Here is a 47,015-nt window from a genome sequence, read left to right as displayed (position 1 = left end):
CCCCCCCGAGGCCCCGGCCCCCGGGGCGGCCCCCCCCCACCCGCGTCGCCGCCACCCCGCGGTGGTGGGGCTCTACACCCCCCACCCCCCGGCCCCGCGGGCGCGCGCCACTACATTTGGCCTTGCCTACAGCCCTGAGGCGCGTTTCCAGAACATCGACATCAGTGGCGGCATTTTTCCCGCCAGACCCAATAGCGCTCCACGCGCCAGGGTCAGGTGCATCTCGTCGTTGGAGAACACCTTGTTGATCGCATCGAAACTGTAGGCGGCCACCGTATTTTCACTGCGACGGGTACGCGCCCAGCGCTGCAGGCGGTGCGGCGAACTCCAGTCCTGTCGACGCTGCTTGGCTTCGCGCACAAGATCACGCAGGCCGGCCACGTCGCGCAGGCCCAGGTTCACACCTTGCCCGGCCAGCGGATGCACAACGTGCGCGGCATCGCCCAAGGTCAGCACGCGCCCGGCGACATATGCGCTAGCCAATTGCCGGCGCAGCGGGAACGCCGCGCGCGCTGAGACCAAACGCATTTCACCCAGACGCCCCGCAAACGCATTGGTCAACTCGCGGTTGAAGCTTTCCTCATCCAATGCCAGTACGCGTTCGGCTTCGGCATCAGGCAAAGTCCAGACGATGGAGCTGCGGTTGCGCTCGAACGGCAATACCGCCAACGGGCCGGTATCGAGGAAGCGCTGCCAGGCGGTGTCTTCATTCGGTAGCGCGCTGTCCACATAGGCGACCACGCCGCGCTGGCCGTAGTCATGCCGGCTGACTTCCAGCCCTGCCAAGCTGCGCAGGGTGGATTCGGCACCATCGGCAGCAATCGCGATTGATGCCTCCACGCGGCGGCCATCATCCAGCCGCAGGCGCACGCCCTGCGCGTCCTGTTCCATCGCTTCCACCCGCGCCGGGCAGTACATCTGCACGCCCGCAGCTGGCAGTGCCGCCCACAGGCGATCAACCAGCAAACCGTTTTCGACAATCCAGCCCAGCTCGCGCCGGCCCAGCGTGTCGGCATCAAACGTTAGATCGCCACCACCACCGGCATCCCACACCCGCATGCGTCGATACGCACGGGCGCGGGCCTGATCCACCTGTTTCCATACGCCCAGCGATTCCAGCAGGGCGGCGTTATCTGCAGCAAACGCGAATACACGCAGGTCCGGCTTCTGTGGCGACCACGGCGGCGGCTCGCGGCCTTCCACCATTGCCACCTGCAGTCCTTCCTCCGCCAGCGCCAGCGCACACGCCGCGCCAACCACGCCGCCGCCGACGATCACCGCGTCCCACTGTCCGCGCCGGCTCATCGCGCCTCACTCCTGCACAACTCGGGCACTTGCCCGCGGAAGCCCATCGCTCCGCCAACCAGGAAGGACTGCAGCGCCGGGGCCTGCGCCGCGGCGACAAAGCCCAGACTGCGCAGTGGCCGAATCAGCGGTGTCGCATTACTGGTCAAACGGGCAAGCCCATCGGAGAACGCCAGCGTCTGCTCGCGGTCCGGGCCACGCCGCGCCACATAGGCTTGCAGCAGATCCTCACTGCCCGGGTCCCGGGTTGCGTCGCCAATCAACTCGGCCAGGGTCAGCGCATCGCGCAGGCCCAGGTTGAAACCCTGTGCACCCAGCGGGTGGATGGTCTGCGCGGCATTGCCCAGCAACAGCGCGCGCTCGCCAACCAGCTTCTGCGCCAGTACCTGGATCAACGGGTAGGCGCTGCGCGGGCCGCTTTCCAGCAGCCGCCCGGCGCGCCAACCCACGGCATCCTGCAGCCGCGCCAGCCACGCCGCGTCATCCAGCGCCATCACCGCATCAGCCTCGTCGCGGGCGACACCATGGACCACGCCGTAATGGCGGTCGCCACGCGGCAGCAATGCGGTCGGGCCGGTATCGGTGAAGCGCTCATAGGCGCAGCCGTCCGGTGCCTTGGCCGCACGCAGCCGTGCCACGAACAGGGTCTGCTGGTAATCGTGTTCGCTGACCTCGATACCCAGCGCCTGCCGAACCGCGCTGCGGGTACCGTCGGCGCCAACCACCAGCCGGGCCTGCAGGCGCTGCTCGCCAGCGTCATCGGCAATGAGCACTTCGCGGCGACCGTCGCGGCTCACACCGAGGCCGACGAACTTGGCCGGGCGGTAGCGGGTCAGCTGCTGCAGTTCGCCCAGACGGGCTTCCAGCGCCTCACCAAAGTCCCGCGCCACCACCACCTGACCGAACGCCTCGCGGCCATAGTCGGCAGCCTGCATCAGCACCCGGCCGAAATCGCCGGCGCGGCTGACATGGATACGGCGGATCGGGCCACCTGGGTTGGCCAGCTTCTGCATCACCCCCAACGCGGTCAGCGCATTGATCGTGGCTGCCGCAAAGCTGAGGTTGCGCTGGTCGAACACCGCCGGCAGCGCGCCGCCCGGGGTCGCCTCGACCAGGCCTACATCCAGCCCCAACCGGTCCAATGCGATGGCCAGACTGGCACCAACCAGCCCACCACCGACGATCACTACGTCATGGTTCTTGCTCATGGGCCAATGATAACGGGGCTGCACCCGCCCGGTCGCCGCCCCTTGCCGCAGTGCAACCGCCGGTTCACCCCCACTGCGGCTAGAATGGCCGTCTGATTAACGGAAATCGCCACCATGACCGCCAACGCTCAACGCGCCATCATCCTGTCCCTGCTCGTGCTGCTGATGGCCGGCACCCGCCTCAACCACTTCGCGCCGATCCCGGATGCTTCGTGGGCGGTGTTCTTCATTGGCGGTTTCTACCTGCGCAACTGGACCCGCTGGGCGTTCCCGCTGCTGATGGGCCTGGCGGTAGTGATTGACTGGGTGGTGATCTCCAACCAGGGCATGAGCTTCTGGCAGCACTACTGCGTCTCGGCCGCCTACTGGATGCTGATCCCGGCCTACTTCGCGATGTGGACCGGCGGCATGCTGCTGCGTCGCTACTACCGCAGCGCCAACCTCAAGTCGCTGGGCATGCTGGCCGCCACCGTGATCGGTTCGGTCGCGCTGTGCCACCTGATTGCCCAGGGCAGCTTCTACTGGATCAGCGCCTCGGTCGCCGAGCCGACCTTCGCTGGCTGGGCCAAGAACTACAGCGACTGGCTGCTGCCGTACATGCAGAGCGCTGCCATGTATATCGGTGCTGCCGCGCTGGTGCAGGTTGTGGCTGAAGCCGTCAGCAAGCAGCCGGCCGCTGGCCGCGTTGCCCACTAAGGGCGCGCTGAGCAATGGGTAACCGCCTCTCCAAGATCTACACCCGCACCGGCGACGATGGCAGCACCGGACTGGGTGATGGCAGCCGTACCGGCAAGGATTCGCTGCGGGTCAACGCCTACGGCACCGTCGACGAGGCCAATTCGGCCATCGGCGTGCTGTTGGCCGTGGACCTGCCCGAGGACGTGCGCACGCTGCTGACCACCATCCAGCACCAGTTGTTCGACCTTGGCGGCGAACTGTGCATCCCCGGCCACGCCGCCATCCATGGCGCCGACATCGATGCGCTGGAGCAGCACCTGGACCGCTATAACGATGACCTGCCGCCGCTGAAGGATTTCATCCTGCCCGCTGGCGGCGAAGGCGCAGCGCGTTGCCATCTGGCCCGCACCATCGTCCGCCGTGCCGAGCGTGAAACCGTGGCACTGGCCCGTGTCGAAGACATCCGTGCCGAAGCGGTGCGCTACCTGAACCGCCTGTCCGACCTGCTGTTCGTGTTGTCCCGCGTACTTGCCCGGGCCGGTGGCCATGGCGAAGTACTGTGGAACCACGAGCGCCGTCACGGCTGATCCTCCCCTCCCATACGACGCCGCGCACTGCGCGGCGTCGACGGTTACAGTGCGGCCATGCTGGTATTTACCCACCCCGCCTGCCTTGAACATGACCCCGGCATCGATCACCCCGAGTCGCCGGAGCGTCTACATGCCGTCATTTCAGCCCTGCGCGCCGAGTTCCCGGACCAGTTGGAGTGGCGCAACGCGCCGCCAGCCAAGCTCGGCGAACTGGCCCGGGTGCATACCCGTGAGCTGATCGATTCGGTGCTGCAGGCGCAGACCGCGCCGCTGCGGCGTATCGATCTGGACACCTTCAGCTCGCCCGGTTCGGCCAGCGCCGCCCTGCATGCGGCCGGTGCAGGCGTCGCCGCAGTCGACGCGGTGATGCTGGAAGAAGGCAACAAGCACGTGTTCTGCGCGGTGCGCCCGCCCGGCCACCACGCCACCGCCGATACCGCGATGGGCTTCTGCCTGTTCAACAACATCGCCGTGGCCGCAGCCTATGCCCGCGACAAATACGGCCTGGAACGCATCGCCATCGTCGATTTCGACGTACACCACGGCAATGGCACCCAGGCCATCTTCGAAACCGAGCCCAAGATCGCCTACTACAGCACCCACCAGTCGGGCCTGTTCCCGTACTCGGGCAATATGCGCGAGCGCGGGGTCGGCAATATCTGCAATATCCTGCTGCCGCCGGGTAGCGGCGGCTTCCGCTTCCGCAACACCTGGGCCGACGAGATGCTGCCGCAGATCGAGGCATTCCGGCCACAGTTGCTGTTCATTTCGGCCGGTTTCGATGCGCACATGCGCGATCCACAGGCCGATCTGATGGTCGAAACCGAGGACTTCGGCTGGCTGACCGCCGAGCTGGTCAAGCTCGCCCAACGCCATGGCAGCGGCCGCGTGGTATCCATGCTGGAGGGCGGCTACGACCTGCAGGCCCTGCGCGAATGCAGCGTCGCGCATGTCCAGGAACTGCTCGCAAGCCGTTGATGGATGAACCTTGCCCGGCCCATCCGGCAGGCTTTCATTGCCCCCATGCAGACGATGCGGCAAGCTAGCGGCCGTTTTCCCCCGAATGCGAACCGCGTGCGCAAAGCTCTCCGCCTGCTTCCCCTGCCCTTGGGCATTGCCATCTGCCTGCCCGCCTGGGCCGACGATAAGCCGGTGAACTGGGGCCTGTGCCCGGCTACCGACACGCTTCCCGCCTTTGACGAGGCGCCACCGGCGGATCCCGCCGCCGCAGCCAACCGCGAGAAGTTGCCCACCGACATCGAAGGCAACGAGCTCACTGGCACCAGCGCCGTACCGCAATACCAGGGCAATGTGCTGCTCAAGCGTGGCGACCAGTTCATGGGCGCCGACAGCCTGCGTCTGGATACCGAAAGCGGTAATTACATTGCCGAGGGCAATGTCCGATATTCAGATTCGTCGATCCGAATGGTCGCCGAGCGCGCCGAAGGCAATCAGGAAACGGACTCGCACAAGATCAGCGATATCCGCTACCAACTGGTTTCCCGTCGCGGTAACGGCTCGGCCGATTCGGTCGACCTGCAGGGTTCGACCGGGCAGATGCACCACTCCAGCTATACCACCTGCGATCCCTCGCAGCCGGTCTGGAAGCTGGTGGCACCGCAGATCGATGTCGACAATGAAGAAGGCTTTGGCACCGCCCGCAATGCGGTGCTACGCGTGGGCAAGGTGCCCGTGCTGTACATGCCCTACTTCAAGTTCCCGATCGACGACCGTCGCATGACCGGCCTGCTCTATCCCAAGCTCAGCCTGTCCGGGCGCAACGGCTTTGACTACGCGCAGCCGATCTACTTCAATCTGGCGCCAAACTACGACGACACCTTGACCCCGCGCTACATGAGCAAGCGCGGGCTCATGCTCGACAACGAGTTCCGCTATCTGTATTCCGGCGGCCGTGGTCAGCTGGATACCACCTATATGGCGAACGACACATTGCGCGACCGCGATCGCGGCAGCCTGTCGTTCACCGGTTACCACAACATCGACAAGAACTGGCAGGCCCGCGCCAACCTGGCCTGGGTCAGCGACGAGCGTTACGTCGAAGACTTTTCCAACCGTCTGAACGGTATCACCTCCTCCAACATGCAGAGCACGGCTGGCCTGTACGGCACCGGCCGCAGCTGGACCGCCGGCATCATGGCCGACGAATGGCAGCTGACCGATTACACGCTGACCGAACAATCCTTGCCTTACAGCCGGCAGCCGCGTCTGTTCGCAACCTGGGATGAGGACTTCGGCCATTGGTTCGAGGCCGGCGTGTATGCCGAAGCGGTGCGCTTCACCCACGATGACATCCGCCTCAAGACGGTGGATGCAGACGGTGAATATGTCCGCACCGGCGACGTCACCCGGATGTTTGGCGGCTCGCGCCTGGATATCAAACCCTACGTCTCGATGCCCTTGGGCGGCGCTGCCTGGTACATCACCCCGACCCTGGCCTGGCGCTACACCGCCTATGACCTGGAGCGCGGCCTGGCCGACGACATCCGCGTCCAGCAATTGCGCGCGGCCGGCATCGACCCTGCCACCGCCTCCCCGGAGCAACTGCGCGGCAACACTTCGCCCAGCCGCAGCATGCCCATTGCCAGCATCGACATGGGCCTGTTCTTCGATCGTGAGACCACGCTCAAAGGCAAGTCCTACCTGCATACGCTGGAACCGCGGTTGTTCTACCTGAACGCCCCGTACCGCGACCAGTCGGACTTGCCGCTGCTCGATACCCGCGCCTTTACCTTCAGCTGGGGCCAGCTGTTCCGCGACTCGCGCTTCACCGGCGCCGACCGTCAGAACGATGCCAACCAGCTGACCACCGCGCTGACCACCCGCCTGATCCGTCAGGCTGATGGGCGCGAAAAGCTTTCGGCCAGCATTGGTCAAATCAGCTATTTCGAAGACTCGCGGGTCACCATCAACCCCGGCGACCCGGTGGTGAGCGAGAGCAAGTCCGCCTGGGTGGCCGACGTCAACTGGGCCATGACCGATCGCTGGACCTTGGGCACCACCTACCAGTGGAACCCCAAGTTCCGCAAGGAAGACCTGGCCAGCGTACGTGCACGCTACCTGCTGCCCGACGACGGCGTGATCAACCTGAGCTACCGCTACCGCGGCAACCCGAGCACCGGCAAGGAGCAGCTCAAGCAGGCTGACTTCTCCTTCCTGTACCCGATCAACCCGCGTTGGAGCGTCGTCGGCCGCTATTACTACTCCATGGTCGACAGCAAGCCGCTGGAAATCATCGGCGGCGTACAGTGGGACAGCTGCTGCCTGGCGGTACGTGCCCTGGCCCGCCGCTACGTCAAAAACCGCGAAGGTGACCTCAACAATTCGTTCCAGATCGAGTTCGTGCTCAAGGGCCTGAGCTCGGTCGGGCAGAACACGGACCGCACCTTGCGCCGTGCTATTCTCGGCTACAACCGAGACGACCTCTACCTCGTTCCGCCGAGCAACATTGAAGCGAACGACGACGACTACGATCCCAACCAGATTCCATGACCAAGACCCTTCCTGCAGTCCTCGCCACCTTGCTGGCGTTCTCCGGCGTTGCCGCCCCGGCTGTTGCACAGCAGACGCAACCGCTGGATCGCATTGCCGCCATCGTCGACGAGGGCGTCATCCTGCAGAGCGAACTGCAGCGTGCGGTCGCCAACATCAAGGGCCAGTACGCCGGCCGTGAAGCCCAGCTGCCGCCGGAATCGGTACTGGAGCGTCAGGTGCTGGAGCGCCTGGTGCTGGTCAAGCTGCAGGTCGCTCGCGCCGAAAGCAGCGGCATCCGCGTCAGCGATGAAGAGCTCAACCATGCCATCGGAAGCATTGCCCAGCAGAACGGCACCACGGTTGATGGCCTGCGCCAGCGCCTGAGCCAGGACGGTATCGGTTTCTCCGACTTCCGTAACTCGGTGCGCGAGGAAATCATCACCCAGCGCCTGCGCCAGAGCTTTGCACAGAGCCGCATCAACGTCAGCGAAGGCGAAGTGGATGCTGCGCTGGCCCAGCAGAATGCAGGCGGCGCCCAGTTCCACCTGGCGCACATCCTGATTGCCGTGCCGGAAGGCGCGACGGCCGAACAGATCGCCACCGGCCAGAGCAAGGTTGACGGCGTCAAGGGCTTGCTCGACAAGGGTGAGCTGGACTTCTCCGCTGCAGCCGTCCGTTACTCGGACAGCCCCAACGCGCTGGAAGGCGGTGACCTGGGCTGGCGCAGTGCCGACGAAATCCCCAGTGCCTTTGCCAACCAGATCAAGACCATGAAGGCCGGCGACGTGCTGGGCCCGATCCGTGGCCCGAGCGGCTTCCAGCTGCTCAAACTGGTGGAAACCCGTGATGCCGGCGGCACTGGCGACAGCGGCCAGAAGGTCACCGAATACCATGCCCGCCACATTCTGATCCGCGTCACCGATCAGGTAGACGACGCAGCGGCCAAGGCCAAGATCGAGACCCTGCGTGCGCGTATTGCTGGTGGCGCCGACTTCCAGGAGGTGGCAAAAGAGTCCTCCGACGACACCAACAGCCGTGGTCAGGGCGGTGATCTGGGCTGGTTCCCGGCCGATGCCTTCGGCCCGGACTTCGGCAAGCAGGTTGAAAGCCTGACTGACAATGGCGTGGGCACTCCGTTCCGTACCGATGCCGGTTGGCATATCGTGCAGCGCGTGGCCACCCGTCAGACCGACGTCGGCGACAACAACAAGCGTGCCCAGGTCCGTGAACAGATCGGCCGCCGCAAGCTGGACGACGAGTACAACCGTTACCTGCAGGAACTGCGTGGCGAAGCCTACGTCAGCTTCCGTAGCGGTGACCGTGCCGAGGGCAATGCCGACACGGCAACCACCCCGGCAGAACCGGCCAAGCCCTGATCCATGATTGCCCAGCTCGCTCTGGTACCGGGCGAGCCCTCCGGGATCGGCCCGGAACTATGCATTCGTCTTGCCCAACAGCCGCGCAGTGACTGCCGGCTGTTGGCGTTTGCGGACCCCGATACGCTGCGGGCCGCCGCCAGCGCGCTGAACCTGCCGCTGCAACTGCTGCCCGAACACGCCACCGCCAGCCGCCCCGGCGACCTGCGCCTGCGTGAAGTCCGCAATGCCGTGCCCTCGCAGTTTGGCCAGGCCGACCCACGCAATGCACGCGCGGTAATCGATTGCCTACTTGGCGCCGGCCAGGCCTGCCTGGACGGTAGCCTTGATGGCGTAGTCACCGGCCCGGTGCACAAGGCCGTGATCAACCAAGGCGGCATCGCCTATAGCGGCACCACCGAACTACTGGCCAACCAGGCCGGCGTCGAAGTGGTGATGATGCTGGCCAACCACATCGTGCGTGTGGCCCTGGCCACCACCCATCTGCCGCTACGTGACGTCGCCGACGCCATCAGCGCAGACAGCCTGCGCAAGGTCATCAACACCACCGATGCGGCCCTGCGCCGCGACTTTGGCCTGGCCCAGCCGCGTATCGCCGTGCTGGGGCTCAACCCCCATGCCGGCGAAGACGGCCATCTCGGTCGTGAAGAGCTGGACCTGATCATCCCGCTGCTCGAGCAGATGCGTGGCGAAGGCCTGAACCTGATCGGCCCACTGCCCGCCGACACCGCCTTCCTGCCAGCCAAACTGGCCGGTTTCGACTCCGTGCTGGCGATGTACCACGACCAGGGCCTGCCGGTGCTCAAGTACAGCGGCTTCGAGCAGGCCACCAATATCACCCTGGGCCTGCCCTACCCGCGCGTTGCGGTGGACCACGGCACCGCCCTGGACCTCGCCGGCAAGGGCGTGGCCGACCCCTCCAGCCTGTTTGCGGCAACAGCGTTATGCGCACAGCTGGCTGCACAACGTAAAATCAGCACATGAATTCAGATCATTCCCCGCGCACGGGCTTCACCGCCCCGGCCAAGAAGCAGCTGGGCCAGCACTTCCTGGCGGACAAGTATTACGTCGAGAAGATCGTCATGGCAGTCGACCCGAAGGGCGACGACCGTCTGGTCGAGATCGGCCCAGGCCAAGGCGCCATCACCTTCCCGCTGCTTCGCCGCCATCCCAAGCTCACCGTCATCGAGTTCGACCGCGACCTGATCGTGCCGCTGACCGAAGCCGCTGCGCCGTTGGGCGAGCTGACCATCGTCCACAGCGACGTGCTGCGGGTGAACTTCACCGAGCTGGCCGCCGGCTCCACGATCCGTCTGGTCGGCAACCTGCCCTACAACATCTCCTCGCCCATCCTGTTCCACGCGCTGGACCACGCCGCCGCGATCTCGGACATGACCTTCATGCTGCAGAAGGAAGTGGTCGACCGCATGGCCGCCGGCCCCGGCAGCAAGGTTTACGGCCGCCTCAGCGTGATGTTGCAGGCGTTCTGCGAAGTACGGGCCTTGTTCGTGGTGCCGCCGGGCGCGTTCCGGCCGCCGCCGAAGGTGGATTCGGCGGTGGTGCGGCTGATTCCGCGCGATCCGGCCACCGTCGGCATCAACGACCGCAAACGCTTTGCCGACGTGGTCCGCGCCGCCTTCGGCCAGCGCCGCAAAACCCTGCGCAACGCCCTCAACGGCGTCATTGATCAGGCCCAGTTCGAAGCCGCCGGTGTGCGCAGTGATGCCCGCGCCGAACAGCTGGAAGTTGCCGATTTCATCAGGCTTGCCAACCTGCCGCACGAATAAGCGCTGCAAACACGCAATCCGATCACCTGCTTTTGCTTACACTCCTCCCATGGAAGAACCCCGCCACTACGCGATCGAGATCGAGGTCTCGCCTCGTTTCATCGACGACCAGTCGGCCCCTGAAGACGGCCGCTTTGCGTTCGCCTACACGATCCGCATCCACAACCGCGGCACCATGCCGGCGCGGCTGATCAGCCGCCATTGGCGTATCACCGACGGCGAAGGCCGGGTCGAGACGGTCGATGGCGATGGCGTGGTCGGCGAACAGCCTCGGCTGCGCCCCGGCGAGGAGTTCCGCTACACCTCCGGCGTGATGCTCGGCACCGAGCACGGCACCATGCAAGGCCACTACGACATGATCGCCGACGACGGCACCGAGTTCGCCGCACCGATCGCGCCGTTCGTACTCGCCATCCCAAGGACGCTGCACTGATGGCGACCTGGGCAATTGGCGATCTACAAGGCTGCTACGACGTCACCCAGCGCTTGCTGGAAAAGATCAACTTCGATCCGGCCAGCGACAAGCTGTGGTTCGCTGGCGATCTGGTCAACCGTGGCGGCCAGTCACTGGAAACACTGCGGCTTGTGCACTCGCTGCGCGAGCACAGCGTCACCGTGCTCGGCAACCACGACCTGTCCCTGCTGGCCATTGGCGCCCGCAGCGAAGAGGAGCAGCGCAAGGTCAACCCGGACCTGCAACGCATCGTACTGGCCGAGGATCGCGACGTGCTGTTGGACTGGCTGCGCATGCAGAAGCTGGCCCACGTCGATCGCGAGCTGGGCTGGATGATGTTCCATGCTGGCCTGGCGCCGAAGTGGACCGTGGCCCTGGCCGAGAAGCACGCCCGCGAAGTCGAGCTGCAGCTACACGGCAACGGCTACCGCAAGCTGTTCCGCAACATGTACGGCGACAAGCCGGCATGGTCGCCGGGCCTGAGCGGCTACGATCGCTCGCGTGCCATCATCAATATCTTCACCCGTATGCGTTACTGCACCCCAAGCGGGCGCATCGGCATGGAAGACAAGGGCACCCCGGGCACCCAGCCGCAAGGCATGTACCCATGGTTCGAAGTACCGGGCCGGGTCGAGCGCGAGCTGAAGATGGTCTGCGGCCATTGGTCGGCCCTGGGCCTGACCATTACCCAGGGCGTGCACGCCATCGACACCGGCGCAGTCTGGGGTGGCAAGCTCACCGCACTGCAGCTGGACAGTGAAGACCTGCGCGTTGTGCAGGTACCGGGCCGCGATGTACCGGTACCGATACCGGGCCAGCACCCACCACGTAAGCCGCGTGCGGAAGCAAAGGCAGAGACAAAGCCCGAAGCCAAACCCGAGCCACGCACTGAAGCGCCCCGCCCCGAACGCAGCGGCGAGCAGCGCCGTCGCCCGCGCCGCCATCGTCCGCGTGGAAGAAACGGCAACGGCAACAACGGCACACCGACGCCGGACAACAACGGACCGGCTGCATGAGGCCTTGGCCATCAGCACTGTTGCTGGTGGCCATCGCAATGTTTGCTGGCTGTCGCCCGCAGACGGATGGCGAGCAGACCAGTCCGCCGCCGGCAACAATCGAATCCGCACCTGCAGCCGTTTCGCCACCACTGGTTGCGGCAGCACGGGCGCAGATCGGGGTCACCACCCGCTACGATCCGGCCTATTTTTCCCTCGGCTATCCAGGTGGCGATCCACCCGCTGATCGCGGCGTCTGCACCGATGTGGTGATCCGCGCCCTGCGCACGCAGGGCGTCGATCTGCAGCAGCGCATCAACGAGGACATGCGCGGAAACTTCGCCGCCTATCCACAGCTATGGGGATTACCGCGACCGGATCGAAACATCGACCACCGCCGCGTGCCCAACCAGATGCGCTGGTTCCAGCGTGAGGGCTGGGACCTGCCGATCAGCACACGCGCCGATGACTATGCCGCCGGCGACATCGTGGCGTGGAAGCTCAATGGCAATGGCCTGCTGCACGTAGGCATCGTCTCGGACAGGCGATTGGACGATGGCACGCCACTGGTGCTGCACAACATAGCCCAGGGCACGCAGGAGCAGGATCTGTTGTTCCGGCACACGATCATTGGGCATTACCGTATGCCTGGGTGATCTGATGGGTTTTTTGGTGCGAAGAGCGAAAAGCTCAGAAACTAGGAGCAAAAGCCCACGAAGCCGTTAGCCCCACCTATATGACAGCCGACTTCCCCGCAGCAAAACGAGCACATTCCCCACTACTCAACGACAGCGCCACAAAGCGAACATAAGGCTCGTTTTACTCCGCGCAAGAAGCAATGCAAGCATTCTCCTCTGGGCTGGCGCTGGGCTTTGGCCTGATAGCAGCCATAGGCGCACAGAACGCCTTTGTCCTGCGGCAAGGTCTGCAACGCAATCACGTCTTCGCGATATGCATGACCTGCGCGAGTTCTGACGCCATCCTGGTATACGCGGGCACGGCAGGGTTTGGTGCACTGGTTACATCAATGCCTTGGCTTGAAGCCTTGATGACCGTGGGCGGTGCAGCGTTCTTGCTGACCTACGCAATCAAGAGCTTTCGCACCGCCATCAATACAGTGCAGATACTCGCGCCGAGCAACAGCGGAAGCACCAGCCTGAAGTCCAGTATCGCTACCTGTCTGGCATTCACCTGGCTCAATCCGCATGTCTATCTCGACACCGTGGTTCTGCTGGGTTCCATTTCAGCCAACTACGGCGCCGAGCGCTTCCATTTCGGCGCGGGTGCGATCACGGCCTCGTTCGTGTTCTTTTTCGCCCTGGGCTACGGCGCGCGCCTGCTGGCACCGGTATTTGCCAATCCGCGCGCGTGGCGCGTACTGGATTTCCTGATTGGTTTGGTAATGAGTGCGTTGGCGGTAAAGCTGCTGCTCAGCGTTTTCCCTTAGGCAGGGTCCGCCCACCGAAGCAGGAGGCCATCAAGCAATTCTTCAAACCCGCACGTAGTGCACAAACCGGAACGCAAACGCATGCCGCTCGTCCACTGCGTGCTCCTGGCTATCCACTTCACGCCACAAGGCCGGATCCACTTCCGGAAAATGCGTATCGGCGTTCACCTCGGCATCCACCCAGGTCAGGTGCAGATCGGTGGCCTGATCCAGCAACAGCCGATAGATCTCACCACCACCAATCACGCACAACTCATCGGCACCCTCGCCCGCAGCGATAGCCCGCGCCTCATCCAACGAAGCCACCGCACGCATGCCGGCAAACGGCACCTGCCCGCTTCGGGTCAACACCAGATTGGTTCGCCCCGGCAGCGCGCGACCCAGCGACTCAGCGGTCTTGCGCCCCATCAGGATCGGCTTGCCGAGGGTCAGCGCCTTGAAGTGTTTGAAGTCATCCGGCAGATGCCACGGCATCGCGTTGTCATGGCCAATGCCACGATTGCGGTCCAGCGCGGCGATCATCGACAGCTTCATCACACCGCCACCGGCGCCTTGATTGCCGGATGCGGGTCGTAGCCATCGATGCGGATGTCATCGAACTGGAAGCCGAACAGGTCGGTCACTTCCGGGTTCAACCACAACGTGGGCAGCGCGCGCGGTTCGCGCGACAGCTGCTCGCGTGCCTGCTCGTAGTGGTTGGAATAGATATGCGCATCGCCCAGCGTGTGCACGAAATCACCCACGCCCAAGCCAGTCGCCTGCGCAACCATATGGGTCAGCAGCGCGTAGCTTGCGATGTTGAACGGGACGCCGAGGAAGATGTCGCCGCTGCGCTGGTACAGCTGGCAGCTGAGCTTGCCGTCGACCACATAGAACTGGAACAGGTTGTGGCAGGGCATCAGCGCCATCTGCGACAGCTCACCCACGTTCCAGGCACTAACCACCAAGCGGCGCGAGTCTGGATTGCGCTTGATCTCATCCACCAGCCACTGCATCTGGTCGATCTCGCGACCATCAGCGGTGGCCCAGCTGCGCCACTGCTTGCCGTAGACCGGGCCGAGATCGCCATTGGCGTCGGCCCACTCGTCCCAGATGTTGACCTTGTTGTCCTTGAGGTAGGCGATATTGGTATCGCCCTTCAGGAACCACAGCAGCTCATGGATGATCGAGCGCAGGTGCAGCTTCTTGGTGGTGACCAGCGGGAAGCCCTGGTTGAGGTCGAAGCGCATCTGCCAGCCGAACACGCTGCGCGTGCCGGTGCCGGTGCGGTCGGACTTCTCAGTGCCGTGCTCCATCACATGCTGCAGCAGATCCAGATATTGCTTCATGCCTTCTTCTCTTCCAGTGGGAGCACCGGTTGCAACACCGGCGCGCGGCGCGACATTGCCAGCAACACCAAGCCCAACACGATCAACGGCAGGCTCAGGATCTGGCCACGGGTCAACCAATCAAACGCTACGTACACGCCGTTGTCGGGCATGCGCACGAACTCAACCAGGAAGCGGAAGCTGCCGTACAGCAGCGCGAACAGGCCGGACACGGCGTAACGCGGGCGCGGCTTCATCGAGTAGAACCACAGCACCAGGAACATCACCAGGCCTTCCAGCAGCGCTTCATACAACTGAGAAGGATGGCGCGCGTACTGGGTGAGCAGGCCGGCAGCGTAATCCTGCGGGATCTGCGCAGCCGAAATCAGCTGCTCCATCGCCGGCAAGCCAGCCGGAATGTCCTTCAGTGGCGAATGCGGGAAGATCACGCCCCAGCCGGCATTGGTGAACTTGCCGTACAGCTCGCCACCAATGAAATTGCCAAGTCGACCAAAGCCCAGACCCAGCGGCACCAGCGGTGCAACGAAGTCGATGGTGTCGAAGAAATGCAGCTTGTGCTTGCGCGTCCACCACCAGCCGGCGATCAGCACACCAAGCAGGCCGCCGTGGAAACTCATGCCGCCTTCCCAGACACGCAGCAGGATCAGCGGATTGGCGAGGAAGTCGGCGGTTGCGTAGAACAGCATGTAGCCGATGCGTCCGCCCAACACCACGCCCAACATCGCGTAGAACAGCAGGTCTGAGAAGCCGTTCATATCCACGCCCGGCAAACGCCCGGCAAGGATGCGTGAGCGGCCCAGCCACCAGGCAGCGGCAAAGCCAAGCAGGTACATGATGCCGTACCAGTGCACATCGATCGGACCCAGCGAGAAAGCGATGGGGTCTATGTCATGAAGAAAGAGCATGCGGGCACTGTCAGGCGAACCAGCCCCTATTCTCGGGGTAGCGGCCCTTGCCACTCAACCCATGGTTCAGCCGAACACCTGCGGGCGGTCAGGTAGCTCGTTGCGGGTGCGCCCTGCCGGGTCGGGTGGAAAGTGCGCCGACAGCAGCTGCGAGACCTCGGCCACCGCCGCCAGCACAGCTTCCTCGCGCGTATTCCCGTTCAGCTGCTCGCGCAGGTGGTCACAGATCAGCTGCCACTGCGCCGCATCCACCTGCGTCTGCAGGCCACGGTCGGCAACAATCTCGATGGCATGGTCGGCCAGCAGCAGATAGATCAGCACGCCGTTGTTGGCCTCAGTGTCCCAGGTCCTCAGCAACGCGAAGGCGTGCTCGGCACGGGCACGGGCGCTGGTGTTCTTCCACAGCAGCGCCAACGGCAGATCAGACTCCACCGCGAACATCACCTGACCGCTGTGCAGACGCTCACCGTCGGCAATTGCGTGAGCGATCCGGTCCAGACTGGGTTCCGGAAACGCGGCATGCGCGGAAGGAGCAAAGAAATGTCGTAACCAGCGCATCACCAGCTCCCCGAGGCGCCACCGCCTCCCGAACGTCCACCACCACCGCCCCAACCGCCGCCTCCGCCGAAGGCTCCACCGCCTCCGCCAAAGCCACCGCCACCACCGAAGCCGCCTCCGCCAGCATACCCACCGGAACTAGCATTCCCCAGCGAAATCAACACCGCAGCTACGGCAGCGACGCCACCACCAAGAAGAGACACCAGCATCCACGCAATGCCACCTGCAATCAGGCCTGACACAAAAACCCGCGCCGACCGCGATGACTTGAACATCAACACACGCATGACGAGCGACACCACCATGGCGATCGCAATTGCCACAAAGAAAATAAAGTCACCACTGGCGCCTTCATTCCGATCATCGCGGTTGCTGCTGACCGGCGTCGGCAGTTCCTCGCCATCGATGATCTTGACCAGCACCGCGCTGGCGGCAGTGATGCCGCCGGCGTAATCGTTCTGGCGGAAATGCGGCACCAGGTACTCCTGGATCACCCGGTTGGCGATCGCATCGGGGATGGCACCTTCCAAGCCATAGCCCGGCTCGATCCGTACCCGCCGGTCATCCTTGGCCACCAACAGCAGTACGCCGTCATCCACACCCTTGCGGCCTATCGCCCACTGGTCGAACACGCGGGTGCTGTATTGGGCAATGTCCTCAGGCTGGGTGGTTGGCACGATCAGCACCTGCAGCTGCGCGCCCTTGCGCTGCTGCAGGGCAATGGCCTGCTGCTCCAGCGCCTGCTTCTGCGCCGCATCGAGGGTACCGGTGATATCGACCACCGGCGAGTCCAGCGGGGGGATCGGCGCCAGTTGCTGGGCCAGCAGCGGGCCTGCCCAGCCGAAGCCGAGCAGGCAGAACAACAGGCCGAACCGTTGCAGCAACGCGCTCATCGCGCGCGGCTCACTGTGCCGGCGCGGGCTGCGGCGGCGTCTGCTGCGGCGCTGCCGGCTGGGTACCGAAGCTTACGGTCGGCGGCTGCGCGATCTGCGCCTCGTTGTCGACGGTGAAATTGGGCTTGGCCGCATAGCCGAACATCTTGGCGGTGATCACCTGCGGGAAGGAACGGATGTAGGTGTTGTAGTCCTGCACCAGCTGGATATAGCGGCCGCGAGCCACGGTGATGCGGTTCTCGGTGCCTTCCAGCTGCGCCTGCAGGTCACGGAAGTTCTGGTCGGACTTGAGAGTCGGGTAGTTCTCGCTGACCACCAGCAGGCGTGACAGCGCGCTGCCCAGCTCGCCCTGGGCCTGCTGGAACTGCTTGAGCGAATCGGCATCGTCGGCATTGACCTGGATCTGCCCGACCTTGGAACGGGCATTGGTGACCTCGGTCAGTACCTGGCGCTCCTGCTGGGCATAGCCCTGCACGGTATTGACCAGGTTGGGGATCAGGTCGGCACGGCGCTTGTACTGGTTGACCACCTCGGACCAGCCGGCCTTGACCGCCTCATCCTTCTGCTGGATGGCGTTGTAGCCACAGCCGGAAATGGAAATCACCGCGATGACAAGCAACATCAGGCGAAGGTACTGGCGCATGGGTCGGACCCTGGGTGGCTGGAGTGCCGAGCATGCCACGTTGTCTGTTCAAGGATTGCAAAGGCCCGGGGCGGCAGCGCCCCCGGACAGCCTGCTGTAGGAGCGGCGTCAGCCGCGAAGCCGACCATGCTTGGCCCCCACAATTGTGGAGCTGTAGGTGTGCTTGCTTCGCGGCTGACGCCGCTCCCACAAAAAACAAAAGGGCCGGCAATGCCGGCCCTCCAGGTCAGGTTCTCGGCCGGCAGCGCCGGCCTTCAAACACTTACCAGTTGTCCGAACCCGGCACGTGGTGAGCCTTGGCGTTACGGCGCATCAGCAGGTTCAGCCATTCCACCAGGATCGAGAAACCCATCGCCGCATAGATGTAGGGCTTGGGCACGTGTACGTCCAGACCATCCAGCACCAGCACCGCGCCCACCATCAGGATGAAGGCCAGCGCCAGCAGCTTCACGGTCGGATTGGCATCGATGAAACGGCCCAGCGGGTTGGCCGCCAGCAACATCACCGCTACCGACAAAAGCACCGCACAGACCATCACCGGCACATGCGAGGCGATGCCGACGGCGGTGATCACCGAGTCCAACGAGAACACGATGTCGATCACTGCGATCTGCGCGATCACCATGCCGAACGACGATGCCACCTTGGTCGTGGTCGGGTCTTCATCTTCGCCGCCGGTAACCAGCTCACGGATTTCCTTGGCACCCTTGTAGAGCAGGAACAGGCCACCGACGATCAGCACCAGGTCACGGATGGAGATGCCCATGCCGGCCACGGTGAACAGGTTCACCTCCATATGCGCCAGGTAGGCCAGCGAGATCAGCAGCATGATGCGGGTGATGCAGGCCACCGCGATGCCGACACGACGTGCCAACGGGCGCTGTTCTGGGGGCAGGCGACCGACCGCGATGGAGATGAAGACCAGGTTGTCGATGCCGAGCACGATTTCCAGTGCGCTGAGCATGAACAGGGTGACCCATACGTTCGGGTCGGCTAGAAACTCAAGAGACATGCGAACAATCCTTCAATAAAACCAATGCGTCAGCGCCACCCGGCAGCTGACTTGTCAAAAAACGCGCGGCAGCAGAATCAGGCCCCAGCACAGCAGCACGTTCATCATCAGCACGAAGACCGCCGCCGAGCCCATGTCCTTGGCGCGGCCAGCCAGCACGTGGTACTCCGGGCCGTAGCGCTCGATGACCGCTTCGATGGCCGAGTTGGCCAGCTCCATGGCGATCACCAGCAGCATCGAGCCGATCATCAAGATCTGCTCCACCGGACTCTGGCCCAACCAGATCGCCAGCGGTGCCAGCACCACGAATAGGCAGACTTCCAGCCGGAACGAGGACTCGTGCATCCAGGCGGCGCAAAGCCCCTGCCAGGACCACTTCGCGGCCTTGAGAATGCGCCCCGGGCCACGCGGCATATGCCCCATCTGATCAGCCATGCGACACCTTGTCAGTTGCCGCACCGCGGCCGAGCAAAACCTTGGAAGCTGAACAACCGCTCATGGGAATGACACCGGTAGCGTGAGATTAGCCGCCAATTTTGCCACATCTGGCCATTGCTTACCGGCGCCACCGCAAAACCCCAGCTCAGCGATACAGCAGGGTCGCGGTAGTGCCCTGCCCTTCACGGCTGTCCAGCTCGATGCGCCAGCCGCAGCGCTCACATAGGCGGCGCACGATCGGCAGGCCCAGGCCCACGCCCAGCTGACGACCTCCATCGGCGCGGTAGAAGGGCTCGAAGATCCGCGCCAGCGCATCGCTGCTCATACCAATACCGGTATCGCGAACGACCACCTGGCCCGGCATCACCCGCACCTCCACCTCGCCAACGTCGGTGTACAGGCAGGCATTGCGCAGCAGATTGGCCACTACCACGTGCATAACGCGCGGCGGAGCCATCAACATCTGGCTGCCTTCCACCAGCACCCGCAGCTGCACCGGCTTGCCCTGCAACAGCTCTTCAACATTGGCGGCCTCGTAGCGCACCACCTCACCGACATCGAACAGCTCCGACTGCGGCTCCACATCCACCTCGCGGGCCAGCAGCAGGAAGGCATCGATCACCGCCTCCATATCGCGACCGGCGCGCTGGATACGCTGCAGGCTGCGCTGCAACCGCGGGGTCAGCCCGGAATCGGCCAAGGCCATGTCACTGGCCATGCGGATCACGGTCAGCGGAGTACGCAGCTCATGGCTGGCATCGCGGGTGAAATTGCGCTCGCGTGCCACGTGGTCGGCAACCTTGCCCGCCATGTCATGCAGGGCCAGCGCCAATTGCCTGGTCTCGCCCTGCACCGCCGGCGGTAAGCGCTCCGGCGCCAGCTCATTGGCGTCGGGGTGGCGCGGATCCCACAGCGATACCCGTCGCGCCAGCCAACTGACCGGCGCAACCAGCCTCGATGAGGCCCGATAGGTCAGCCACGACGACGCGTGGATGGCCAGCAGGATCAACAGCACCCCCGCCCATACGGCCGCACGGTACGCGGGCGAACGCTGGAACACCAGATACAGCCGTCCCTCCGGGTGCTGGTCCACCAGCACCAGCTGATCGGAAGACTCCAGCTCATGGAAGCCCGGTGCCAATGCGCGCAACTGCACAGGCACTGCTGCGTCAGGCTGCCCGGCAGGTTGCAGATAGCCGCGGACACGGAGGGTGTTGGGCGGCGCCAGATCCGGCGCCAGTGCGCTCTGCTGCCAGTAGTACTGCGCCTCGCTCTGCAGGACTGCATTGATCAGGCCGTACTTGATCACCAGCGCCATCAGATAGCCACCAAGCAACACTGCCAGGCTCGCCAGCAGCGCCTGCAGGATGAATGCCATTCTGATCTTCCGCGGTAAACCGTACGACATGCGCCCCCCCTCGAAGCCGGCGTGATTATAGGGACTGGACTGGCGCCGTCGCAGAATTACCTGACATGAAAAAACCGCCGCGACTCATGTTCTGCGGCGGTTCTTCAAAACACAGGTGCCAGTACACGCCCCCTGCAGATCAGCCCATGGACTGACCGATGTCGGCAATTCGATAACCAGCACTCTGCACGGTATGCAGCAGGGGGCGGTCAAACGGCTTGTCGATGATCTTGCGCAGGTTGTACAGATGGCTGCGCAAGGTATCCGAATCAGGCAGGCCGTTGCCCCAGATCTCGCGCTCGATCTCCTGGCGGGTCACCACACGCGGTGATTCGCGCATCAGGATGGTGAGCAGGCGCAGGCCGATCGGCGACAGTTGCAGTTCGCTGCCGGCACGGGTAGCACGCATGCTGACCGGGTCCAGCACCAGATCGGCGACCTTCAGCACTTCAGCACCCACCTGGCGGCGCTCGCGGCGAATCAGCGCACGCAGGCGTGCTTCCAGCTCCTGGATCGCGAACGGTTTGGTCAGGTAGTCATCAGCGCCATAACCAAGCCCGGTGAGCTTGTCGTCCAGCGTGTCGCGTGCGGTCAGCATCAGCACCGGCGTGGACTTGCGTGCTTCGTTACGCAGGCGGCGGCACACCTCGATGCCGTCCAAGCGCGGCAGCATCAGATCGAGCACCACTACGTCGTAACTGTTCTCAGCGGCCAACCGGTAGCCGTCCAGGCCATCGGCTGCGTAGTCCACTTCAAAACCCTTGCCTTCCAGATATTCGCCAATCATCTCGGAGATGTTGCGGTTGTCTTCGACAACCAATACAAGCCCGGACGATTCCTTGGTCTGTCGCATGGAGCCTCCTTAGTCTTCAGCTTTGTGAAAGATGCCGCACTCCTGGTGGATTTCGTGTGAAGACGCCTTTACGCATCTTTGGTATCAACTGAAACTTATACAACGCAGACAAGGGTTTGCCCATCCGCGCCCTATGCTATCGACCCACCTTGATGAAACTGGATATGGCCGCCCCGTCCTTTACTGCCTATCTCTACCCGGTACTGTTGCTGGTTGCCAGCAACGTATTCATGACCATCGCATGGTATGGCCATCTGAAGTTCAAGACCGCCCCGTTGATGACGGTGATCCTGGTCAGCTGGGGCATCGCCTTTTTCGAGTACTGCCTGCAGGTGCCGGGCAACCGAATGGGCAGCGCGGTGTACTCGGCGCCACAGCTCAAGGGCATGCAGGAAGTGATTACCTTGGTGATCTTCGCGGTGTTTTCCGCCACCTACCTGGGGCAACCACTGAAGTGGAATCACTGGGCGGCGTTTGCGCTGATCGTGGTGGCTGCGTTGTTGATGTTCAAGGAATGAGCCCAGAAGTGTGATGTGGGAGCGGCGTCAGCCGCGAAGCTGGCATCAATGAAATCACGGCGATGCCTGTGTCCTGATAGACCATCAGCTTCGCGGCTGACGCCGCTCCTACAACAGCGTACCCGCCCGGCCGCTCCCCAACCCTCCCTTTGGCGAAGCCAAGGGGAGGGTTGGGGAGGGGTTAGCTCCTGACCCCTGATGTTGCGGTAGCTTCGCGGCTGACGCCGCTCCCACAAGATCAAAAAAAGCCGGGCACGGCCAACTTACTTGGCGGCTTCCACATACTTGGCAAACACCGCATCGATCTTGCCGGTGTCCAGCGCCGCGCCGCCTTGGATCTCCTCGGCTTGTTGGAACAGCGGCATGATCATCGCCATGCCATCGAGCTTGGTCTTCAGGTGCACGCCCGGCGGCTGGCCAAGGAAGCCATCCCAACGCTGGCGTACCTGCGCCCAGAACGGCGCGGTGGCGGCCAAGTAATCGCGTGCTGGCTTGAAGTCCACTTCGGTGGTCTTGATGTAGTCGTTGAAACCGAATTCGCGCGCGATCTCCACCTGGCTGCCGTCGGCATTGCGCTGCACCTTGGTGTTGAATTGCTCATGGGTCCAGCCATTCGGGGTAAGCGTGTGCTGGTTCACTACCGCCAACGCGTTGTAGTCGCTGCGCTTGGTGTATTCGCGGCGCGGCAATGGGCGCCAGCTCAGGTCACTGGTCCAGGTCGGCACATTGTTGTTGTAGCTCCAGCGACCGGTGCCGCAGTAGCGCGGTGCGTCGCTGACTTCGTAGACGCACTGCGTCCAGGCACCTTGATTGAGCGCAGCAGGAATGGGACGCACGGTCCAGGTCTGCTCGGCGGTGAACTCGAAACGCTGCGGCGCTTCATAGACCCAGTCCTGGCGCCAGTGCTTGGTGACATGGCCGCTCTTGGTGTCCACCAGCAGGTGCTGCAGCACGATACGCCGCGGCGTGTCCTCAACCACGATCACCACTTCATCACCACCGCTGCGCATCGCCGACGCGCGTTCGTAGCCGGGCTTGAGCAGCACGGTTTCATCGAAGGCGAAGTCCACCGTGTACTCACCCTGCATCTTCAGGATGCTGTCGTGGTCACGGGCGATATCAGCAGTAGCGGCGCTGGCAGCGGTGCTGGCAACAAGCAGCAGCGGCAGGCTGGCGGAAAGCAGCTTCATGGGTGTTCCTTATGCGAATGGAAGGGATGGCCATCCATGGCCACGATGCGCTCCTTCGCCGGCTCCTGGAGGAACCGCTAACGTTGTTGCTTACCAGGACACCGAGACGCTGGCCGAAACGGTGCGACCCGGGTTGCTGAAACGGTCGATCACGCTGCTGTTGGAGGCCAGCGTGGAAGTGATGCTGGACCAGTCGATGTAGTTGCGATCGGTCAGGTTGAACACACCGACATTGAACTTGGCACCCGGTGCGAAATCCCAATGCGCCATCAGGTCGAGCACGCCATAGCCGGCCGGGCGGTAAGCCGTGGCTGCAGCGACGCGGTCCTTGCGGCGGGCAAAGGTACCGGCAAGTTCCACGCCCCAGTCGTCGCGGTCGTACAGCAGGCCGACGGTGCCGCGCAGCGGATCCACCGAGTCCAACGGCGTATCCGCGGTACGGTTCTGCCCATGCGCCCATGCCACCGCGCCACGCAGGCCCCAGCCCTTCAGCGCGTCGCTGACCTGGGCGAAATCGACACCAGCCTTCAGCTCGGCACCATAGATGCGCGCATCGGCGATGTTCTGCGACTGGAACACCATCAAGCCCTGTGCATTGTTGCCCACATAGCGCTGCGATTCGATGAAATCGCGGTAGTCATTCCAGTAGCCGCTGACGCTCATATAAGCGACCGGGCTGACGTAACGAACGCCCAACTCCACACCATTGCTGGTTTCCGGCTTCAGGTCCGGATTGGGAATGGCGGTGTAATTAAAGGTCAGATTGGTGAAACCAAGATTGACGTCGTTGTAAGGCGGCGAGCGGAAGCCATGCGCATAGCCGGCAAACACCGACCATTGATCGTCGAAACGCCACACCACGCCCAGCTTCGGCGACACGCTGGTCTTGGTCAGCGAGGCCACCGCCATGTTCGGATTGTCTTCCCTGAAGATCGCATCCAGCTCGGGCTTGAGCCGGTAATGGTCAACGCGCAGGCCCGGCACCAGCGATAGACGACCATCGGCCAGGCGCATTTCGTCCTGTACGTAAAGGCCGAGTTCGGTGGTCTTGCTGATCGGGAAATCGCGCACCGGGAAGTTGTCCGGCGAGATGTTGGGGCTGGTGGTGCCGTTGGCCAGCACCTGGTAGCCATCGCGCTTCTGGCGGATATCGGTCTGCGCGCCATCGAAGCCCCAGGTCAGCGCGTGCTCGACCGAACCGGTCTGCAAGGCCTTGTTGAACTGCAGCTGCGCGCCGTACACCAGCTGATCGAAATGGAAGGCGCGATGACGGCGGCTGCCATTGGTACGGCCTTCGTTGGTGACCTGCTTGGTTTCGCTGTTCTGGCGATAGATCTGCCAGTTCATGCTGTCGGCGAAGGCTGCGTCCAGCGCATCCATTTCGTGGGCGAACGACAGGCGCGTGCGGTTCTGAGTGTCGTGCGCGGTCATGTCGGTGGTGGTGCGCGACGCTGCCACCGGATGATTGTTGTTGACCGAAGAAAACACGTCGGTATCGGTGCTGTCCTCGTTGCCTTCAACGGTCAGGCGGAAGCGCTGGCTTTCATCCGGCGCATAGACCAGCTTGGCCAGCACGCTGCGGCCGTCGCGTTCCTGCGGATTCGGCGCGGTCCGGGTGTAGTCCATGCTGCGCACATCACCCTTGTTGCCGGTCTCCTGACCCTGATGATGGTTGACGTTGACCATGCCGCTCCAATGTTCACCGCCCCAAGCAGCGGTTGCACCGGCCAGCAGGCCCTTCCACTCACCGTCATAGCCAAACTTCAGGCCGACATAGCTGTCCTTGCCGTCCTTGAGGTAGTCCGCCGGGTCCTTGGTGACGAAGGCCACCACGCCACCCAAAGCGTCCGAGCCATATAGCGAGCTGGCCGGGCCGCGCACGATTTCCACGCGTTTGAGCGTCTCCAGATCGGTGAAGTTGCGGTTGCTGTTGGCGAAGCTGCCGATATTGAAACTCTTCGGCATGGCGATGCCGTCGGTCTGGATCAGCACGCGGTTGGCATCAAGGCCACGGATGCGGAAGCCGCCCAGGCCGAAACGGGTCGCGCTGCGGGTAACCGACACGCCCGGCTCGTAGCGCACCAGGTCGGCGATGTCGTTGGCCAACTGCTTGTCCAGCTGCTCGCGGTCGATCACGTCTACCGTGGCAGCGACATCACTGAGTGCACGCTCGGTACGGGTGGCGGTGACCTGGACGCGGTCGAATTCATGGGCGACGGGCAAGGCCACGTTTTCTGCATGCGCGGGCGACAGCACCGCCCACAGGGCAGCAGTCAAGACAGTTGGACGGATCATGGAGGCCTGGAATCGTGGAGTGAACAAAACCCCTGACAGACAGCCCGGTTGCCGGAGCAACCAGACTGCAGTCAAGGGGGGAGAGAGCTGTGCATTCAGGGGCCAAGCGCGAGCACGCTGACTGCGGCGAATGCGGCCGTGCTGCGGCTTACTTGGTAAGGATCAGCTTGTCGTTGCTGGTATGTCGCAGGCGATAGAACTTATCGCCATGCTGGATCACGATCTCGCGTTGGCCCTTGAGCAGGGCACCGCTATCGACAACGCCATCGACCGGCAACAACTGGACCGGGCGCTGCGGCAGGTGGAGGGTACGGGGGCGGAGCATAACGGGCTGGGCCGACATCATCGTGATTCCGTGCTGGGGACGGAGTTGATGATAATGATTCTCAATAACGATGCAAGAACTATTTACAACAACTCCGCAATCCGCTGCCAAACCCTGCCGGACAGAGCCATTCGCTCCACCTGTAGTGCCGAGCCATGCTCGGCAGGGGCTTTACCGGCGCACCATCCCGGCTGAAAGGCCGTAGTGCCGAGCCATGCTCCGCAGGGGCTATACCGGCATCCTGCTCCGCTTGTGAGAGCGGCATAAGCCGCGAAGCTGGCGCAGCCGAGATCACCTACCTGCCCGCAAGCTGACAGACCTGTGGCTTCGCGGCTTACGCCGCTCCTACAAAAGCCAAGCCTGCTGTAGTGCCGAGCCATGCTCGGCAGAGGCCTTACCGGCACCCTGATCATCCACCTGCCCGCAAGCTGACAGACCTGTGGTTTCGCGGCTTACGCCGCTCCCACAAATCCCACAAATCCCACAAACACGAGCCTGAAACCCTGCGGGCAAGGCACTGCCGAGCATAGCTCGGCACTACAACCGCGCTATCAGGCGAAGATCGCCTCGATCTGCTGCCAGGCGCCCTCTTCCACCCGCGCCAGCACGTCCAGCGCGCGCAGGTTCTCTTCCAGCTGCGACACCCGGCTTGCACCCAGGATCACGCTGGACACCTGCGGATTACGCAGACACCAGGCAATGGCCAGCTGTGCCGGCGATTCGCCCAGCTCGGCAGCCAAAGCGGTGAAACGGCGCACCTTGCCCAGACGATCATCGGCCGGCTCGCCCAGCACCGAGGCCTGCAGCCAGCCCAGCGAGGACTGCCCCAGGCGCGAATCGTCGGCAATGCCGTCGTTGTACTTGCCGGTCAGCAGGCCAGAGGCCAGCGGCGACCAGATCGTGGTGCCCAAACCGGCATCGGCATACAACGGCGCGTACTCCTGCTCCACACGGGCGCGGTGCAGCAGGTTGTACTGCGGCTGCTCCATGGTCGGCGCATACAGATGGTTGGCGCGGGCAAAGGCAACGGCCTCGGCAATCTGCACGCCCGACCACTCCGAGGTGCCCCAGTACAGGACCTTGCCCTGGCGGATCAGGTTGTCCATCGCCAGCACGGTTTCGCTGATCGGCGTCTCCGCATCCGGACGGTGGCAGTAGTACAGATCCAGATAGTCCACCCGCAGGCGCTTGAGCGCGGCGTGGCAGGCATCGGTGACGTGCTTGCGCGACAGCCCGCGCTGGGTCGGCGCCGGCTCCTCGGCCGAGCCGAAGAACACCTTGGACGACACGCAATAGCCATCGCGCGGCAGCCGCAGGTCGGCGATGACATCGCCCATCACCTCCTCCGCGCGGCCCTTGGCGTAGCCCTCGGCGTTGTCGAAGAAGTTGACCCCGTTGTCCCAGGCCGCGGCGATCAGGTTGCGCGACTCGTCGCGCCCGATCTGGCTGCCAAAGGTTACCCAGGCACCAAACGACAAGGCGGACAGCTGCAGGCCGGACGACCCGAGACGACGGTATTGCATGGCTGGCTCCAACGTAGGACGGTGCGCAGAATTCGCGCAGACAGGCCGCCAGTGTAACCCTGACTGCGCATCTGGCAGGTCCGCAGACCTTGCCGATACCGGCGCAATCCCAGCAAATGCCTGCTTATGCCGGAGATATTCTTGCCCGGCATCAGCCGCTGCTCTAGGCTTGCGTCTTTTGCGGGCTCGCCCGGGGATTACTCATGTTCGAAGGTTTGGGCAGAATCGGCTTCGGCCTGTTCGGCCTGGCGGTGCTTTTGGGCATCACCTGGCTGTTTTCCAATAACAAGAAAGCCGTTGACTGGAAGCTGGTTGCTACCGGCATCACTCTGCAGATCGCTTTTGCGGCGCTGGTGCTGCTGGTTCCGGGTGGTCGCGACGTGTTCGACTGGCTGGGCAAGGGCTTCGTCAAGATTCTGAGCTTCGTCAATGAAGGTTCCAACTTCATTTTCGGCAGCCTGATGGACATTCCCAAGTACGGCTTCATCTTCGCCTTCCAGGTGCTGCCGACCATCATCTTCTTCTCGGCACTGATGGGCGTGATGTACCACCTGGGCGTGATGCAGGCCATCGTGCGGGTCATGGCTGCGGCCATCACCAAGGTGATGCGCGTGTCCGGCGCTGAAACCACCAGCGTCTGCGCCAGCGTCTTCATCGGCCAGACCGAAGCGCCGCTGACCGTGCGCCCGTATATCTCCAAGATGACCCAGTCCGAGCTGATCACCATGATGATCGGCGGCATGGCGCATATCGCTGGCGGCGTGTTGGCTGCTTATGTCGGCATGCTCGGCGGTGGCGATCCGGCCTCGCAGGCCTTCTACGCCAAGCATCTGCTGGCCGCCTCGATCATGGCCGCGCCGGCCACGCTGGTCGTCGCCAAGCTGCTGGTGCCGGAAACCGGCACCCCGCTGACCCGCGGCACGGTCAAGATGGAAGTGGAGAAGACCTCCTCCAACATCATCGACGCCGCCGCTGGTGGCGCCGCTGATGGCCTGCGCCTTGCGCTGAACATCGGCGCGATGCTGCTGGCCTTCATCGCCCTGATCGCCCTGCTCAATGCGCCACTGACCTGGATCGGCGACGTCACCGGCCTGGCCGCCGCCATCGGCAAGCCGACCAATCTGGCAACCATCTTCGGCTACGTGCTGGCCCCGATCGCCTGGGTGATCGGCACGCCGTGGGCTGACGCCACCACCGTGGGTTCGCTGATTGGCCAGAAGGTCGTGATCAACGAATTTGTCGCCTACATGGACCTGTCGCAGATCATCCAGGGCAACGTTCCTGGCACCACCTTGAGCGAAGAAGGCCGCCTGATCGCGACCTACGCGCTGTGCGGCTTCGCCAACTTCAGCTCCATTGCCATCCAGATCGGCGGCATTGGCGGCTTGGCTCCGGACCGTCGCCAGGACCTGGCCAAGTTCGGCCTGCGTGCAGTCCTGGGCGGCACCATTGCCACCTTGATGACCGCCACCATTGCCGGCGTGCTGACCCACTTCAGTTGATTCAATCCAGCTGATCCGGCCCGGCCGCTGCAAGGCGGCCGAGTCAGATGGCCAAGCCATCGCAGCTGCTGTTTCATCGCCACCTTAGAGACAAAGATTCCATGAGTTCTGTAGTCGTTGCCGGTTCCTTCAATGTCGATCACGTCTGGCGCTGCGATACCCTGCCCGCGCCGGGAGCGACCATCGCTGGCCGTTACAGCACAGGTCCCGGTGGCAAGGGCTTCAACCAGGCCGTCGCGGCTCGCCGCGCCGGTGCTGACACCAGCTTTGTCTGCGCGCTCGGTGCTGATGCTGGCGGCGACCTCGCCCGCCAGCTGGCCAGTGCCGACGGCATCGCGCTGGTGGCCGAAGCCACTGCCGAGCCCACCGGTACCGCTGGCATCTACGTCGATGGCCGTGGCCGCAACTCGATCGTGATCGGCGCCGGTGCCAATGCCTCGCTGAGCAGCGATTTCGTCGCCGCCAACGCCGCCCTGATCGGTGGTGCCAAGGTGCTGCTGGCCCAGCTCGAGTCGCCGGTTGAAACCATCGAAGCCGCGCTGGCGCAGGCCCGCGAGGCCGGCGTGCTGACCATGCTCAACGCCGCTCCGGCCAACGCCCCGTCCACCATCAGCCTGCTCAAGCTGGCCGACGTGCTGACCCCGAACGAAACCGAGTTTGCCGCCCTGCTCAGCCGTCATGTCGGCGAACGCATCGAGGCCGACGACGTGGCAGCGCTGGACGGTGCCAGCCTGCACGCCCTGTGCCGCAAGCTGTCCGGCAACACCGTGGTGGTGACGCTGGGTGCGGTGGGTGTGTTTGTCTCGCACGATGAAGACAAGCTGCGCAGCGACAGCCAGCCGTACTACCGCGTGCCGGCCGAATCGGTACAAGTGGTGGACACCACCGGTGCCGGCGATGCCTTCAACGGCGCGCTGGCCGCGTCGCTGGCAGCAGCACCGGAATCTTCGTTCATCAAGCATGTCCGGTTTGCCAACCTGTACGCCGCCCGCTCCACCGAGAACGAAGGCGCCGCGCTGGCGATGCCGCGGATGACCCCGGCCGACGTCTGATCGGTCTCATGTAAAGCGCAGCCATGCTGCGCTGGGGTTCAACCGGAAACCGATGTAAAGAGATGTGGGAGCGGCGTAAGCCGCGGAGCAGATGATGCCGGTCGGCACTTTGGCTTCGCGACTTACGCCGCTCCCACAACTTTTTCGCCCTCCCTCTGCCGCAGGCAAGTGGAGGACCGGGTGGGCGCTGCTGGTTTGCCAGCTTCGCGGCTTATGCCGCTCCCACATCCCTACGTCCCCATATCTCCACACAGCGCGGGTTACGACCCGCCGCCTTACAATACCCACATGCAGATCGGCCCCTACACCATTGCGCCCAACGTGGTGCTCGCGCCCATGGCCGGCGTCACCGACAAGCCATTCCGCCAGCTGTGCAAACGGCTCGGCGCGGGTCTGGCCGCCTCGGAAATGACCATCAGCGACCCGCGCTTCTGGACCACCCGCAAGTCCATACATCGCATGGACCATGCCGGTGAACCGGCGCCTATCAGCGTGCAGATCGCAGGTACCGAACCGCAGCAGCTGGCCGAGGCGGCACGCTACAACGTTGACCACGGCGCGCAGATCATTGATATCAACATGGGCTGTCCGGCCAAAAAGGTCTGCAATGCCTGGGCCGGTTCGGCATTGATGCGCGACGAAGCACTGGTCGCGCGCATTCTCGAATCGGTGGTCAACGCAGTCGATGTGCCGGTGACACTGAAGATCCGTACCGGCTGGTGCGCGGAGGTGCGTAACGCACCAACCATCGCCCGTATCGCCGAAGACAGCGGCATCGCCGCATTGGCCATTCACGGCCGTACCCGCGACCAGCATTACACCGGCGTGGCCGAGTACGAGACCATCGCCGCGATCAAGGCGATGTTGAAGATTCCGGTATTGGCCAACGGCGACGTGGATTCACCGCGCAAGGCCGAGCAGGTGCTCAAGCTCACCGGTGCCGATGCGGTGATGGTGGGTCGCGCCGCGCAGGGCCGGCCGTGGATCTTCCGCGAGATCGCCCATTACCTGGCCACCGGCGAAGAACTGCCACCGCCCTCAGTGGAAGAAGTACGCGACATCCTGTTGGGCCATTTGACCGACCTGCACGCCTTCTACGGCGAACCGCAGGGCGTGCGCATCGCCCGCAAGCATCTGGGTTGGTATGCGAAGGATCGCCCGGAGAATGCCGCGTTCCGTGCGGTGGTCAACGCTGCGGAGACCGCCGACGCGCAGATCCAGCTGACCCGCGACTATTTTGATGCGCAGGTAGCCGGCGAAACAGCGTACGCGCTGTAGAGCCGAGCCATGCTCGGCTGGCGCGTTGCCGACGACCTGTCAGATTGCGCAGGAAACCCTTGTAGAGCCGAGCCATGCTCGGCTGGGGCGTTACCGACGATCTGTCCGATTGTGCATGAAGCCCTGTAGAGCCGAGCCATGCTCGGCTGGGGCGTTACAGGCGATCTGTCAAATTGTGCATGGAGCCTCTGCCGAGCATGGCTCGGCACTACAGGTAAAAAAAACCCACCAGCTTGCGCTGGTGGGTCCGTTCGACTGTCAGCGGTGCGCGGGGGAGAGAACCGCACCACTCGAAATCAGCCGAACACTTTGATCAGGCGAATACCTTGAAGCGTGCTTCGTCTTCCATGAAGGTCTTTTCGCCGAACGGAGCTTCATTCGAGCCGAACGGCATCTGCGCACGCAGCTGCCAGTTGCTGTGCACACCCCAGTGCGCACGCACCACGTCGTCCACCAGCGGGTTGTAGTGCTGCAGGCTGGCACCGACGCCAGCGTCAGCCAGCGCGGTCCACACCGCAAACTGGGCCATGCCGTTGGACTGCTCGGCCCAGACCGGGAAGTTGTCGGCATACAGGGCGAACTGCTCCTGCAGGCCCTTCACCACGTCGGTATCGACGAAGTACAGCACCGTGCCGGCACCTGCGGCGAAGCTGTTGAGCTTGGCTTCGGTGGCGGCAAAGCCATCGGCCGGTACGATCTTGCGCAGTTCTTCCTTGGTCAGCTCCCAGAACTTCTGGCTGTGGTCACCGAACAGGATCAGCGCGCGCGAGGACTGCGCGTTGAAGGCCGACGGTGCTTCGCGCATGGCCTGCTTGATCAGCTGGGTGGTGTCGTCCTGGCTGATCGGCAGCTGCTTGCCGAGGGCGTACTGGGAACGGCGCTTCTTGTACAGGGAGATGACTTGGCTGTTCATGATCGTTTCCTTCAGGGGAAAGCAGGCCGACAACACCGCCGGCCTTTGCTTGATGGCCGCCATTGTATTTGCCATCAAAATTAGAACAATTACTAGAAAACCAATAATTCGTTTCATTTTCAGAACAAATGCCGTTTTCGCCTTTTCGCCCGCGGGAAGCTCCCCTCCAAGCTCTCACCAAAGCCTGATTCCAATTCGGTCAATTTTCAGAACCAATGGCTATCAGCCGCCCATGGCCGCAAACCCGCGCCGCGCCGACATTGCCTGCGGCACCGCAATGCTGGGTTCCGTTATGCATGCGCTGCGGTAACACCGGCTGGCGATACTGGGCGAATCACTGCACGACGCTGTTTTCATGACTCTCAACGACTTCCCCTACCTGCATGGCTTCTCCGCGAACGAACAGGAGCGGCTACGCAAGCAGGCACGCCTGTTTGAACCGGCGATCTTCCACGACATCGACTTCCGCAACTCCCGCCACATCCTCGAAGTAGGCAGCGGCGTCGGTGCGCAGAGCGAAATCCTGCTACGCCGCTTCCCCGACCTGCGGGTCACCGGCATCGACCTCAACGAGCGCCAGCTGGCTGCCGCCAACGCGCATCTGGCACAGATGCCGTGGCTGCAGGAGCGCGTCGAGTTCCAGCGCGCCAATGCCACCGACCTGCCGTTCGAACCGCGCAGCTTCGACGGCGCCTTCCTGTGCTGGGTGCTGGAGCACGTCCCCTCGCCCGCGCGCGCGCTGGCCGAAGTGCGGCGGGTGCTGAGCCCGGGCTCGCCGGTGTTCGTCACCGAGGTGATGAATGCCTCGTTCCTGCTGGATCCCTACTCGCCCAACCTGTGGCGCTATTGGATGGCGTTCAACGATTTCCAGATCGACAGCGGTGGCGACCCGTTCGTCGGTGCCAAGCTCGGCAACCTGCTGCTGGCCGGCGGTTTCCGCGATGTGCAGACGCAGACCAAGACCGTGCACCTCGACAATCGCGAACCAGCACGGCGCAAGGTGATGTTCGCGCTATGGGAAGAGCTGCTGCTGTCCGCAGCAGAGCAGTTGCTCGAAGCTGGCAAGGTCGATCAGGCCACGGTGGAAGGCATGCGCGCCGAGTTCACCCAGGTGCAGAACGACCCCAATGCGGTGTTCTTCTATTCCTTCGTGCAGGCCCGCGCCACGGTCTACTGAGTTGCGGCGCCGGTTGCAACAGGCGCCCGCCAGATGCGCTGCCACATCAGCGCCAAGCGCTGCTTCAATACGTCGCGATTGCCCGCCTGCCGATACGCAGGCATCACCTGCCGTGGCGGCATCGCCTGCCACTGCCCATCGCGTTCGCTGGCAACGGCGAAGTTGAAGTTGTAATCGGGCTCCAGTCCCATGCGCAGATCGCTGAGCACCAGCTCGCCATCCACTACCTGCGCGCGCATGAAGCCATGATTGAACCAGTTCAGTCGCTGCACCGCAGGCACATCGGCGGCCTGTCGCAGCGCCTGCACATTCGACGGGTAACCCTCGAACTGCATCGGCCCGTGATCGGCCCACAGCGAACGATCGCCGACCACATAGCCCTGCGGCGTCATCGCCACCACCCGCCACAGCAAGGTGTTGAAAGGCATCGGCACCGAGAAACGCGGCGCATCGGCCAAGCCCATATGCGCCAGTGACTGCGCGGCCACTCGGTCCACCTGCGCCTTGGCGATCAACGACCAGCCCAGATAGCCGGTGCTCAACACCAATCCCGCCACCAGCGCGCGTTGCGCCAAGGGCCGAGCGCGTGCGAACCAGGCAATGCTGCAGCCAATCAACAACCAGATCGTATACAGCGGGTCGATGATGAAGACGCTGGACCACATCGTCGGTGGCGGCGTCAGCGGCCACCACAGCTGCGTGCCGTAAACGGTGAAGGCATCCAGCAGCGGATGCGTCACCAACGCAAGCACTATCGCCCACCACCAGCGCACTGGCGCCTGGGCAACCCGGCCATGGCCGAAGCGCTTGTACAACCACCAGATCAAGGTGCCCAACAAAGGCAGCACGAACAGCGAATGGCTGAAGCTGCGGTGCACCGTCATCAGGCTCACCGGGTTGTCGGTGAAGGCCATGATCGCCAAGCCGTCCAGATCAGGCAGCGTGGCCAGCGCAGCGCCAGCAAGCAAGGCGGCGCGCCGATGCGCGGCGGGGGTAATGGCGGCGGCGATGGCGCCACCGAGAACGATCTGACTGAGGGAATCCATGCGCCGATGCTAGCAGCCAACGCTGCGCTCAGCCCTGCCGCCGGCCATGCAGTCGCCACAGCATCAGGCCGCCGTACAGCAGCGCCAGCAACAGCAGGTTGAGCAGCTCGCCACTGATCTCAGGCAGGCGTGCACCCAACTGCTGGGTGCGGACGATGGCGTTGATGCCGGCAGTAGTCGGCAGCAACTTGGCCAGTGCCACCAGCGCTGGCGGCGAGGCAATCGCCGGCCACGACAGGTTGGACAGGAAGAACAGCGGAATCGACACCGCGGTGACATATTGGAAGGCCCGCTCGCGGGTATCGAAGAAGCTGGCGATGAGCATCCCGAATGGCACCGTCGCGAGCGCGAACAGCAGCACCGCCAACAACATCCCGGGGATATTGCCGCCGCGCGGATAGTCCTGCGCCCAGGCAGTGAAGCCGACGTAGTACAGCAGCCCACACACCGCCACCACGGTGAACGCAAAGGCCATGCCCGACAAGGTCGGCAGGTCGAACTGCAATCGCCTGCCCAGCTGCGCGCGGCGGCTGCCCAGCAATACACCGATACCGAGCAGCAGGGTCTGATGCACGATCAGTTCCGATACGCCGGGCACCACGCTGCTGCCATAGCCTTCGCGGGTGTTGTACAGCGGGCGCTGCACCAACTGCAGCGGCGCTGCCTGCGGCGCGCCCATGAAGGCGGCCTGGCGCAGCGCTTGTTGGCGACCAAAGCCGGTGATGCCTTCGGCCAGGCCGTTGAGGATGGCACTGGCCCGGCTCAGGTAGGCGCCGTTACCCAGCAACACCAGTTGCCCACTGCCGCCACGCAGGATGTCGCGCTCCAGCCGCTGCGGGATCAGCACGATGCCATCCACCTCGCCGCGCAGCAGTTGCTGTTTGGCCTGGGCCAGATCCGGCGGCTGGCTGACCACCCGCACCGCCAGCAGTGCGTCCACATGCCGGATCAGCTCGCGACTGGTTGCGCTGTGATCAGCATCCACCACCGCGATCGGCAGATCACTGGCAACCTGATGGCGATACGCCGCCGGGTAGAAGAACGAGTACAGCAGCACCGCGCCTATCATCACCGCGCGCGCCGCCGGGTCGGCGAACATTGCCTGCAGGGTGATGCGGAAGCTGGTCACGAAGCCGCTCATGCGCGCGCCTGCTGGCGGGCCGCACGCAACAGCAGGCCTGCACCCAAGCCACCGGCCACCAGACTCATCAACAGCAATATCGTCAGTGGCCGCAGCGATACCTGCCACGGCGCGCCCATGAACAACTGCTGCATCTGCACCTGCACGTAGGCGGTGAGCGGCAGCAACAGGTTCCAGATGCGGGTGAACAACGGTGCCTCGATCACCGGGAAGGTGGCGCCGGAAAACGCCAACGCCGTACCAATCGTCAGACCTACCGCCGACAGCCCGGTGCAGATGTCGCGGGTCACGGCGATGAACAGCAGCGCGAAACTGCAGCAGGCCAGATAGAACAGCGGCTGCGCCAACAGCATCAGCCACAGGCTGCCGGCCATGCCATCACCACGCACGTAGGCCAGATAGATCACCCCCGCCGCGCCATACAGCGAGAACAGGGCGACATACGGAAACAGCTTGCCGGCCATCGTTGCCCACGGCCGCTGCTGCAGCCAGCTGCCAAGCAGCCCATCGCGCTGCTCGCGACCAAACGCGGCACCGGCTGCAAGCGCAGCCAGCAAGGACAGCATGGCCGGGAAGATCAGCGGCAGCAGGAACAATTCATAGCTGCGCGCCGGGTTGTACAGCACCGTCGCCTGCGCCGTCACCGGCGGCCCACGCAGTTTTGCCGGGCCAACCTGCAACGCAATCTGCTCCTTGAGCATGCGCGCGTTATAGGCACTTACCGCGTCGCCGATATCGCGCCCGGCCGATTGCCCGGTGGCCATGTAGGTGGCGTTGTAGAAGGCGTAGACCGGTACCGTTTCGCCACGCAGCGCGCGCCGGCTCAGGTCGCGCGGTATCAGCACGATCGCAAACACCTCCAGCGCACGCAGCTGTGCCTGCGCCTGCTGCAGCGACGCCGGCTGACTTGCCACCTGCACGCCGGGGCTGTCGTCGATGGCACGCGCCAAGCCACGGCTGGTCGGGCTGTGGTCCAGATCAACCAAGGCGATCGGTACCTGCCGCAGTACCGAGCCGGAGAACAACCACATCATCAGCGCCATCAACAGCACTGGCAGCAGCGTCACCAGCGCCAGCTCCCAGCGGTCGCTGCGCCAGTGCTGCAACTCGCGCCGCAGCGAGGCGGCGAAGGCCTTGCCCGGTGTCAGTCCTGTGGCCATGCAAACAGCACGCTCATGCCCGGCCGGAATCCTTCGATCGGCTGCTGCGGCCGCGCCCGAACTTCGAAACTGCGCACGTCATAGCCGGACGACTGACGGGTGCTGCGCCAGGTGGCGTAGTCACCGGCCGGATTGATGAAGTAGACCTCAAACGCCGCACCGCGGTCCTGCAGCGCCGGAATCGTGCCCTGCAGACGGGCGCCGGGCTTGAGCCCGTTCATCTGGTCCTCGCGCAGGTTCAGCGCCACCCACATATGGTCGATGTCGACCAGGGTGAAAACCGGATAGCCGGCCGGTACCAGTTCGCCGATATCGGCCATGCGCTTGCCAACCTCGCCAGCCAGCGGCGCGCGACCCTGGGTTTCCTGCCGGGCCGCATCGACCTCGGCCTTGGCACCCTCGGCTTGGCGCACCTGTGCCAGCGCTGCGTCCTTGTCCTGCACGCGCGCACCGGCAAGGGCAAGGTCGTATTGCGCGCGGGCAGCGCGGGTAAGCTCGTTGGCACTGCGCGCCTGTGCCTGCGCTTCGTCGCGCTTCTGCCGGCTTACCACGCCTTCGGCATAAAGATTGTCGAGCCGGCGGAAGGTGCTGGTCGCCAGCTCCGCGCCGGCCTGTGCGCGCTTCCAGTTGGCTTCGGCAGCACGGATGTCCTCGCTGCGTGCGCCCTCCTCTGCCTTGGACGCCATCGCCGTGGCAGCAGCGACAACCGCGTCGGCCTGGCGCTCCTTGGCGGCAACCTCGGGGCTGTCGAGATCGAACAGCACCTGCCCGGCCTTGACCCGGTCGCCCTCACGCACATGCAACTGCTGCAGGCGCGCAGTGACCTTGGCGGCGACGTTGACGTTGTCGGCGTCGGCCATGCCCTGCACCTGGTCCGGTGGGCTGCGCAGGCCCAGCCACAGGCCGACCGCCACCAGCACCAGCAGCACCACGCCGGCAATCAGAAACACGCGGCGTTGCCGCGGACTGGTCTCCACCTGCAGCGAATCGCTCATTCCAGCACCTTGTCCGCGCGTTGGCGGTAGTCGTCAAAACGTTGCAGCTGCCCGCTCACTTCCAGCAGCTGCGCCAGCGCCACGTCGAATTGATAGGCAGCCTGTGCACGCTCCACCTGCGCCCCGCCCAAGCCGAGCCGCGCGTCGATCACATCCAGTGAGGTGGACTGGCCTTCGCGGAACGACAGCTCCTGCAGGCGCAGGTTTTCCTGCGCCTGGGCGATGCTGCTGTCCAGCAGCTGGAACTGCACGCGGGCGGTCTCCAGTTCGTTCCATGCCTTGCCGACACCGAGCTGCAGCTGGTTCTCCACTTCGCTCAGGCCCGACTGCGCCTGCTCCAGCTGCGCGCGCGCAGCGCTGACCTGCAGCGGCCGCGCCGTTGGCGACAGGAAGGTGTAACGCAGGCCAATGCCGAACGCCCAGTCGGCATCGGTCAACAACGCATCGCGACGACGCAGGTCGTACTGGCCAAACAGATAGATCTGCGGCTTGAGCTTGGCCTGCTGTGCACGCACGCCCTGTTCGGCCTGCGCGGTCAGCGCGCGCAAACGGCCAACCTGCGGATGCCGCTGCTGGGCACTGCGCTCGAACTCCTCGCGGGCACCAACTGGACCGTTGATCACGAACAACGGCGAGGTAGTCGCTACCGTGCCGCCGCTACGCAGCAAGGTGGCCAAGGCCTGCTGCAGGGTGGACAGGTCGTTGACGGCCTTCTGGTATTCGCGCTCGGCCTTGTCACGCGCGACGTTGGCCTGCAAACGCTGCGCCTTGGTGGCGAAGCCCTCGCGCTCGAGTTTCTGTGCATCCTCAAGATGCCGCTGCAAGCCGTCACGCACGTCACGGCGCACCTGCACCGCCTGCTCGGCCAACTGCTGGCCGAAGTAGGCCTGCACCAACTGTAGCGACAACGACTGCCGCTGCAGTTCACGATCGGCCTGGGCCAGATCACTGGCGGCCTGTGCGGCGCCTTGCGCGGCCGGGATCAGGCCACCGCTGTACAAGGGCACGCTGGCAGTAACAATTGGACGCGTGCGCCAGTCGCGCTCGCCGAACTCGAGCGGCGACTCGATGCCGAACGCCTCAGCGACTGGCGCCAGCGAGCCCAATGGCAGGTTCAAGGTCTTCTGGAACTGCATGCGGCGCACGTCGGCGGTGATTTCCGGCAGCCGCAGGTAGCGGCTGGCGTCCTGCAGGTCCAACTTGTTACGCACCCCGGCATCGGCGGCGGCCAGCGCGTCGGACACCTGCTCCAGGCGCTGCCGCGCCTGCTCGTAACTCAAGGCAGGCACCACCTCTGCCGCCACAGCCGGTGGCGCCAACAACATCCACAGCATGCACAACCCTGTCGCTACCGATGTTGGCTGCTTACCTGCCACCCCGATACTCCCTGCTCGTTGGCTGGCCCCAGCATAGCCGCCCACCGAGTGAGGAAGAAGTCAGCCGGGCAATCAGGCCGCCTGCGCCAACCGCAGGGTTCCCGGCAGGCAGGCCAGACTGCGGCCGGAATGGTCGAGCAGGCGCAGGCTGCCATCCTGGTCCTCGGCCAGCGCGGTCAGGCTTTCCACCCAGTCACCATCATTGGCGTAGACCAAACCATCGCGCTCGACCAGCGCCGCGCGATGGATATGCCCGCAGATGATGCCGTCCAAGCCGCGCCGTCGCACATCGGCCAGCCCGGCCTGCACGAAACGCTCGATATAGCGTTCGGCCGCACCGCTCTGCCGCTTGAGGAATTCCGACAGCGACCAATAGCGCAGGCCAAGCCGACGCCGCGCAGCGTTGAGCAGACGGTTACCGGTGAGGATGCGGTAGTACAGCCAGTCACCGAAGCGTTCCTGCAACCCACCAAAATGGGTAGCGCCGTCGTAGTCATCGCCATGTACGACCAACATGCGACGACCATCGGCGGTGGTGTGGATCGCGCGCCGGCGAACCTGCATGGCCGGCAGCATCAGGCCGCAGGTGCGACGCAGTGGTGCATCGTGATTGCCGGGGATGTAGATGATCTCGGTGCCGGCACGACGCAGCGCGTGCAAGGCCTCGATCACCTCGTTATGCGCCTGCTGCCAGGTCGCTCGCTTATGCGAAAGCCACCACAGATCGACGATGTCGCCGACCAGATACAGGCGTTCGCAACGTAGGCTGGTGAGGAAGCGCGCCAGTTCCGCCGCATGGCAATGGCGCGCGCCCAGATGCGTGTCGGAGATGAACACCGCGCGCCGGTGCGGCGGCAGCACCGGCACCGGGCTCATACAACTGCTCCGGCATCGCGCAGATAGCGTTTGCGCTTGTGCGGGCGGATGGCCTGCAGATCCACTTCGATCAGGCCGTCGATGGAATCGCTGAAATCCGGATCGACGCCGAACGCAAGGAAACGCGCACCACCCGGCTCACACAGATCGGTGTACTGCCGGTACAAGGTCGGCACGCTGGTACCCAGCGTCGCCAGATTGGCCTTGAGCACGTCGAACGCCGCCTGCGTGTCCAGCTCGCCGAAACTTGGTGGCGCGGCGAAGTACTGGAACGGCCGGTTCGACTCGGCCAGGCTGCGGCCAGCCCCGTAGTACTGCTGGTAATAGGCGACCAGTTGTTCGCGCGCCTCGCGTGGCAATGCGGCACTGATAGATACCGCGCCAAACAGATAGCGCACGCCCGGCTGGCTGGCGAGGTAGGCGCCGATGCCCTGCCACAGATAATCCAGGCTGCGGCTGCCCCAGTAGTCGGGCACCACGAAGCTGCGGCCCAGCTCCATGCCCTCGGCGATACGCGGGATGGCATCGTCCGAGTAGCGGAACAGGCTGGCGGTATACAGGCCCTGCAGGCCACTGCGCGCCAAGGCCGGTGCACCGCGCATCACCCGATAGGCACCGGCAATGCGCTGGGCTGGCGCATCCCAGACCACGATGTGCTGGTAGAGCGGATCGAAATCATCCAGATCACGGCTGCGGCCGGTGCCCTCGCCCACTTCGCGGAAGGTCAGCTCCCGCAACCGGCCCAGTTCCAGCAGCAGCGGCGAGTTGGCCGCGCACTGGGCCAGCCGGATCTGCTTGCCGTCGCTGGTCTGGCCGAGCAGCTCGGTGGTGTCGATGGCAGCGGCGACGTCGGCAGCGACAATCGGCTCGGCCAGGGGCTGCGGGCCTTCCTCGCGCAACTCGGCGTTCCGCTGCTCCCTGCCCAGCGCGTACAGCGCATCCCGCACCGCCTGCAGCTGCCGCGCCGGGTCCTGCTGCGCGTCCAGCCGCATCAGCTGGCCGATCTGCAGGCGCAGCGGCCGCTTGCGGCGAGCGAACATCTCGCGCGCCAGCAAGGCGGTGCCGGCCGGCTTGAACAGCGCCGAGGCGCCGTAGAACAGCGCCGAATTGCGCGCCTGCACCCGTACCGGCAGCACCGGCGCGTCGCAGGCACGGGCAAAACGGACGAAGCCACGGTTCCAACGACCGTCGCGGATGCCCTGCAGCGACAGCCGCGAGACCTCACCGGCCGGGAATACGATCACGCACTGCTCGGCCTGCAGCGCCTGTTCCACCGCCTGCAGGCTGGCCCGCTGGGCGCTGCCGCCGAGGATGCGCACCGGCAGCAGCAGATCGCGCAGCGGCTCCAGCTCCAGCAGCATGTCGTTGGCGATGATCCGCACGTCGCTGCGGACCCTGCCCACTGCGTCCAGCAGTGCCAACGCGTCCAGCGCCCCGGAGGGGTGGTTGGCGACGATCAGCAGGCGCCCACTGACCGGAATCCGCGCCAGCGCCGCCGCATCCACTGCGTAGCCGGTGTCGAGGAAGCCCAGCGCGGCGCTGACGAAGGCGAAGCCCTGTAACCCGGCGCTGCGCTGCAGGAAGGCGTCCAGTTGGTCGAAACGTGACCAGCGTCCCACTGTGCGCAATAGCGGCCGGGCCAGGTGTCGGCGCGGGCCGTGGAACCAATCGGGGTAGCGTTGCTGCAGGCGCTGCGCGATCTGTTGCATGGCAAGGTCTCCCTGTCGGCCCATTGGCCGGGAGCCTGCGCCCGCCACAAGGCAGGCCGGTTGCGGTTTTGCGGCAATCCGGTGACCGTGGCTTAACCGGATGGCAACAGACACTTCGGCACTATTCCGTCAAGGTGCCGACCGTGTATGATGCGCGCCCATCTTTCCATCCGAATCAAGGGATATATAGCCCGATGTCCAGCTACCTGTTCACCTCCGAATCGGTCTCCGAAGGCCATCCGGACAAGATTGCCGACCAGATCTCCGATGCGGTGCTGGACGCGATCCTGACCCAGGACAAACGCGCCCGCGTGGCCTGCGAAACCCTGGTCAAGACCGGTGCGGCAATTGTCGCCGGCGAAGTGACCACCTCGGCGTGGGTCGATATCGAAGAACTGACCCGCAACGTCATCAACGAAATCGGCTACGACAACTCCAACGTCGGCTTCGACGGCCACACCTGCGCCATCATCAACATGCTGGGCAAGCAGTCGCCCGACATTGCTGCCGGCGTTGACGGCACCAACAAGAAGGCCAAGAAGCCGGAAGAGCAAGGCGCTGGTGACCAGGGCCTGATGTTCGGCTATGCCTGCAATGAAGCCCCGGAATTCATGCCGGCGCCGATCTACTACTCGCACCGTCTGGTCGAGCAGCAGGCCAAGATCCGCAAGAAGAAGAACTCGCCGTTGCCGTGGCTGCGCCCGGACGCCAAGAGCCAGGTGACCCTGCGTTACGGCCAGGACGGCAAGATCGAAGGTCTTGACGCCGTTGTGCTGTCGACCCAGCACGATCCGGGCGTGAAGCAGAAGGACCTGGTCGAGGCCGTGCGCGAGCACATCCTCAAGCCGGTGCTGCCGAAGGCGTGGCTGGACAAGCTGCCGAAGAACAAGGTGCACATCAACCCGACCGGCATCTTCGTGATCGGCGGCCCGGTCGGCGATTGCGGCCTGACCGGTCGCAAGATCATCGTCGACACCTACGGCGGCATGGCCCGTCACGGCGGTGGCGCGTTCTCCGGCAAGGACCCGTCCAAGGTTGACCGTTCGGCCGCTTACGCTGCCCGTTACGTCGCCAAGAACGTGGTTGCTGCTGGCCTGGCTGACAAGTGCGAAGTGCAGGTCTCCTACGCCATCGGCGTGGCCGAGCCGACCTCGATCTCGGTCACCACCTTCGGCACCGGCAAGATTTCGGACGCCCAGATCGAGAAGCTGATCCGCGCCCACTTCGACCTGCGTCCGTACGGCATCATCAAGATGCTGGACCTGATCCACCCGATGTACCAGCAGACCGCTGCCTACGGCCACTTCGGCCGCAAGCCGAAGGAATTCTCGTACGTCGACGGCGACGGCAAGACCCAGAACGCGACTGCGTTCTCCTGGGAGAACACCGACCGTGCCGAAGCCCTGCGCAAGGCTGCAAAGCTGAAGTAAGTTCGGCGGCAGGTGAAAGCTCTACCCGGACGGGCCGCGCAAGCGGCCCGTCTGCTTTTTGTACAACCGCCCTTGCCAAGTACCGACGCCTCCCCACACGATAAGCGCCGCATACACAGGGAGGGTTGGCATGTTTTCAGCATTTTTCGGCAATCTGTTCAAGGACAAACCCGACCAGGACCAGTTTGCCCGCAAGTTCATGGACGCGGTGCGCAGCAATGGCTACCCGCATGAACTGGAATACGAAGCGGATACCTTCCGCATCCGCCATGCCAACGGCTCCTACTTCAACCTGCACAACGCCTACCACGCCTACATGGGCGCTCCGCGCGGACAACAGCGCAAGGCCTTGCAGTCCTTCAGCAGCTTGCTTGGCATCCACGACAACGATGCCGCGATGAGCTGGGAGCAGACCCGGCCCATGCTGCGCCCCTTGATCCGCAGCATCACCCAGCTTGAGGAAATCAGCCTGCACCATGCCGAGCAGGATGGCTGGGACGCGCCGCCGATGCAGCTGCAGTACCGGCGCCTGAGCGAAGAGTGCGTCGAGCTGCTGGCGGTAGACCATCCCGACCACACCGCCACTCTCACCCGCGGACCGGAGGAAGCTTGGGGCGTGGACTTCGATCAGGCCCTGGCAATCGCCCGCGCCAACCTGCGGCAAAGCCCCGACGAACCTTTCGTCGAGGTAATGCCCGGCGTCTACCAGGCCGCCTGGGGCGATGCGTATGACAGCAGTCGCGCGCTGCTGCCAGATCTGCTGCACCGGGTGCCCGTCGCCGGGCTGCCGGTGTTCATGCTGGCTACGCGTGACGTATTGCTGGTTGCCGGCGAAGGCGACCTGCAGGGGCAGGCGCAGATGCTGGAGTTGGCCGCCAACGCATTTGCCGATGGCCGCGTGATCTCCTGGGAAGTGCTGCGCTACGACGACGGCCAGCTGCATGCGCATGTTCTGGCCGATGCGGCCCTGCGCGAGCGCCAGCGACAACTCCGGCTGGAACTCGACACTGATGCCTACGCGTTGCAGAAGCAGCTATTGGAGCGCGTGCACCAGAAGCATGAAGAAGATGTGTTTGTTGCCAGTTTCATGGTCCACAGCGAAGAGCGGGTTTCGCTGTGCGCCTGGACCGATGGGATTGCCAGCTCACTTCCACGCACCGACCGATTGGTTCTGGTGATGCCTGTGGATGATGGGGAGGCCGAGACCCTGATGGTTGACTGGGAGCAGGCGCAACCCATTCTTGGCCACCTGCTGCGTGAAGACACCCGGCACATCCACCCGCCTCGTTATCTCACGCTTGGTTTCCCCGATGCAGAGACACGCGCGCGACTGCAGGCGGTCTGACACGCTTTCCTGCGCTGATCGTGATTGAGCAAAGAAGGCTGCCTGCGAGGGCAATTTTTTTTTGGGGCTTTGGGCTTTGGGCTTTGGCTTTGGCTATTGCTTTGGCTATTGATTTAGCCCTTCTCCCGCCTACGGGAGAAGGGTTGGGATGAGGGCAGCTTTGGCTTTGGCTCTTGATCCAGCAAAAACAAAAACTAAAACCCCAAAAGCGCCCTCATCCGCCCTCCGGGCACCTTCTCCCGCAGGCGGGAGAAGGGACAGCAAACAGCAACTGCCAAAGCCAAGGCCAAAGCCAAAGCCGAAGCCAAGGCCAAGGCAACTGCCACAACCAAAACCAAAACCAAAACCAAAGCCAAACCCAAACCCAAACCCAAAACACAAGCAGAAGCCGAAGCCAGGACAGCGCTCAAAGCCCATCCACTAACCCACCCCGGCAGCCTCCCCCCCCCTGCTCCCTGTTCTCCTTAACGACCAATGCACTACCATCGGCCCATGGGAAAGGAAGACCGTAGACCAATTGCCGCCCGTTCCACCGGCTGGGCTCGTGCCCTCAGCGCCGCGTTGGCACGCTCCTCAATCACACCGAACCAGATCTCGGTACTCAGCATTTTCTTCGCCGCAGGCGGCGCCGCTGCGCTGCTGTATTGGCCAGGCATACCCGGGCTTATCGCCTGTGCCGTCGGCATCCAGCTGCGCCTGATCTGCAACCTGCTCGACGGCATGGTGGCGATGGAGGGCGGCAAGCAGACACCGACCGGTGCGCTCTACAACGAATACCCGGACCGCATCGCCGACTCCCTGCTGATCGTCGCGCTCGGCTATGCCGCCGGCATGCCCTGGTTGGGCTGGCTTGGCGCCTTGCTTGCCGCGCTTACCGCCTATGTGCGCCTGTCCGGTGCCAGCCTCGGCCTGGCCCAGGACTTTCGCGGGCCGATGGCCAAACAGCACCGCATGTTCGTACTCACTGCGGCCTGCGTGCTGGCCATCATCGAGCAACTGACCACGCACACGTATTACGTGCTGCCTGCCGCCGCCATCATTATCGCCGCCGGCTCGCTGTTGACCTGCATCACCCGCACCCGCGCAATTGCCGCGCAACTCAAGGCAGGCAACTGATGCTTTCAAGCCTGCTGGTCGCCGCCGTCAAGGTTTTCATTGGTGCCTACCCGCGTTGGGTTGGCAGCCGCCCTACCGACACCCAGCGCATCTACTTCGCCAACCACTCCAGCCACCTGGATACGGTTGCGTTGTGGTCAGCACTGCCACCGGCCCTGCGCGAGCACACCCGACCGGTCGCCGCGCGTGATTACTGGAGCAAGGGTGTGCGCAAAGTCATCGCCGACAAGGGCTTCAACGCGGTGTTGATCGAACGTGATCGCAGCAAGTGCGAAAGCGATCCACTGCAACCGCTGCATGACGCCTTGGATGCCGGTGATTCACTGATCCTGTTCCCGGAAGGCACCCGCAACCACGAACCGCTGCCACAGCCGTTCAAGGCCGGCCTGTTCCATCTGGCCCAGCACTACCCGCATGTGGAACTGGTGCCGGTGTATCTGGACAACGCACGGCGCGCGCTGCCCAAGGGCAGCATGGTGCCGGTGCCACTGGTATGTACCGCGCGCTTTGGGCCTCCGTTGGCCCGCATTCCCGATGAAGACAAGGCGCAGTTTCTGGAACGCGCGCGCAACGCGGTGGTGGAGCTGGCATGAACAACGTATTCCTACAGCTCCCGCTGGGCAGTTTCCTGCAGCAGGCCATTGATCGCGCGCCGCCCAGCTTCTGGTGGATGATCGGCGGCGTGTTTGGCGTGCTGATCCTCGCCAGCTCGATCGGCTTCATTCTTGGCCGGATCAAACCCGGCTCGGTGGTCGACAACCTCAACGCGCGCATCCGTGCGTGGTGGGTGATGGCCGCCGTGCTGCTGTTCTGCTTTGTGCTCGGCAAGATCGCCACGCTGGTGTTCTTCGGCCTGTTGTCGTTCTTTGCGCTGCGTGAATTCATCTCACTGACGCCAACACGACGTGGCGACCATCTCGCTCTGTGCCTGTGCTTCTACATCGCCATCCCGCTGCAGTACTGGCTGATCGGTATTGACTGGTACGGCCTGTTTGTCATGTGCATTCCGGTGTACGGCTTCCTTGCCTTGCCCGCGGTATCGGCACTGTCCGGTGACACCGAGAACTTCCTGGAGCGCAACACCAAGATCCAGTGGGGTGTGATGCTCACCGTGTTCTGCCTCAGCCATGCACCGGCGCTGATGCTGCTGCGCATTCCAGGCTACGAAGGGCAGAACCTGATGCTGCTGTTCTACCTGCTGCTGGTGGTACAGCTCAGCGATGTGCTGCAGTACGTGTTCGGCAAGCTGTTCGGCAAACACCTGCTTGCGCCATTGGTAAGCCCTTCGAAAACGGTTGAAGGCTTGGTCGGCGGCGGTTTGGCGGCAACTGGCGTAGGCGCGGCGCTGTACTGGATCACCCCGTTCTCACCGCTGCAATCGGCAGCCTTGTCGCTGCTGATCGTGATCTGCGGCTTCCTTGGCGGCTTGGCGTTGTCGGCAGTGAAGCGCAGCCTCGGCGCCAAGGACTGGGGCGAGATGATCGAAGGCCATGGCGGCATCCTGGATCGCCTGGATTCGGTGGTGTTCTCCGCGCCGGTGTTCTTCCACGTGGTGCGCTACAACTTCCAGTAAGGCCCTGTAGTGGGGGGGGGGGGGGAGGGGAGGGGGGGGGGCGGGGGGGGGGGCGCGGGGGGGGGGGGGGGGCGACCGGGGAGGGGGTTGGCGGGGCGAGGGGGG

46 protein-coding genes are annotated in these 47,015 nt (G+C 64.0%); 22 read left to right on the top strand and 24 right to left on the bottom strand.

Features of this window, described 5'->3' with window-relative positions:
- Window positions 1–126: 126 nt before the first annotated feature.
- Both ACVOLR_RS13290 and ubiH read right to left on the bottom strand, forming a co-directional pair.
- Window positions 127–1,305 carry a UbiH/UbiF family hydroxylase gene (locus ACVOLR_RS13290; protein WP_481536845.1) on the bottom strand — a complete coding sequence of 393 codons (1,179 nt, stop codon included), beginning with the start codon at window positions 1,303–1,305 and terminating at the stop codon, window positions 127–129.
- Window positions 1,302–2,513 carry a 2-octaprenyl-6-methoxyphenyl hydroxylase gene (gene ubiH, locus ACVOLR_RS13285; RefSeq protein ID WP_481536844.1) on the bottom strand — a complete coding sequence of 404 codons (1,212 nt, stop codon included), beginning with the start codon at window positions 2,511–2,513 and terminating at the stop codon, window positions 1,302–1,304. Before ubiH ends, ACVOLR_RS13290 begins: the two co-directional genes overlap by 4 nt.
- A gap of 114 nt (window positions 2,514–2,627) precedes the next feature.
- On the opposite strand from ubiH, the gene ACVOLR_RS13280 reads away from it, so the two are divergent.
- From ACVOLR_RS13280 to ACVOLR_RS13230, 11 genes are all read left to right on the top strand, one after another.
- On the top strand, window positions 2,628–3,209 hold the full coding sequence (locus tag ACVOLR_RS13280) for a hypothetical protein (protein ID WP_481536843.1): 582 nt from the start codon (window positions 2,628–2,630) through the stop codon (window positions 3,207–3,209).
- Between the two features lie 14 nt (window positions 3,210–3,223).
- The gene (locus ACVOLR_RS13275) at window positions 3,224–3,778 is read left to right on the top strand and encodes a cob(I)yrinic acid a,c-diamide adenosyltransferase (RefSeq protein WP_282270799.1); all 555 of its coding nucleotides are present in this window, start codon (window positions 3,224–3,226) and stop codon (window positions 3,776–3,778) included.
- A 57-nt stretch (window positions 3,779–3,835) separates the two neighbouring features.
- Entirely contained in the window at window positions 3,836–4,759 is a 924-nt protein-coding gene (locus ACVOLR_RS13270; RefSeq protein ID WP_481536842.1) for a histone deacetylase family protein, read from the top strand.
- A 96-nt stretch (window positions 4,760–4,855) separates the two neighbouring features.
- On the top strand, window positions 4,856–7,291 hold the full coding sequence (gene lptD, locus ACVOLR_RS13265) for an LPS-assembly protein LptD (protein ID WP_481536841.1): 2,436 nt from the start codon (window positions 4,856–4,858) through the stop codon (window positions 7,289–7,291).
- Window positions 7,288–8,649, top strand: a complete 1,362-nt coding sequence (locus ACVOLR_RS13260) for a peptidylprolyl isomerase (RefSeq protein WP_481536840.1) — start codon at window positions 7,288–7,290, stop codon at window positions 8,647–8,649. Before lptD ends, ACVOLR_RS13260 begins: the two co-directional genes overlap by 4 nt.
- A 3-nt stretch (window positions 8,650–8,652) precedes the next feature.
- A complete protein-coding gene (pdxA, locus tag ACVOLR_RS13255) occupies window positions 8,653–9,633 on the top strand; it encodes a 4-hydroxythreonine-4-phosphate dehydrogenase PdxA (protein ID WP_481536839.1) in 981 nt (326 codons plus the stop codon).
- Window positions 9,630–10,436 (top strand): 16S rRNA (adenine(1518)-N(6)/adenine(1519)-N(6))-dimethyltransferase RsmA, encoded by an 807-nt coding sequence (rsmA, locus tag ACVOLR_RS13250; protein ID WP_481514019.1) that lies wholly within the window; start codon window positions 9,630–9,632, stop codon window positions 10,434–10,436. Before pdxA ends, rsmA begins: the two co-directional genes overlap by 4 nt.
- A gap of 49 nt (window positions 10,437–10,485) precedes the next feature.
- Entirely contained in the window at window positions 10,486–10,869 is a 384-nt protein-coding gene (gene apaG, locus ACVOLR_RS13245; RefSeq protein WP_481536838.1) for a Co2+/Mg2+ efflux protein ApaG, read from the top strand.
- The gene (locus tag ACVOLR_RS13240; RefSeq protein ID WP_481536837.1) at window positions 10,869–11,906 is read left to right on the top strand and encodes a symmetrical bis(5'-nucleosyl)-tetraphosphatase; all 1,038 of its coding nucleotides are present in this window, start codon (window positions 10,869–10,871) and stop codon (window positions 11,904–11,906) included. The genes apaG and ACVOLR_RS13240 overlap by 1 nt, the downstream gene beginning before the upstream one ends.
- Window positions 11,903–12,541 (top strand): DUF1287 domain-containing protein, encoded by a 639-nt coding sequence (locus tag ACVOLR_RS13235; RefSeq protein ID WP_481536836.1) that lies wholly within the window; start codon window positions 11,903–11,905, stop codon window positions 12,539–12,541. The genes ACVOLR_RS13240 and ACVOLR_RS13235 overlap by 4 nt, the downstream gene beginning before the upstream one ends.
- A 182-nt stretch (window positions 12,542–12,723) precedes the next feature.
- Window positions 12,724–13,332 carry a LysE/ArgO family amino acid transporter gene (locus ACVOLR_RS13230; RefSeq protein ID WP_481536835.1) on the top strand — a complete coding sequence of 203 codons (609 nt, stop codon included), beginning with the start codon at window positions 12,724–12,726 and terminating at the stop codon, window positions 13,330–13,332.
- A gap of 42 nt (window positions 13,333–13,374) precedes the next feature.
- On the opposite strand, the gene ACVOLR_RS13225 is transcribed toward ACVOLR_RS13230, so the two are convergent.
- From ACVOLR_RS13225 to ACVOLR_RS13180, 10 genes are all read right to left on the bottom strand, one after another.
- Complete coding sequence (locus ACVOLR_RS13225) at window positions 13,375–13,866, bottom strand: dihydrofolate reductase (protein WP_481536834.1); 492 nt, start codon at window positions 13,864–13,866, stop codon at window positions 13,375–13,377.
- Window positions 13,866–14,660 carry a thymidylate synthase gene (locus ACVOLR_RS13220; RefSeq protein WP_481536833.1) on the bottom strand — a complete coding sequence of 265 codons (795 nt, stop codon included), beginning with the start codon at window positions 14,658–14,660 and terminating at the stop codon, window positions 13,866–13,868. Before ACVOLR_RS13220 ends, ACVOLR_RS13225 begins: the two co-directional genes overlap by 1 nt.
- Window positions 14,657–15,565, bottom strand: coding sequence for a prolipoprotein diacylglyceryl transferase (gene lgt, locus ACVOLR_RS13215; protein ID WP_481536832.1), 909 nt, complete (start codon window positions 15,563–15,565; stop codon window positions 14,657–14,659). Before lgt ends, ACVOLR_RS13220 begins: the two co-directional genes overlap by 4 nt.
- A 66-nt stretch (window positions 15,566–15,631) precedes the next feature.
- Entirely contained in the window at window positions 15,632–16,123 is a 492-nt protein-coding gene (locus ACVOLR_RS13210) for a TPM domain-containing protein (protein WP_481536831.1), read from the bottom strand.
- Window positions 16,123–17,016, bottom strand: coding sequence for a TPM domain-containing protein (locus tag ACVOLR_RS13205; RefSeq protein ID WP_481536830.1), 894 nt, complete (start codon window positions 17,014–17,016; stop codon window positions 16,123–16,125). Before ACVOLR_RS13205 ends, ACVOLR_RS13210 begins: the two co-directional genes overlap by 1 nt.
- Before the next feature lie 10 nt (window positions 17,017–17,026).
- Entirely contained in the window at window positions 17,027–17,659 is a 633-nt protein-coding gene (locus tag ACVOLR_RS13200; RefSeq protein ID WP_346499746.1) for a LemA family protein, read from the bottom strand.
- A 262-nt stretch (window positions 17,660–17,921) separates the two neighbouring features.
- On the bottom strand, window positions 17,922–18,671 hold the full coding sequence (locus tag ACVOLR_RS13195; RefSeq protein WP_481532171.1) for a TerC family protein: 750 nt from the start codon (window positions 18,669–18,671) through the stop codon (window positions 17,922–17,924).
- A 54-nt stretch (window positions 18,672–18,725) separates the two neighbouring features.
- Entirely contained in the window at window positions 18,726–19,106 is a 381-nt protein-coding gene (locus ACVOLR_RS13190) for a diacylglycerol kinase (RefSeq protein WP_481536829.1), read from the bottom strand.
- A 148-nt stretch (window positions 19,107–19,254) separates the two neighbouring features.
- Entirely contained in the window at window positions 19,255–20,517 is a 1,263-nt protein-coding gene (locus tag ACVOLR_RS13185; protein WP_481536828.1) for a sensor histidine kinase, read from the bottom strand.
- Between the two features lie 139 nt (window positions 20,518–20,656).
- Window positions 20,657–21,370, bottom strand: a complete 714-nt coding sequence (locus ACVOLR_RS13180; protein WP_057630720.1) for a response regulator transcription factor — start codon at window positions 21,368–21,370, stop codon at window positions 20,657–20,659.
- A 164-nt stretch (window positions 21,371–21,534) separates the two neighbouring features.
- On the opposite strand from ACVOLR_RS13180, the gene ACVOLR_RS13175 reads away from it, so the two are divergent.
- Complete coding sequence (locus ACVOLR_RS13175; protein ID WP_481532174.1) at window positions 21,535–21,888, top strand: DMT family protein; 354 nt, start codon at window positions 21,535–21,537, stop codon at window positions 21,886–21,888.
- A gap of 263 nt (window positions 21,889–22,151) precedes the next feature.
- Here the strand turns inward: ACVOLR_RS13175 and ACVOLR_RS13170 are convergent, their stop codons facing one another.
- The 4 genes from ACVOLR_RS13170 to ACVOLR_RS13155 all read right to left on the bottom strand — a co-directional run bounded on the left by ACVOLR_RS13170 (window position 22,152) and on the right by ACVOLR_RS13155 (window position 27,221).
- The gene (locus ACVOLR_RS13170) at window positions 22,152–23,078 is read right to left on the bottom strand and encodes a DUF6607 family protein (protein ID WP_481536827.1); all 927 of its coding nucleotides are present in this window, start codon (window positions 23,076–23,078) and stop codon (window positions 22,152–22,154) included.
- A gap of 90 nt (window positions 23,079–23,168) precedes the next feature.
- Window positions 23,169–25,373 carry a TonB-dependent hemoglobin/transferrin/lactoferrin family receptor gene (locus ACVOLR_RS13165; RefSeq protein ID WP_481536826.1) on the bottom strand — a complete coding sequence of 735 codons (2,205 nt, stop codon included), beginning with the start codon at window positions 25,371–25,373 and terminating at the stop codon, window positions 23,169–23,171.
- A 148-nt stretch (window positions 25,374–25,521) separates the two neighbouring features.
- Window positions 25,522–25,716: a hemin uptake protein HemP gene (hemP, locus tag ACVOLR_RS13160; RefSeq protein WP_282273037.1), complete on the bottom strand. Its 195-nt coding sequence runs from the start codon at window positions 25,714–25,716 to the stop codon at window positions 25,522–25,524.
- Between the two features lie 533 nt (window positions 25,717–26,249).
- On the bottom strand, window positions 26,250–27,221 hold the full coding sequence (locus ACVOLR_RS13155) for a potassium channel beta subunit family protein (RefSeq protein ID WP_481536825.1): 972 nt from the start codon (window positions 27,219–27,221) through the stop codon (window positions 26,250–26,252).
- Window positions 27,222–27,424: 203 nt separating this feature from the next.
- Between ACVOLR_RS13155 and ACVOLR_RS13150 the strand changes: the two genes are divergently transcribed.
- The 3 genes from ACVOLR_RS13150 to dusB all read left to right on the top strand — a co-directional run bounded on the left by ACVOLR_RS13150 (window position 27,425) and on the right by dusB (window position 31,053).
- Window positions 27,425–28,723, top strand: a complete 1,299-nt coding sequence (locus ACVOLR_RS13150; protein WP_481517968.1) for a NupC/NupG family nucleoside CNT transporter — start codon at window positions 27,425–27,427, stop codon at window positions 28,721–28,723.
- 101 nt (window positions 28,724–28,824) lie between these two features.
- Window positions 28,825–29,775 carry a ribokinase gene (locus tag ACVOLR_RS13145; protein ID WP_481536824.1) on the top strand — a complete coding sequence of 317 codons (951 nt, stop codon included), beginning with the start codon at window positions 28,825–28,827 and terminating at the stop codon, window positions 29,773–29,775.
- 288 nt (window positions 29,776–30,063) lie between these two features.
- Entirely contained in the window at window positions 30,064–31,053 is a 990-nt protein-coding gene (dusB, locus tag ACVOLR_RS13140; protein WP_481536823.1) for a tRNA dihydrouridine synthase DusB, read from the top strand.
- A 313-nt stretch (window positions 31,054–31,366) separates the two neighbouring features.
- Here the strand turns inward: dusB and ACVOLR_RS13135 are convergent, their stop codons facing one another.
- The gene (locus ACVOLR_RS13135) at window positions 31,367–31,966 is read right to left on the bottom strand and encodes a nitroreductase family protein (protein ID WP_481536822.1); all 600 of its coding nucleotides are present in this window, start codon (window positions 31,964–31,966) and stop codon (window positions 31,367–31,369) included.
- On the opposite strand from ACVOLR_RS13135, the gene ACVOLR_RS13130 reads away from it, so the two are divergent.
- Complete coding sequence (locus ACVOLR_RS13130) at window positions 31,965–32,276, top strand: hypothetical protein (protein WP_481536821.1); 312 nt, start codon at window positions 31,965–31,967, stop codon at window positions 32,274–32,276. The two genes, ACVOLR_RS13135 and ACVOLR_RS13130, sit on opposite strands and share 2 nt — an antisense overlap.
- Before the next feature lie 45 nt (window positions 32,277–32,321).
- Window positions 32,322–33,143 carry a methyltransferase domain-containing protein gene (locus tag ACVOLR_RS13125; protein WP_481536820.1) on the top strand — a complete coding sequence of 274 codons (822 nt, stop codon included), beginning with the start codon at window positions 32,322–32,324 and terminating at the stop codon, window positions 33,141–33,143.
- Here ACVOLR_RS13125 and ACVOLR_RS13120 read toward each other — a convergent pair.
- The 7 genes from ACVOLR_RS13120 to olsF form a co-directional block, all read right to left on the bottom strand.
- Window positions 33,137–34,189 (bottom strand): metal-dependent hydrolase, encoded by a 1,053-nt coding sequence (locus ACVOLR_RS13120; protein ID WP_481536819.1) that lies wholly within the window; start codon window positions 34,187–34,189, stop codon window positions 33,137–33,139. The genes ACVOLR_RS13125 and ACVOLR_RS13120 overlap by 7 nt on opposite strands.
- A 28-nt stretch (window positions 34,190–34,217) precedes the next feature.
- Window positions 34,218–35,330 carry an ABC transporter permease gene (locus tag ACVOLR_RS13115; RefSeq protein WP_481536818.1) on the bottom strand — a complete coding sequence of 371 codons (1,113 nt, stop codon included), beginning with the start codon at window positions 35,328–35,330 and terminating at the stop codon, window positions 34,218–34,220.
- Window positions 35,327–36,490: an ABC transporter permease gene (locus tag ACVOLR_RS13110; protein WP_481536817.1), complete on the bottom strand. Its 1,164-nt coding sequence runs from the start codon at window positions 36,488–36,490 to the stop codon at window positions 35,327–35,329. The genes ACVOLR_RS13115 and ACVOLR_RS13110 overlap by 4 nt, the downstream gene beginning before the upstream one ends.
- On the bottom strand, window positions 36,475–37,485 hold the full coding sequence (locus ACVOLR_RS13105) for an HlyD family secretion protein (protein ID WP_481536816.1): 1,011 nt from the start codon (window positions 37,483–37,485) through the stop codon (window positions 36,475–36,477). Before ACVOLR_RS13105 ends, ACVOLR_RS13110 begins: the two co-directional genes overlap by 16 nt.
- Window positions 37,482–38,819 (bottom strand): TolC family protein, encoded by a 1,338-nt coding sequence (locus ACVOLR_RS13100; RefSeq protein ID WP_481536815.1) that lies wholly within the window; start codon window positions 38,817–38,819, stop codon window positions 37,482–37,484. The genes ACVOLR_RS13105 and ACVOLR_RS13100 overlap by 4 nt, the downstream gene beginning before the upstream one ends.
- Before the next feature lie 114 nt (window positions 38,820–38,933).
- Window positions 38,934–39,737, bottom strand: a complete 804-nt coding sequence (locus tag ACVOLR_RS13095; RefSeq protein ID WP_481536814.1) for a UDP-2,3-diacylglucosamine diphosphatase — start codon at window positions 39,735–39,737, stop codon at window positions 38,934–38,936.
- Window positions 39,734–41,446 carry a bifunctional ornithine lipid synthase OlsF gene (olsF, locus tag ACVOLR_RS13090; RefSeq protein WP_481536813.1) on the bottom strand — a complete coding sequence of 571 codons (1,713 nt, stop codon included), beginning with the start codon at window positions 41,444–41,446 and terminating at the stop codon, window positions 39,734–39,736. Before olsF ends, ACVOLR_RS13095 begins: the two co-directional genes overlap by 4 nt.
- Before the next feature lie 194 nt (window positions 41,447–41,640).
- On the opposite strand from olsF, the gene metK reads away from it, so the two are divergent.
- From metK to ACVOLR_RS13065, 5 genes are all read left to right on the top strand, one after another.
- On the top strand, window positions 41,641–42,876 hold the full coding sequence (gene metK, locus ACVOLR_RS13085) for a methionine adenosyltransferase (RefSeq protein WP_481514047.1): 1,236 nt from the start codon (window positions 41,641–41,643) through the stop codon (window positions 42,874–42,876).
- A gap of 130 nt (window positions 42,877–43,006) precedes the next feature.
- Window positions 43,007–44,221: a DUF1444 domain-containing protein gene (locus ACVOLR_RS13080; protein ID WP_481536812.1), complete on the top strand. Its 1,215-nt coding sequence runs from the start codon at window positions 43,007–43,009 to the stop codon at window positions 44,219–44,221.
- 492 nt (window positions 44,222–44,713) lie between these two features.
- Window positions 44,714–45,337 (top strand): CDP-alcohol phosphatidyltransferase family protein, encoded by a 624-nt coding sequence (locus tag ACVOLR_RS13075; RefSeq protein WP_481536811.1) that lies wholly within the window; start codon window positions 44,714–44,716, stop codon window positions 45,335–45,337.
- Window positions 45,337–45,930: a lysophospholipid acyltransferase family protein gene (locus ACVOLR_RS13070; RefSeq protein ID WP_481536810.1), complete on the top strand. Its 594-nt coding sequence runs from the start codon at window positions 45,337–45,339 to the stop codon at window positions 45,928–45,930. Before ACVOLR_RS13075 ends, ACVOLR_RS13070 begins: the two co-directional genes overlap by 1 nt.
- Before the next feature lie 77 nt (window positions 45,931–46,007).
- Window positions 46,008–46,910, top strand: a complete 903-nt coding sequence (locus tag ACVOLR_RS13065; protein ID WP_481536846.1) for a phosphatidate cytidylyltransferase — start codon at window positions 46,008–46,010, stop codon at window positions 46,908–46,910.
- Window positions 46,911–47,015 lie beyond the last annotated feature (105 nt).

It is taken from the genome of Stenotrophomonas sp. STEN030 (assembly GCF_056759995.1).
This window is presented reverse-complemented; position numbering and strand designations above follow the sequence as displayed.

What these genes read in the sequence shown, in the direction of transcription:
- ACVOLR_RS13100 (WP_481536815.1), bottom strand. Translation starts at nt 38,819, where the DNA reads ATGCTGTGGATGTTGTTGGCGCCACCGGCTGTGGCGGCAGAGGTGGTG.
- ACVOLR_RS13115 (WP_481536818.1), bottom strand. Translation starts at nt 35,330, where the DNA reads ATGAGCGGCTTCGTGACCAGCTTCCGCATCACCCTGCAGGCAATGTTC.
- ACVOLR_RS13270 (WP_481536842.1), top strand. Translation starts at nt 3,836, where the DNA reads ATGCTGGTATTTACCCACCCCGCCTGCCTTGAACATGACCCCGGCATC.
- ACVOLR_RS13225 (WP_481536834.1), bottom strand. Translation starts at nt 13,866, where the DNA reads ATGAAGCTGTCGATGATCGCCGCGCTGGACCGCAATCGTGGCATTGGC.
- ACVOLR_RS13070 (WP_481536810.1), top strand. Translation starts at nt 45,337, where the DNA reads ATGCTTTCAAGCCTGCTGGTCGCCGCCGTCAAGGTTTTCATTGGTGCC.
- ACVOLR_RS13175 (WP_481532174.1), top strand. Translation starts at nt 21,535, where the DNA reads ATGGCCGCCCCGTCCTTTACTGCCTATCTCTACCCGGTACTGTTGCTG.
- ACVOLR_RS13230 (WP_481536835.1), top strand. Translation starts at nt 12,724, where the DNA reads ATGCAAGCATTCTCCTCTGGGCTGGCGCTGGGCTTTGGCCTGATAGCA.
- olsF (WP_481536813.1), bottom strand. Translation starts at nt 41,446, where the DNA reads ATGCAACAGATCGCGCAGCGCCTGCAGCAACGCTACCCCGATTGGTTC.
- ACVOLR_RS13095 (WP_481536814.1), bottom strand. Translation starts at nt 39,737, where the DNA reads ATGAGCCCGGTGCCGGTGCTGCCGCCGCACCGGCGCGCGGTGTTCATC.
- ACVOLR_RS13180 (WP_057630720.1), bottom strand. Translation starts at nt 21,370, where the DNA reads ATGCGACAGACCAAGGAATCGTCCGGGCTTGTATTGGTTGTCGAAGAC.
- ACVOLR_RS13135 (WP_481536822.1), bottom strand. Translation starts at nt 31,966, where the DNA reads ATGAACAGCCAAGTCATCTCCCTGTACAAGAAGCGCCGTTCCCAGTAC.
- lgt (WP_481536832.1), bottom strand. Translation starts at nt 15,565, where the DNA reads ATGCTCTTTCTTCATGACATAGACCCCATCGCTTTCTCGCTGGGTCCG.
- ACVOLR_RS13080 (WP_481536812.1), top strand. Translation starts at nt 43,007, where the DNA reads ATGTTTTCAGCATTTTTCGGCAATCTGTTCAAGGACAAACCCGACCAG.
- pdxA (WP_481536839.1), top strand. Translation starts at nt 8,653, where the DNA reads ATGATTGCCCAGCTCGCTCTGGTACCGGGCGAGCCCTCCGGGATCGGC.
- ACVOLR_RS13220 (WP_481536833.1), bottom strand. Translation starts at nt 14,660, where the DNA reads ATGAAGCAATATCTGGATCTGCTGCAGCATGTGATGGAGCACGGCACT.
- dusB (WP_481536823.1), top strand. Translation starts at nt 30,064, where the DNA reads ATGCAGATCGGCCCCTACACCATTGCGCCCAACGTGGTGCTCGCGCCC.
- apaG (WP_481536838.1), top strand. Translation starts at nt 10,486, where the DNA reads ATGGAAGAACCCCGCCACTACGCGATCGAGATCGAGGTCTCGCCTCGT.
- ACVOLR_RS13120 (WP_481536819.1), bottom strand. Translation starts at nt 34,189, where the DNA reads ATGGATTCCCTCAGTCAGATCGTTCTCGGTGGCGCCATCGCCGCCGCC.
- ubiH (WP_481536844.1), bottom strand. Translation starts at nt 2,513, where the DNA reads ATGAGCAAGAACCATGACGTAGTGATCGTCGGTGGTGGGCTGGTTGGT.
- ACVOLR_RS13125 (WP_481536820.1), top strand. Translation starts at nt 32,322, where the DNA reads ATGACTCTCAACGACTTCCCCTACCTGCATGGCTTCTCCGCGAACGAA.
- ACVOLR_RS13065 (WP_481536846.1), top strand. Translation starts at nt 46,008, where the DNA reads ATGATCGGCGGCGTGTTTGGCGTGCTGATCCTCGCCAGCTCGATCGGC.
- hemP (WP_282273037.1), bottom strand. Translation starts at nt 25,716, where the DNA reads ATGTCGGCCCAGCCCGTTATGCTCCGCCCCCGTACCCTCCACCTGCCG.
- rsmA (WP_481514019.1), top strand. Translation starts at nt 9,630, where the DNA reads ATGAATTCAGATCATTCCCCGCGCACGGGCTTCACCGCCCCGGCCAAG.
- ACVOLR_RS13290 (WP_481536845.1), bottom strand. Translation starts at nt 1,305, where the DNA reads ATGAGCCGGCGCGGACAGTGGGACGCGGTGATCGTCGGCGGCGGCGTG.
- ACVOLR_RS13110 (WP_481536817.1), bottom strand. Translation starts at nt 36,490, where the DNA reads ATGGCCACAGGACTGACACCGGGCAAGGCCTTCGCCGCCTCGCTGCGG.
- metK (WP_481514047.1), top strand. Translation starts at nt 41,641, where the DNA reads ATGTCCAGCTACCTGTTCACCTCCGAATCGGTCTCCGAAGGCCATCCG.
- ACVOLR_RS13240 (WP_481536837.1), top strand. Translation starts at nt 10,869, where the DNA reads ATGGCGACCTGGGCAATTGGCGATCTACAAGGCTGCTACGACGTCACC.
- ACVOLR_RS13145 (WP_481536824.1), top strand. Translation starts at nt 28,825, where the DNA reads ATGAGTTCTGTAGTCGTTGCCGGTTCCTTCAATGTCGATCACGTCTGG.
- ACVOLR_RS13150 (WP_481517968.1), top strand. Translation starts at nt 27,425, where the DNA reads ATGTTCGAAGGTTTGGGCAGAATCGGCTTCGGCCTGTTCGGCCTGGCG.
- ACVOLR_RS13105 (WP_481536816.1), bottom strand. Translation starts at nt 37,485, where the DNA reads ATGAGCGATTCGCTGCAGGTGGAGACCAGTCCGCGGCAACGCCGCGTG.
- ACVOLR_RS13130 (WP_481536821.1), top strand. Translation starts at nt 31,965, where the DNA reads ATGATCGTTTCCTTCAGGGGAAAGCAGGCCGACAACACCGCCGGCCTT.
- ACVOLR_RS13190 (WP_481536829.1), bottom strand. Translation starts at nt 19,106, where the DNA reads ATGGCTGATCAGATGGGGCATATGCCGCGTGGCCCGGGGCGCATTCTC.
- ACVOLR_RS13260 (WP_481536840.1), top strand. Translation starts at nt 7,288, where the DNA reads ATGACCAAGACCCTTCCTGCAGTCCTCGCCACCTTGCTGGCGTTCTCC.
- ACVOLR_RS13195 (WP_481532171.1), bottom strand. Translation starts at nt 18,671, where the DNA reads ATGTCTCTTGAGTTTCTAGCCGACCCGAACGTATGGGTCACCCTGTTC.
- ACVOLR_RS13205 (WP_481536830.1), bottom strand. Translation starts at nt 17,016, where the DNA reads ATGAGCGCGTTGCTGCAACGGTTCGGCCTGTTGTTCTGCCTGCTCGGC.
- ACVOLR_RS13155 (WP_481536825.1), bottom strand. Translation starts at nt 27,221, where the DNA reads ATGCAATACCGTCGTCTCGGGTCGTCCGGCCTGCAGCTGTCCGCCTTG.
- ACVOLR_RS13280 (WP_481536843.1), top strand. Translation starts at nt 2,628, where the DNA reads ATGACCGCCAACGCTCAACGCGCCATCATCCTGTCCCTGCTCGTGCTG.
- ACVOLR_RS13210 (WP_481536831.1), bottom strand. Translation starts at nt 16,123, where the DNA reads ATGCGCTGGTTACGACATTTCTTTGCTCCTTCCGCGCATGCCGCGTTT.
- ACVOLR_RS13170 (WP_481536827.1), bottom strand. Translation starts at nt 23,078, where the DNA reads ATGAAGCTGCTTTCCGCCAGCCTGCCGCTGCTGCTTGTTGCCAGCACC.
- ACVOLR_RS13185 (WP_481536828.1), bottom strand. Translation starts at nt 20,517, where the DNA reads ATGTCGTACGGTTTACCGCGGAAGATCAGAATGGCATTCATCCTGCAG.
- ACVOLR_RS13165 (WP_481536826.1), bottom strand. Translation starts at nt 25,373, where the DNA reads ATGATCCGTCCAACTGTCTTGACTGCTGCCCTGTGGGCGGTGCTGTCG.
- ACVOLR_RS13275 (WP_282270799.1), top strand. Translation starts at nt 3,224, where the DNA reads ATGGGTAACCGCCTCTCCAAGATCTACACCCGCACCGGCGACGATGGC.
- ACVOLR_RS13200 (WP_346499746.1), bottom strand. Translation starts at nt 17,659, where the DNA reads ATGCGCCAGTACCTTCGCCTGATGTTGCTTGTCATCGCGGTGATTTCC.
- ACVOLR_RS13075 (WP_481536811.1), top strand. Translation starts at nt 44,714, where the DNA reads ATGGGAAAGGAAGACCGTAGACCAATTGCCGCCCGTTCCACCGGCTGG.
- ACVOLR_RS13235 (WP_481536836.1), top strand. Translation starts at nt 11,903, where the DNA reads ATGAGGCCTTGGCCATCAGCACTGTTGCTGGTGGCCATCGCAATGTTT.